Raw genomic sequence first — 44,485 nt, 5'->3', positions numbered from 1 at the left:
AACTTTTTGAAAGGGACAAAACGGGGAGAATATGAAGACACATTACTATATTGCGGGCGCGCATGTACGCGCATGAAGGGGGAGGGAAAAATAAGGTTCAGACGACAATTGCGTAGCTTTTGCCGGACATCGCCGGCATTTGGAGTTCAAAGAACTTTTGGTCTCTATAACCCGTAGCCTCCCTTTCCATCGTCTTGATTTCATTGTTTATCCTTTCCGGGGACGGCGTTGTTATATGGCAGCTCGAACCGGGCCAATATTCGAACCGAATCCGCGGCAAGTACAGGGTGCAATCCCGGTTCCCGGACTTTCCCATCAATGGCTTGTCATACGATGGCTGAACCCACTAAAGCCGGCTGTGTTTTTTCACCTTACAAGCGGAAAACCGGTCTCTCCCTTCCTCCTTTCATTAGTCGTCGAAACGCCCTGTAGATGGGGGTTCCGGTAGTGAAGGGACATCCCCTCACCGCCCCTTCAGCCTCCTTTCATTCGTTAAAAAAGGAATACAATGCCTTCGAACTTTTTCGATAACGATTTCATTTACGCTAGGTGGGGTGTCAAAACGTGGATAATGCTGTCGTTTCGTTCGTAGGGGCGAGGTTCGCTCGCCCGAAAACAGTTTGCTTTGTGTCTTCGGGCAGGCAAACCCTGCCCCTACAGCTGACGATGGGATAGCCCGGTTTAGTTTGGACACACTCCCGATAGCTTAAAGTGAAATGTTCTAGGGCAGACACACGGGTCTGCCCCTACGGAAAACGGTAGGCTCAAAAGATGTGTAACACTATGGGAATTACTGAAGGCAGATTGTGAAGGGACGTGAAAAGCACGGCTGAAAGGAGGATGAGGGGATGTGTTGTCATTCTTAACCATCTGATTGACAGTGCAATTTGATTAAAATGTAAGGATGAAGGGAGAAGAAGGAAGACCGGCTTAATGAGGGGATAATCCCACCCGCCACACTGCATAAAAAACATACCCAGCTTTCTTAAAAGGTGCTGAGTTTTTTTGAAAACATAAAGAGCTCTTTAAAAAACACACCGGGCTCTTTCGAAAACACACCGAACTCTTTAAAAAACACACCGGGCGCTTTAAAAAACATACTGGGCTTTTTCGAAAACACACCGGGCTCTTTCGAAAACACACCGAACTCTTTAAAAAACACATCGAACTCTTTCGAAAACACACCGAGCTCTTTCGAAAACACACCGAACTCTTTAAAAAACACATCGAACTCTTTCGAAAACACACCGAGCTTTTTAAAAAACACACTGGCCGCTTAAAAAAACATACCCAGCTTTTTTGAAAACACACCGAGCTTTTTCGAAAACATCAAGGTCTTTTTGCAGCACTCTGTGTGGAATGCCTGCTCTTTATTAATGTGCATGTACGCATCGTTCAACACATACGGTGGCATAAGCCTGCACGTACGTACGCATGAGCCTACACGTATATACGCATCGACCTACGCGGACGTACGCATAAGACTACACGGACGTACGCATAAGACTACACATTCAACCCTGTTTTACAGAATGAATAAATCAAAAACAGACACTACACGATAACTTATTATAAGATTTATATTACCTTTGCAACCATAAAACGAATCATCCAACTATTTCAAATTATGACCATACATCATCTTGCCATTTGGACTTTCAGACTAGAAGAACTGAAAACATTCTATACCACTTATTTTAAGGGGAAAAGCAATGAAAAGTATATTAACCCTCAAAAAGGATTCGAGTCCTATTTTATTTCTTTTGACGGAGGCGCTACTTTGGAGCTGATGAGCCGCATGGATATCCAGCATACTCCCATAGAGGAAAACAGACTGGGACTGACTCATTTCGCCTTTTCCTTCGATAGCAAAGAAGAAGTACTTCAAACCACGGAATTACTTCGTGCCGAAGGATATACTGTCGCAGGCGAACCCCGGACATCGGGCGACGGATATTTTGAAAGTGTGATACTGGACCCGGACGGAAACCGGATAGAATGTGTTTACAAATAGTAAGAAGATTATTCAAAAAGATTTCAGAAGGGAAAATGCATTAAAATAGAATCAGCTGACCCAATAAACAGCATTCAGGCACAGACGACACAGAAAAAAGCTCAATGCATCCGTGTAAATCTGTGCCTGGAAATCATGACTAATTAAAATAATACAAAAAGATTGCAATACCTTCCAATGCCTTTTTAGGCTGGTCTTTAATCTCGATGGTAAATTTGATTTCAGCTTTTGCCACACCGCGCAGATTCTGCAAAGAATGCAGGCTGGCTCTCATGCGAATACTTTGTCCCGACAAGACAGCCTGACCGAACTTCATCTTATCCATTCCATAGTTAATCATCATCTTCAAGTTATTCACTTCTATAATCTGATTCCACATGTGCGGAAGCAAAGAAAGCGTAAGATAACCGTGCACAATCGTGCTCTGATAAGGACTTTCCACCTTTGCACGTTCTGTGTCCACGTGAATCCACTGATGATCCAATGTTGCATCGGCAAAAAGATTAATACGTTCCTGAGAAACTTCCACATAGTCGGAAACACCAATTTCCTGCCCTACTAATTTCTCAAAATCTTCATACGAGTTGATTATTACTTTATCCATTATTCTTTATTTATAAGATTAGTCCTTTAACTAAGGACAAAAATAGTAAAAATAGTGCTACCTTTGTCTTTATTCTTCATTAAAAATAAGATAAAGTGGATAGAATTCAATTTTACGAGGTAATATACAGTATCGTCAAGGAGATTCCTGTCGGTTATGTCACGACTTACGGGCAAATCGCTTATTTGGCAGGACAGCCTCAATATGCACGCATGGTAGGCCGGGCCCTGTTCCATGCTCCCGAAGAACGGCATCTCCCCTGCCACCGCGTCGTCAACAGTCAAGGGAGACTGGTCCCGGGATGGCAGGAACAAAAAGAGCTGTTAGAGAAAGAGGGAGTAACTGTCAAAGCCAACGGTTGTGTAAATATGAAACTTTATCAATGGCAACCGGAAGAGTATGAATAGCCCTTATTCACAACGGCAATAAGTATTGGCCCCACACCGGCATCTTGGCAAGAGTTGCTCACTCAGTTCATCCCGATAGAACTCATACAGTTGTCTGTGCATTAAATCATATACTTCGGCTACCAGCAGTTCCACCTGGCCCTCGTCATTGCAATAGGTTTGAAAAGAATCATTAAACGAAAAATGCTTCCAGTTTTTCACCACATTATCGAAATCTTTTCTGCTTTCTTCCGCTTCCCGACAAAGCGTTACCACATAATCCCAAGGCTGATGGCAATACAGTTCCACATCCACAGGTTTTTTATGGGACAAATGATACCCATTTTGTTCCATCACACTGAAAACGGCATCAGGAATACCGTTTCCCGGCAACACTCCTGCCGTAAAAACTTTCATACCTCTTCCGAAAGAAGTCAATATTTCCATAGCCATCCTGCTGCGGCAAGCATCATTATTACTGACTATCAATATATTCATCATCATACTCTCTACTTTACTCTTTCTATTACATATATTATAACAATTCCTGTGCCATAAATGTTCGTACCGCATGTGCCAGTACCCGATATCCCGCTCCGGTCAGATGCACATCATCTACCGTCATATCAGGGTTTAGCCGTCCATCCGACAACAGTTGTCCGAATACATCCAGATACACGATATCCGTTCTTTCTATTTTACACTTTATCTTATAGTTCAAAGTGGAGATGAACCGGTTCACAGCCGTACTGTCATCGTAGTCGTTCCGTGGAAAGATGCAGAACAGCAAGGTCTTTCTGGAGGCGATATTCCTCACAGCCTTCACATAACGCTCCACATAGGCATCCATATTCTCATTATTAAGCCGGTAAAGGTCATTTGTGCCGAACTGTATCACTGCATAACAGTCCGACACATCTTTATCAAAAGACTCCACATACTCAAGCCCTTCCCCCGGCCGGCCGTAGTTCAAGCATTCCCATTTAGGGAAATACATCTCGAGTGGCCAATAAGCCATGTGGCTATTCCCGATAAACGCAATCTTCGTCTCCATACCCCACTATCTTTTTACCAGTCTGCGTGGAGCACCACTCCAAGAGCATCCCAGACAAAACACCTCATCCATGTCAAACCCCTCTGTCGATACATCCTCATACTTGGGAATCACCTCCCCTTTATCAGATACATAAACCAGCAATCTCTCGCCTGCGGCATTCTTTACATACATGCCGGATATCTTGCACTGCGGACACAATAATTTTCTCATTCCATTCATCTTCTTTTAATTTTTATGGATTATTCCATTACCCATTCAAGCTGGTAATACAAAAATAAACAAAGAAGGGATGCATATTGATTATTCCATTTTAATTTTTGTTATCTCGGGACAAATACTCATCTTTGCACCCAAAACAGAAAATAACGACATACAGATATGCTGCATCATTTCACCCGCTCCATTGCCCGCATTGCATTGCCGGCAAAGTTTACATATCCTTTCCACTATACCCCTCACCCTCTCTGTGTGATGGCTGCTGATGAAGTGCAGACCTACTTGCAGCATCAGACGCAATGGCAGGACGAATTGCAACAAGGCAAAATGTTCGGCGTGCTGGTCGTACAAACCCAAGAGGGAGAAATCGGTTATCTGGCTGCTTTCTCGGGCATTCTGGCCGGAAAGAATATCCACCCTTATTTTGTCCCTCCCATTTACGATTTACTCCAACCGGACGGATTCTTTAAGAGAGAGGAAGAGCACATCTCCACCATCAACCGCCGCATACGTGAGCTGGAAGAGGATACCTCTTATCGGAAATGCCGGCAAGCATTGGAAGAAGAAACGGCACGATGCAACCGGGCTCTTTCACAGGCCAAAGCCGAACTGAAGGCTGCCAAGGAACTGCGCGACCACCGCCGTCAGACAGAGCGGCTGAGCGAGTCCGAACAGGCCACCATGATTCGCGAAAGCCAGTTTCAAAAGGCCGAACTAAAACGTCTGGAACGTACCCTGAAAGAGCACCTGTCCTCTTTACAAAAGGAGAAGGACACTTATACCTCCCGGATAGAAGCATTAAAAAATGAACGTAAAAGCCGTTCCGCCGCTTTGCAACAGCAGCTGTTTGAGCAATTCCGCCTGTTGAATGCCCGGGGAGAAGTGAAAGACTTGTGTAGCATCTTTGCCCACACCGTCCATAAGATTCCTCCTGCCGGTGCCGGCGAATGTGCCGCCCCCAAACTATTGCAATACGCCTACTCCCACCATTACCATCCTGTGGCAATGGCGGAGTTCTGGTGGGGTGCTTCCCCCAAAGCAGAGATACGGCATCACGGCCACTATTATCCGGCTTGCAAAGGGAAATGCGAACCCATCTTGGGACACATGCTCCAAGGGCTGGAAGTAGAAGCAAATCCATTGTTGGAAAACAATCACCGGACAACAGCGCTTGATATAGTCTATGAAGACAATAGTCTTTTAGTAGTCAACAAGCCGGCGGGTATGTTATCCGTACCCGGAAAAGGAGAGCTTGATTCCGTCTACAGCCGCATACACAGTCTCTACCCGGATGCCACCGGCCCGCTGGTAGTCCATCGTCTGGACATGGCCACCTCCGGCCTTCTGCTTATTGCCAAGACGAAAGAGGTGCATCAAAACCTGCAAGCCCAGTTCAGCAACCGCAGCATCAAGAAACGCTATGCCGCTCTTCTGGAAGGTATAGTGCCCGATGAGGAAGGAACGATTGACCTCCCCTTGTGTTTAAATCCTTTGGACCGTCCCCGCCAGATGGCGGACAAAGAGCATGGGAAACCTGCTGTCACACGTTACCGGGTGATTGCCCGAACGGAATCACAAACGCTTGTCGCCTTTTATCCTCTCACCGGACGCACTCATCAACTGCGGGTTCATTCGGCCCATCCCCTCGGGCTCCGATGCCCCATCAGGGGAGACGAACTCTATGGTAGCAAGGCCGACAGGCTCTACCTGCATGCTGAGTCACTGGAGTTTATCCACCCTGTCAGCAAGGAAAAAGTAACTATCGAGGTAAAAGCCGACTTTACGCAGCAGTGGCCACCCCAGCCGAAGGTGGGACTATCCGTCTGATTCTTCTATATACATAGATAAAGGCCGGAATCAGAAACAAGTCGGCAAAAATCCATGCGGTGGGGTCGCCGAAGCAAACGGCAAGATATCCCCATGCCGGCACAGCAAACAGACTGACCAGCGTGCGGGCAATCATTTCCGATACTCCCGAAAGCATTGCCAGATTGGTGTATCCAGCTCCCTGAATGGTATAGCGCAGAATGCAAAGCAGTCCCAATACCGGAAAGAAGGTCACCGATATATGCAGGAACAGTTCGGTATCTTTCAGAATCTCCAGCTCGGATGCCTCTACAAACAGTAAGGCGAAGGTCTTTGCTCCCAACAGGAGTACCACGAACATAAAAGCGCAGTAAATCAGCATCATCCATCCGCTTGCCTTGATACCCGCCCAGATTCGTTCGGGTTTGCCCGCCCCATAGTTCTGCCCGCTATACGTTGCCATTGCGATGCCCAGACTTTCCAATGGGCACATACAGAACATCTTGATGCGCATGGCCGCCGTGAATGCTGCCACACAAGCCGTACCCAATGCATTGTTGGCGCTTTGAAGCATGATGCTGCCAATAGCGGTAATGGAAAACTGCAACCCCATCGGCACACCAATATATAATAAGGTACGGGCCAATGACGATTGGAACTTACGCTCGGCAGCAGTGGCTTTCAGTATTTCAAACTTACGCATCATATAAAAATAGCACAACCCCGCCGACACCCCTTGCGAGATAACCGTGGCAATGGCAGCTCCCATCACTCCCCAACCCAATACGAGGATGCAGAACAAATCCAGCAACACATTCAGCACCGTAGAAAACAGCAGGAACCAGAATGGCGTTTTACTGTCGCCCAATGCCCTGATAATACTGGACAATAAGTTATAAAAGAATGTGCAGGGCACTCCTATAAAGGTCACAAGCAGATAATAATACGCATTTTGGAAAATCGTTTCGGGGGTACGCATCGCTTTCAGAATATCAGCACAAAAGAGACTGGTTACAATCGCTATCACAACCGACATCACCACAGCCAGTTGCAGACTGACCGACACCAGCCGCCGCATCGTGCTGTAGTCTCGCGCACCAAACTTCTGTGCCACCGGGATGCCGAATCCCCCGCAACATCCGTTACAAAAGCCAAGAATCAGAAAAACAACCGAAGTACTGGCTCCCACGGCAGCCAAATCATTGATACCCAAGAACTGTCCGACAATCGCCGCATCGACCAGCGAATAAGTCTGCTGAAGCAAATTTCCCAATAATAACGGCAGCGCAAAATTAAAAATCAAAGGGAACGGCCGTCCTGATGTCATCTCTTTAGAAGTTGCCATAAAAGTATAAGTATTGTAAATCGTGCGTAAAGATAGATGATATTCCACAATTATATGTATTTTTGCAGCCGCATTTAAACAGATAATCTCAATTACATGACACATATCAAGAGCCGCATCACCCGCGAAAAGAAAATAGTTGAACTGATGATTCGCCTCTATTGTAAAAGTAAGGAAGGACACAAAGAGCTGTGTCCCGAATGTCAGGCTTTACTGGAATATGCCCACACGCGTCTGGACCGTTGTCCTTTCGGAGAGAAAAAAACCACCTGCCGCCTATGCACCGTCCACTGTTACAAGCCCGGGATGCGAAAACGGATGCAGGAAGTCATGCGCTATGCAGGGCCCAGAATGATGCTTCATCATCCCATAGCAGCCATCCGCCACTTGGTGGAAGAATTATATACAGCAAGAAAAAATTAAGTATTCCGCAAAAACAAAATCAGGTTTTCTTTAGTTGAAAAATAGGGGCGTTGTGGATTTTTTCTACACTTGTAGGATGGATTCCACACCTTCCCACTCAATATCATTGTCTATAAATCATTGATTATGAACAAGAAAAGCACCGGGCAGTCACATGGCACGCTGCTTGTAGTTCTGTTTGTGGCATCTTAACATTAACAAATTAAGGTATGAAACATTTTTTTACACACAAAGAAATCACGCTGAAAAAGAAGAGAACAGCGATTGCAGTCATAGGTATTGGACTAGTATTAGGTATTTATTTTATAGTATCGCGTCGGCCGGCGCACCAACAGGAAATTCCGGTAGTAACCATAGAACCGGTCACACGTGAAGATGTTGAAATCTATGGCGAATATGTAGGCCGCATACGTGCCCAGCAGTTTGTCGAGGTGCGTGCCCGCGTGGAAGGTTACCTCGAACAGATGCTTTTTGCCGAAGGAACCTATGTCACCAAAAATCAGGTACTTTTTGTTATCAATCAGGAACAATACCGTGCCAAGGCCGACAAAGCCCGTGCCCAGTTAAAGAAAGATGAAGCACAGGCACTGAAAGCCAAGCGCGACTTGGAACGTATCCGCCCACTGTATGAGCAGAATGCTGCCAGCCAGTTGGATTTGGACAACGCCATCGCTGCTTTCGAAACGGCCGAAGCCTCTGTAGCCATGAGTCAGGCCGACCTCGACCAAGCCGAACAGGAGTTGGGATACACCATTGTCCGTTCTCCGTTGGCAGGCCACATCAGTGAGCGCCATGTCGACCTCGGAACACTGGTCGGTCCGGGTGCCAAATCGCTTTTGGCCACTGTCGTAAAGAGTGACACCGTACTTGTGGATTTCAGCATGACCGCCCTCGACTATCTGAAGAGTAAGGAGCGCAACGTAGAGCTCGGCCGTAAAGACTCCACCCGCTCATGGCAGCCTAATATCACCGTTACGCTGGCCGACAACACCGTCTATCCTTTCAAGGGACTGGTAGACTTTGCCGAGCCGCAGGTAGACCCCCGTACCGGTACATTCTCTGTCCGTGCCGAGATGCCCAACCCCGAACGTGTACTGCTTCCGGGACAGTTCACCAAAGTAAAACTCCTGCTTGACGTAAAAGAGCATGCCGATGTCGTTCCTCTGAAGTCTGTCATCATCGAAAAAGGCGGAGCCTATATCTACGTCATGCGCAAAGACTCCACCGTAGAGAGACGTTTCATCGAGCTAGGTCCCGAGTTCCAGAATAATGTAGTGGTGGAAAGAGGTCTTGCCGCCGGAGAACTGATTGTCACCGAAGGATACCACAAGTTGAATCCGGGCATGAAGGTCAGAGTCAGTGATGCCGTAGAAAGCAAAAAGCCGGAGGAAACCCTGTAAAGGGGAAGTTACACATTCCAAATAAAAAACATCATGAAAGTAAGTTTCTTCATAGACAGGCCTGTATTTTCGGCTGTCATCTCTATATTGATTGTCATCGTGGGTATCATCGGACTCAGTATGCTTCCCATCGACCAATATCCGCAAATCACCCCGCCGGTGGTGAAAATCAGTGCCTCTTATCCGGGTGCCAGTGCGCTGACCGTATCGCAGGCGGTTGCCACTCCCATCGAACAGGAGTTGAACGGTACTCCGGGCATGCTTTATATGGAGTCCAACAGTTCCAACTCAGGAGGGTTCTCCGCCACCGTTACCTTTGATATCTCGGCCGATCCCGACTTGGCGGCAGTAGAAATACAGAACCGACTGAAACTGGCGGAATCCCGCCTGCCTGCCGAGGTGGTGCAAAACGGTATTTCTGTAGAAAAACAGGCAGCCAGTCAGCTGATGACCATCTGTCTCACCTCCACCGACCCGAAGTTCGATGAAATCTACCTGAGCAACTTTGCCACGCTGAACGTGCTTGACCTGATTCGCCGTATCCCCGGCGTAGGCCGTGTATCCAATATCGGCAGCCGTTATTACGCCATGCAGATATGGGTACAACCCGACAAGCTTGCCAACTTCGGACTGACGGTGGCCGACCTTCAAAACGCATTGAAAGACCAGAACCGCGAATCGGCAGCCGGCGTATTGGGACAACAGCCTGTGCAGGGGTTGGATGTCACCATCCCCATCACCACTCAGGGACGTCTGTCCACTGTCAGCCAGTTTGAAGAAATCGTGGTACGCGCCAACGCCGATGGTTCCATCATCCGCTTACGCGATGTGGCACGTATCTCACTGGAGGCACAGTCCTACAACACCGAGAGTGCCATCAACGGCGAGAACGCTGCTGTACTTGCCATCTATATGCTGCCGGGGGCCAATGCCATGGAGGTAGCCCAAAAGGTAAAAGAGGCCATGGAAGAAATCAGCAACAACTTCCCCGAAGGAATGAGCTATGAAATTCCTTTCGATATGACCACCTATATTTCAGAGTCTATCCACGAGGTATACAAGACCTTGTTCGAGGCCCTGATACTGGTTATCGCCGTCGTATTCCTGTCTCTGCAGAACTGGCGTGCAACGGTCATCCCGCTGGTTGCCGTGCCTATCTCATTAATCGGTACCTTCGGTTTCATGCTGATATTCGGCTTCTCGCTCAATATCCTCACCTTGCTGGGACTGGTACTCGCCATCGGTATTGTGGTAGACGACGCCATTGTAGTGGTAGAAAATGTGGAACGCATCATGGAAGAAGAGCATCTCTCTCCCTACGAAGCCACCAAGAAGGCCATGGAAGGATTGACAGGCGCCATCATCGCCACTTCGCTGGTATTGGCTGCGGTATTCGTCCCCGTCAGCTTCCTCGGAGGAATCACCGGGCAGCTCTATCGCCAGTTCACCGTGACCATTGTCGTGTCTGTACTGCTGTCTACGGTAGTCGCCCTCACACTGAGCCCCGTGATGTGTTCGCTCATCATGAAGCCCAAAGACCCGAATAAGAAACTGAACATTGTGTTCCGCCGCATCAACGAATGGCTAAGTGTAGGCAACCGGAAATATGTGAAAGTCATTTCGCGTTTGGTGCAGCATCCACGCCGTGTGCTCAGCGGATTCGGTATGGTGCTGATTGCCATCCTGCTCATCCACCGTTTTATCCCCACCAGCTTCCTCCCCATCGAGGATCAGGGATATTTCAAGATTGAGTTGGAATTGCCCGAAGGCGCAACACTGGAGCGCACCCGCATCGTGACGGAACGTGCCGTGGACTATCTGATGCAACAGCCCGCAGTAGAGTATGTACAGAGCGTAGCCGGCAGCAGTCCCCGGGTGGGAAGCAGCCAGGCACGCAGTGAGCTTACCGTCATCCTCAAGCCGTGGGAAGAACGCGGAGAACAGACCATCGACGAAGTCATGGCACAGGTCAAGAAAGACCTGAACGAATATCCCGAGTGCAAAGTCTATCTCTCCACACCTCCCGTCATCCCCGGTCTGGGTAGTTCGGGCGGTTTCGAGATGCAGCTCGAAGCACGCGGAGAAGCCACTTTCGACAACTTGGTGCAGGCCACGGATACATTGATGTACTACGCTTCGAAACGCAAAGAGCTGTCGGGACTTTCGTCCGCTCTTCAGGCAGACATTCCCCAACTCTACTTCGATGTCGACCGTGACAAAGTGAAGTTTGCCGGCGTACCTCTGGCGGATGTATTCTCCACCATGAAAGCCTACACGGGTTCTGTATATGTCAATGACTTTAATATGTTCAACCGCATCTACCGTGTGTATATTCAGGCGGAGGCCCCCTATCGCGAGCACAAGGAGAACATCAACCTGTTCTTTGTGAGAGGTGCCGACAATGCCATGATTCCGCTGACGTCACTGGGAACCACATCCTACACCACCGGCCCGGGAAGCATCAAGCGCTTCAATATGTTCAACAGCTCCGTGATTCGCGGTGAAGCCGCCGACGGTTACAGTTCCGGTCAGGCGATGGAAATTATGGAACAGATTGCCCGCGAGCACCTGCCCGACAATATCGGTGTGGAATGGAGCGGACTTTCCTATCAGGAAAAACAGGCGGGAGGCCAGACAGGAATCGTCTTGGGACTGGTATTCATGTTTGTATTCCTCTTCCTTGCCGCCCTTTACGAAAGTTGGATGGTCCCGGTTGCTGTCCTGCTCTCTCTGCCGGTGGCAGCGCTGGGTGCCTATCTGGGTGTGTTGGGATGCGGATTGGAAAATGATGTATATTTCCAGATTGGGCTTGTCATGCTGGTGGGTCTGGCAGCCAAGAATGCCATTCTGATTGTGGAGTTCGCCAAAGAGCAGGTAGATCACGGTGCAGATGTGGTTCAAGCCGCCCTTCATGCCTCCCAGCTCCGTTTCCGTCCCATCCTGATGACCTCACTGGCATTCATCCTCGGCATGCTGCCCATGGTCATCGCCAGCGGTCCGGGCTCAGCCAGCCGCCAGGCCATCGGTACAGGCGTCTTCTTCGGAATGATTTGCGCCGTGACAGTGGGCATCCTGCTGGTGCCGTTCTTCTTTGTCCTGATTTATAAGATGAAAGCAAAAATGAAACGCTAATAATTGAAGAGTTATGAAATTGAAATATACATTATTATATATAGCTGCTGCAACGCTCACATTCAGTTCCTGCCAGATAGGGAAACACTATACGCGTCCCGAACTGCATTTGCCGGAGCAACTGGACTCTACCCAACAGGATACGCTCACCATTGCCGAAATGCAGTGGTGGGAAATCTATACCGACACCACGCTTCAAAAGTTGATTGACAAGACACTGGAGCACAACAAAGATATCAAGATAGCCGCAGCCCGCGTCAAGGAACTGGCTGCCATGAAACGAATTGACTTTGCCAATCTCTTTCCGCAACTGAACGGGAGCGTGTACACTCAGAAAGAGGCTTCCAACTACGGAGGCGACAAATACAGCAACGACCCCGAGACAGGAGCCAAAGCCACTGTCAGTTGGGAAGTGGACTTATGGGGCAACCTCCGTTGGGCAAAAGACAAGAGCATGGCCGACTTTTTGGGAAGCATAGAGGCACAACGTGCACTGAAGATGAGCCTGATAGCAGAAGTTGCTCAATCTTATTTCGAACTGGTGGCGCTCGATAATGAGCTGGCTATCGTCAAGCAGACTCTGAATGCGCGTCAGGAAGGTGTCCGCCTCGCCAAACTCCGTTTCGAGGGCGGTCTCACCTCCGAGACTTCCTATCAGCAGGCACAAGTGGAATATGCCCGTACCGCCACATTGGTTCCCGACCTGGAACGCAAAATCTCCATCAAGGAAAACGACATCGCTTTTCTGGCAGGAGAATATCCCGGACGTATTCAGCGTTCCATCATGCCCGACGAAGTGAAATTGCCCGAAAGTCTCCCCATCGGCCTGCCGTCCACTTTATTGGAACGTCGCCCCGATGTGCGTCAGGCCGAACAGAAGTTGATTGCCGCCAATGCCGCTGTAGGCATCGCCTATACCAACATGTTCCCGCGTCTGTCACTCACGGCACAGTACGGACTGGAGAGCGAAGAGATGTCTGACCTGCTGAAGTCGCCCATCCACTATCTGAGTGCCAACCTGCTCGGTCCCATCTTTGCCATGGGTAAGAACCGCGCCATCGTAAAGGCTAAAAAGGCCGCCTACGAACAAGAGTGCTACAGTTACGAGAAATCTGTGCTGACCGCTTTCAAGGATGCCCGCAATGCGATTGTCGATTTCAACAAGATAAAGGAAATCTATGAATCACGGTTGCAGTTGGAACGTTCTTCCAAAACCAACATGGAACTGGCGCAATTGCAGTATATCAACGGAGTGATTGGTTATTTGGATGTGCTTGATGCACAGCGTAGCTATTTTGATGCGCAAATAGGATTGAGCAATGCCGTCAGAGACAAACAAATCACCATGGTGAGACTCTATAAAGCCTTGGGAGGAGGATGGCAATAAAGTCACTGTATCCGGGCGGTTATTTACCGCCCAGACAGTTGACCACGTCTTTTTCCCGCTCTTTGGGAATCACTGTCAGATTCACCAGCTTTCCCCCTTTCCATTCCGCCTCCACGGTTGTCTTGCCCGGAGCATGCAGTTTGAAGTGCACATCCCACTCGCGAGGCCATGCCGGGAAAAGCAGAAGTTTTCCATTCACCTCCTGCAACAGCATCTCCTGCATCCCCATCATACCGCTGTTCCCTTCATTCAAATCGGGCGTCCATGCATCATTAGTCTGCCGGAAAGCAGGGAAACGATAAGGGCCGTCGGAGAGTCTTTCCAAAGTCAACCCGGATGCCTGGTCCGTCAGTCCCAGACAGGCTGCCCACACATTGTCCAGCTTCTCTCTGCCCTGCGCACGGCTCTGCTGCACCTCCCTGCCATGCAGATAAGTATTGCGTGCCGTCTCCAGTCCTTCCCTGCCCACTCCATATATTCTCCACGGAAAGACAGGCAACAACTGAGGTATGCCGGTATCGCCTGTCCGCTCCCACACTTCAGCCGGAAAAATCATCTCTTTTCCATCCTCTGTGCGCATGGGAATGGCAGGAATACGCGCCAGCATATCGGGCTTGCGTCCATAGGCTTCCAGCACCGAACGGAGTGCGGCGATGGTCGAAGACGGATTGTAGGCCATCTTATAGGTAGCCCCTGCCGAAGCCGGATACAAGACCAACTTGCCTTTTCCGTCCAAATCGCTGTAGCCACGGTGGGCTGCCATGCCGCGATAATAGGTGTCGAAGAAATTCAGCGAGCCCTCTATCAGCGGAATGTACCGGCTGATGTCCACACTGTCATAGCGCACGGCATCCAGCATCATGCGGCATGTCTGCAACACGCCGTCCCATTCATACTCTAAAGAAGGATGATACTCCCGCCCCTTATCAAAACCTTCGGGACGGTTCAGTCCATACGCCACCGGATTCACCAGGCCGAAATTTTCCGTCTCTTCGCTAAAACAGGCTCCGGAGTATCCCCAATACACCTGCGAACGGAGTTGCGCCACCGGCAACAGGCGATGGTAGCACTCAAACAAGGTTTTCATCAGGTCGGTATCTCCGTTTTTCAGCATCGGCCAATAGGCCATCGCCATCTCGTGTGCCGTCAGCGTACCCGCCCCTCCCTTTCGGTAGTCGGGGGTGAATTGCGAGTCGCGTCCGGTAGTCGAAGGGTCGAACGTAAACAGTCCTCCGTTGGGCTTTGCCGGCCATTGTCCGAACGCATTGCAGGCTGCCATATAGCGATACAGGTCATAGTTGCGTGCAGCATGGGCCGCTTCTCCTTCCGCCCGCACGAAACTGCGTTGCCAAAACTCATTCCACCAACGGCGGCTCGCCTCTTTGTCCTTTGCCGCATGCAGTTCCTTTTCCGTCTTCTCCAGTCCGGCTTCCCAGTCAGCCACGGCAGCAGTCTGTGCCGCATGCAGGGTGATTCTGAAAGACTGTCTGTTAGCGGGTTTCCTGCTTTTATAAATCCATGCCTCATACTCCGTCCCGCAGTAATGCCCCCGGCGTGTGCCGCTGAATATCAAGTCGCCCGAAATGCGGCCTCCGAATATCAAATCTCTCAGCGGGTTGTATAAATGAGAAGCCTCGCTTTCCAGGCCTTGCTGCTTTATGGCGGCATCGACAACAGTATGCGAGGCATTTCGATGGAAAAAAGTCAGATTCTCTTCCCCCACCAGGATGGAGTCGTGTGCGGTGACCGCTGTTCCGGGCCATTCTCCCGCATAGGAGCACTGCCGCCCCTCCTCCCGGTTCATCACCCGGTCCGTCGTCCTCCAGCTTTCATAATTGACACGCATGGATGTCACTTCTTTGGTTTCCACCTCCACGTGCACCACAGGGTGGAACACATCCACCCAGATATGCATCTGTCCTACCGGAGTGGTAACGGAAACATATCCGTCTTTCAGGTGAAGTATCTGACGGAAATCACTCCGGCCGGTAAACGGATTGGGGGTAAGCCGAATGCGGAAACGCCCCTGTTTCAACAGCGTGTTGTTTTCGTCGAACGAACCGCTGCGGCACAGATAGAAGAGGACATCATCGTCCTCTACCCACACATTCATGCCGATATCTCCACCGCCGCAAGGCATGGAGCCGGATGAATTCCGGCTTTGGCTGTTCCATACCATATCGGCAGGTTGTCCCCACAAGGCCGTACTTCCGAGGAGCCAGACAAACAATAACGTAAAAAAAACCTTCATATCTTATTTTTATTATCTCCTAGTATACCGCAGAAGCGATAATCTGGATAAAGAGTATCAGCACCACCATAGCTATCGGATAGACTGTAGCGTATGCCACACTCGGAATATTGCTGTCCACCATCGAGTCGGCAGCGGCAAGTCCCGGGGTACTGGTCATACCGCCCGTAATGGTACCCAACAAGTCCAGCAGACTAATCTTGAATACCAACCGCCCCACCAGAACGGCTATCAGCATAGGCACAAGGGTAATGGCGGCTCCCACTCCGAACAGCAGCATACCGCTTTCCTCAAATGTGGCCACGAGATTCTTTCCTGCCGATGTTCCCACTTCCGCCAGGAACAGCAGCAAACCCAACTGGCGCAACAGCTGGTTGGCAGGCCCCGACATAGACCACAGGATAGGCCCTGTCTTGCCCACAGCGCTCAGCACCAATGCTACCATCAGCACGCCTCCCGTCAGTCCCGGAGAGAAAGAAAGTCCGCCGGGGAAAGAAAGATTCAGCTTGCCGAACAACACGCCCAGCACAATCCCCATAGCAATGGGGAAAAAGTCCGTATCAGACAACTGTTTGGCATTATTGCCCAACAAACGTGCCACGCCTCTCAATCCTTCCTTCTCGCCCACCACCATCAGTTTGTCACCAAACTTCAGTTCCAGTTCGGGCGACGGAGAAAGGTCGATACCGCTTCGGCGAATACGAGTCACCGTACAACCGAAGTTGCGTTGCAGGTTCAAGTCTCCCAACTGCTTGTTTATCATATCTTTCTTAGTCAGCAACAATGACTCTATCTCTTGTGTATGGTCTAGTGGCAATTCCCCTTCCTGTCGTTCGCCCACCAGCACCGCAAACTGCTGCAACGCCTCCTCGCTGCCCACCGCCTGCACATAGTCTCCTTCCTGCAACAGCGTTCCGGCCTTCGGCATCAGAATCTCTTCTTCGTGCTTCACACGCGACACCACCGCCCCTGTCATGGCACGCGCATTAATCTGTGCCAGTGTCCGTCCGAACACGGCACGGTTTGTCACACGGAAAATGCAAGTACCCAGCTCGGGGAAACTGCCGCGACGCTCCGCCTCCAGCCTGCGTGCCTCCTTATCCAAATCCACACGCATAATCTTCGGCAACAGTTTCACAAACAAAATCACACCGATGACACCAAACGGATAAGCGATACCGTAGGCTATGGAAGCCAAAGGCGAATTGGTGCTGTCAATAGCCACCGCAAGTCCCGGAGTACTGGTCAGCGCCCCCGCTATCAAGCCCACCACACTAGGCGTATCTATGTCAAAAGCATATTTCAGCCCCACCGCTGTCAGACTGGCCGACAGAATGATGAGTACGGTCAGGATAATCAGTGTCTTTCCCTTGCTCCTGAAGGAATCGAAAAATCCCGGTCCTGCCTGTATACCAATCGTAAAGATGAAAAGCACCAGACCGAAGTTTCCTAACTCCTTGGGAATGATAACGCCGAAATGCCCGAACAGCAACGCGATGAAAATAACGGCCGACACATCCAGCGACAGCCCTTTAATCTTGATTCTTCCCAACATGAAGCCCAGCGCCACGATGAGGAAGAGCGAGAAATAAGAGGATTTTAATAGGTCAATTAACATGTTTTTATAAGATTAGTTTGTAATTGCAAAGATAAGTAAAAAAACAGATGCCTTCCAAGCGTTTCTCCATGAATAAATTGCATTTGTGATGAAATAAAGAGCCGCCTTATTTTTTATAATACAAGACTTTTTCTATATTTTCCAAGTAGTAAAGAATATTTTTAAATATTATCGCAAAATTAACGTTTATATAAAAAAAGCAAAGAAGAATTTGTTAATGCGGTTATTAATGTATAACTTTGCCCCCGCATAAAAGAGGTTACGTCAAAAGTGGGAATTACAGCCATCTGAGACAACTTCCGACAAAATAAAGATTATCTAACATATAATTGTAGCTACCCCGAACAGCCTTCAATACATGACAGAAGGAAGGGGCTAAGGAAAAGTAAAAACATGATACAGGTTCAAAGATTTAACAAAGCATTAAAATCGGCAGTGATCATAGGGGATTTAGCCATTTTGAACATCCTTTTTGTTTCACTGTATATCTTATGGACTACTTATTTAGAACAAAAAGTATTTAACGGAACACTACCCCAGATTCTGGTTCTTTTCAGTTTGTGCTATTTTGCCTGCACCATTTCGAGAGGCATCATCCTGCACCGTCGCGGCGTACGTGCCGACCAAGTGGTGCAACACAGTCTGCGCAACATGTTCTATTTTATACTACTGTCCATGGCTACTTTCACCCTGGCAGATTTCGGTGAATACTCCCATTCTTTTTTTATCATTTTTTATCTGTTATTTGCCATCTGCCTCATTTGCTACCGGCTGGCCTTCCGCTCCAGCATTAAAATATACAGAAGGCACGGAGGAAACTCACGCACGGCAGTCTATATGGGAAGCACGGAGAACATGGCAGAGCTTTATCACGAGATGACCAACGACCCCACCAGCGGATACCGCGTAATCGGTTATTTCGATTCCGCCCCCAACGAAAATTTCCCGGCCTCCTGTCCTTATCTGGGCAAGCCTGAAGAAGCCATCGACTATCTGAAACTCCACCGTGTGGAGCAGCTCTATTGCAGCCTCCCCTCTTCCATGGGCAGCTGCATTGTGCCGGTCATCAATTATTGCGAAAACAATCTGGTACATTTCTACAGTGTGCCCAATGTGCGCAACTACCTTCACCACCGCATGAGCTTCGGTCTGATAGGCAGTGTGCCCATCCTGCGGCTGCACGAAGAGCCCCTCAGCAGTTTTGAGAACAGGATGATAAAACGCACCTTCGACTTTCTTTTCTCACTCTTGTTCCTCTGCACCCTTTTCCCTGTCATTTTCCTGATAGTCAGTGCAGTGATTAAGACCACCTCACCGGGTCCCATCTTCTTCAAGCAGAAAAGAAACGGACTGAACGGCAAAGAATTCTGGTGCTATAAATTCCGCTCGATGAAGGTAAACAAGGATGCGGACAAGGTGCAGGCCACCATCAATGACCCGCGCAAGACAAAGTTCGGCAACTTTATGCGCAAGACCAACATCGACGAGCTTCCCCAGTTCATCAATGTGTTGCTGGGCGACATGTCCATCGTCGGCCCTCGTCCCCACATGCTGAAACATACGGAAGAATACTCTCAGCTGATTAATAAATACATGGTGCGCCACTTTATCAAGCCGGGCATCACAGGCTGGGCGCAAGTGACCGGCTTCCGCGGAGAGACCCGCGAACTAAGTCAGATGGAAGGACGCGTGAAAGCGGACATCTGGTATATGGAACATTGGACGTTCATGCTCGACCTCTACATTATTTATAAGACAGTGGCGAATGCACTCCGTAAAGACAAACAAGCTTATTAACTAATCAAAGATAAAACATAAAAAACGAATAGACAAATGAAAAAGATGAATTATGCCTTGCTGGTTCTCCTTGCCTTCGTATTGGCAGGCTGTTCCGCTTACAAACAAGTCCCTTATTTGCAAGCATCCGAGTTTCTGGACACTTCCAGCCAGAACACTCCCCTTTATGATGCCCGCATCATGCCCAAGGACTTGCTGACCATCACGGTCAATACTACGGACCCGGAAACAGCAGCACCATTCAACCTCACCGTAGCTACTGCCGTCAGCAACCAGAACAGAAGCCTGACCAGCCAACCCGTATTGCAGCAATACCTGGTAGACAACAACGGCAACATCGACTTCCCCGTATTAGGTACCCTGCACATCGGCGGACTGACCAAGAGCGAAGCTGAGAACCTGATTAGAGAAAAGCTGAAGACCTATATCACGGAAGCACCCATCGTCAACGTGCGCATGGCCAACTATAAAATCTCCGTCATGGGAGAAGTCACCAAGCCCGGCACATTCGTCATTACCAACGAAAAAGTAAACCTGTTTGAAGCGCTTGCCATGGCCGGAGACATGACCATCTACGGACAGCGTGACAATGTGAAACTCATCCGCGAGAATGCACTGGGACACCGTGAAATCATCCCCCTGAACATGAACGACGCAAGCATCGTGCTGTCTCCCTATTACTACCTGCAGCAGAACGATGTGATTTATGTCACCCCCAACAAGACCAAAGCCAAGAATGCCGGCATCAGTAACAGTACCACCATCTGGTTCTCCATTGTGGGTACCCTCGTGTCACTGGCCAGCCTTATTGTTACTATTTCCCGATAAAACAACCTGATTTCATTATGAAAGAAAATTTATACGACGACCTTTATACCGAACAAGAAGAACAGGTGGACTACAAAGCCCTCTTCTTCAAATACCTCATTCACTGGAAATGGTTTGTTGCCAGCATCGTGGTATGCCTGATAGGAGGATGGATTTATCTGCACTACACCACACCGGTGTATAGCATTACCGGCTCTGTCATTATCAAGGACAACAAGAAGAACAGTAGTGCCAGCAGCGGACTGGGCGATTTGGAAGACCTCGGTTTCTACTCGTCCACCAGCAACTTCGACAATGAAGTGGAAGTGCTGCACTCACGCACTCTGCTGAAGAAAGTGGTGGAGGAACTGGACCTGTATATCAACTACAGAACCCGTGAGAACCTCCGTCCTATAGAACTCTACAAGGACACGCCGGTAAAAGTGTGGCTCACCCCCGAGGAGGCGGAAAAACTGCCCGGCGGCGTAGCAGCCATCGAAATGACAGTGAAACCCGGAAGCAAACTGAGTGTCAGCACAGAAATAGACGAACAAGAATTCACACAGGAGTTTGAAAAGCTCCCTGCCCTGCTCACCACCCCCTACGGTACATTCAGCTTCACTCCCGGCGATTCGACAGCCATTGAAAAGGAACAGACCATCACCGTCACCGTGGCAGCCCCACGCATCGTAGCAGACGGATATGCGAATGCCCTTTCGGTGGAACCGACCTCCAAGACCACGACGATTGCCCAAATCTCTTTGGAGAACACCAGCCCCCAACGCGGAGTGGACTTCATCAACAAGCTGATAGAAATCTATAACCGCGATGCCAACGACGACAAGAATGAAGTGGCCAGCAAGACTGCCGAGTTCATCGACGAGCGTATCAAAATCATCAACGGAGAGCTGGGAACCACTGAAAAGGAACTGGAAACCTTCAAGCGCGATGCCGGACTGACCGACCTGAAGAGTGACGCACAGCTGGCACTCAGCGAGAACTCCGAATACGAAAAGAAACGTGCCGAGAACAGCACACAGCTCCGCTTGGTGCAATTCCTGGCAGAATATGCCAATAACCCCGACCATGCCTACGAAGTATTGCCGGTCAACGTAGGTCTGACGGATACCGGGCTAACCGAGCTCATCAACCGCTACAATGAAATGCTGCTGGAGCGCAAGCGCCTCCTCCGCACCTCTTCGGAAAGCAACCCTGTGGTGGTGAATCTGGATGCCAGCATCCGCGCCATGCGCAGCAATGTGCAGACCACCATCCTGAGCGTGCAGAAAGGACTGATGATTACCAAAGCCGACCTTGAACGCCAGGCAGGAAAATACGCCGGACGAATTACCAGCGCACCGGGCCAGGAACGCCAGTTGGTGAGCATCTCGCGCCAACAGGAAATCAAGGCGGGACTGTACCTCATGCTGTTGCAGAAACGCGAAGAGAACGCCATTACACTGGCTTCTACCGCCAACAACGCCCGCATTGTGGACGAGGCACAAGCCGGCCTGCTGCCCGTCTCCCCCAAAGGCAAGCTCATCTACCTGATTGCCTTCGTTCTGGGAATCGCCATCCCGGTGGGCATCATTTATATCATCGAACTGCTGAAGTACAAGATAGAAGACCGCTCGGATGTAGAGAAACTGACTACCGTACCCATCATCGGTGATATTCCCGCATCAGACAACATGCCGAAAGAAGGCTCGGTCGTGGTACACGAAAACCAGAACGACATGATGGCCGAAACCTTCCGCAATGTCCGCACCAACGTGCAGTATATGCTAGGCAGCAACCAGAAGGTAGTACTGGTCACCTCTACCACCAGTGGTGAAGGAAAGTCGTTTGTATCTGCCAACCTCGCCATCAGCTTTGCCCTGCTGGGCAAGAAAGTGGTCATCGTGGGACTGGATATCCGCAAGCCGGGACTGAACAAAGCCTTCCAGATGTCGCACAAGGAAGACGGTATCACCCGCTACCTTGCCGACCCGGAACACACCGACCTGATGTCGTTGCTGCAACAGTCCAATGTCACCCCCAACCTCTACATCCTGCCCGGTGGCGCCATCCCTCCCAACCCGACAGAGCTGGTGGCACGCGACTCGCTGGTACAGGCTATCGACCGGTTGAAAAAGGAATTCGACTACGTGATACTCGATACCGCCCCTATCGGCATGGTGACCGACACCCAACTGATTTCGCGTGTGGCAGATATGAGCATTTATGTATGCCGTGCCGGATATACGCCCAAAGCAGGCTATCTGTTTATCAATGAACTGAGAGACCTGAAGAAGTTGCCCAACCTGTGCACCATTATCAACGATGTGGACATCAAAACCAAGAAGTACGGATATGGCACGTATGGCAAATACGGCTATGGAAGAACCTACGGATACGGTTATGGATACGACGAAAAAAGTAAATAAATAAGATTTCAAGATTTAGTTACATAATAGATAACTATAAAATCCCCTTCCCGCAATGTTAATTATTTAACATAACGGAAGGGGATTTGTGTTTATCCAAGTATAAACTATATAAATATTTTACTCATATAATTTACTTGTCACCTCAAAACAGGGACATTCCTTCACCCACTCCTCAGGGCTGATGCGTCCGTCTCCGTTGCGGTCGGGACTCAAATCCCGATGTCCGCACACCCGGCAACCGGGATAATCCATCAACAGCGTGCGAATCAGCACCCTCAAGGAGTGTTTCTGCCATTCGGTGCGCGTATCTGCAGGACGATAACGGGCATCCAGTCCGCCTTCATAGCAAATGCCGATGCTGCACGCATTGTAACCCAGCGCATGCGCCCCCGGCTTCTCTAGGGCGCGCGTATTCTTAATATCCCCATTCTTGCGGATATAGAAATGATAGCCCGCCCCATTGAATCCGCGGCGCCGATGGCACACCTCCAAGTCATTTTCAGTAAAGTCCCTGTCCGCACGTGTGGCGGAACAGTGGACTACAATCAGGTTAATCTCTCTCATTCTTTCTTCTCTTGGCTCTGAGGAGCAGCATAATGCACTCCAAAATTTTAATAATCAAGTTTTTCATATTTCCTCCTTTTTAAAATGATTAAAACTCTATTCCGAAACGATTTCCGAGGGATGTGTCAAAACGTTTATAATGCTCTCATTTTATTAGTAGAGGCGAGGTTCGCTCACCCCCCAATAGACCATTTTAGTTTTGACACCCCCTCAGAGGTTAGCCCTCGTTTACACCGGAGACTTCCTCTTTAGGCTTATCATCATCCTTCTTAGGCAGCTTGTTCACCTTGCTGAACGACAACGCCGTCAGCATGCCGCTCAACGCCAGTCCGGGACGGAAATTGATACGCGCCTTATTAATCATGGAAACATCATACTTGTCTTCGGAATCGGCCCCCTTGCCGCTCACACCAATCTGAAACGTGCCCAAATCCGCCAGACGTACAATCTCACCTGCGCTCAGCGCCTCCACAATGACATCTTCCAACGCTGTGAGCACTGCCGCCACATCAGCACGCGTCACGGTACAGGTTCTCTGAATTCGTTCCGACATCTCGCGGACTGTAACATCACCGCTGGCCTGAGCCTGAGCATAGAAACGGACTCCCGCTTCGGGTTCCTGCGGGTTTTTACGAGGTACAACTGAATAAGATACTGACTTTGACATAATCTTCTAATTTTTAATGGTTTATACTGATATCTTCGAAATCTCAAGTACCGGTTACTCTGTGATTACATGACAAAGATACGACGGTGTGAGAAGCCATTGTCGGGCTTCGTCGGAGCTGGTGGAGAAAGGTAACGAATGGTCATGAAAACTTGCTTTCAACGAGAGCATTTGAGAAACATCGACTCCACCTCTAAAAAAACAGACCACACCGAATGCCTTTTCCATATAAATCATTATCTTTGTCCGTTGTAGAAACACAGAAAACATAATGGGCAAGTTTATCAATCCGTTCACCGATTACGGCTTCAAGAAAATATTCGGTCAAGAAGTATCCAAGGAGTTGTTAATCGAGTTCTTAAATGATTTATTGGAGGGAGAACGGGTGATAACCGACCTTACCTTTCTGAACAATGAGCAGTTGCCCGAGTATCCGGGAGAGCGTATTGCCATCTATGACATCTTCTGCACCACGGACACGGGCGAGAAGATAATCGTGGAGATGCAAAACCGCTCCCAGGTCTATTTCAAGGAACGTGCTCTGTATTACCTTTCTCATGCCATTGTCCGTCAGGGCGTGAAGGGAGAGGGTTGGAAGTTCGATATAAAAGCGGTGTACGGAGTCTTCTTCATCAATTTCCTGTTGGACGAGAACCATAAGTTGCGCACCGATGTTATATTGACCGACCGCGAGACCGGAAAATTATTTTCGGACAAACTGAGGCAAATCTTTATCGCGTTACCCCTGTTTAATAAGACAGAAACAGAGTGCGAAACAGATTTTGAACGTTGGATATTTGTATTAAATAACATGGAAACATTGAATCGTATGCCTTTTAAAGCTCAGAAAGCCGTATTTGAGAAGTTGGAAGAGATTGTCGATGTCCATTCTCTCTCCGAAGAAGACCGCGTGCGCTATGAAAATAGTGTGAACGCTTACCGTGATTATTTGGCTACCATCGACTATGCAGCAAAGAAAGGCAGTGAAGAAGGTTTTGAAGAAGGTTTTGAAGAAGGAATTGAGAAGGGCATTGAGAAAGGAATTGAGAAGGGCATTGAGAAGGGCATTGAGAAAGGAATTGAGAAGGGCATTGAGAAGGGACGGCGAGAAGAAAAATTGAAAATGGCCCGCAACCTGAAATCTTTGGGAATGACCTCTGAACAAATCATGCAAGTCACCGACCTTTCCCTTACAGAAATCGAATCCCTATAACCGACTTTCCCCATTTGCCACGAGAAAGACTTACCCCCCAAAAAAAACACCCATACATCATTCGGAGAAGGGTGTGTCGAAACTCTCATAAACTAAAAGTCACCCTCGCCACAGGTAGTTGTAGCGAGGGTGATTTCAATAAAAGGGGAGTTTTGACACATCTCCCAACGTCTTCCCAAAAGGATGGAACATGTCGAAATAAACCTCACTAATCATTTGATAATCAGACATTTTATTACTATCTTTATATCAGAAAACAATAAGTAACCATAGTAAAAAAATAATGAAGAAAGAAGAAGAAACATTCGCCATCCGCACTTATGACAAGGCAGAACTGGCATCCCTCTATTGCCCCGGACGCGAACCTGGAGCCGCCCTGCAAAACCTCTACCGCTGGATACAGCGTATCCCTCGCCTGACGGAGGAACTCAACGCCACAGGCTACAACAAATACCGCCATTGCTACCTGAAGCAAGAAGTGGAAATCATCGTGAAATACTTGGGAGAACCTTAGCGGAAAAGAGAGCCGCAAAAGAAATGCAGCGCAAAAACGCACTAAAGTGTTTTCGGAAAACTCTTCCGGCTTTCAGGAAAAGACTATTGTGTTTGGGAAAAAGACCTTGATGTTTTTCGAGAACATCAAGGTCTTTTTTCCAGGATGAATGCATTCTTCAGGGTGAATGCTATCGGGACGAATCATGCTATCGGGACGAATGATGTTACCGGGCGGACACATGGGTCCGCCCCTACAGGTATCTACACCCGTCGTAGGGGCAGACCCATGTGTCTGCCCTGAATCCCACACACATACACCATAGAAATCCACCCACTCAAACCAACAAAAGAACGGTGCAGCGGAGGCTTTCACAGCTACCCTTCAGGTGGTTGCGGCGTGTTCTAATATGGCCCCATAACCAATACACTGATTATCAGCACAATGACTTCCAATTTTGGGACCACTAGGACCAGGGCTCACCTTTATGAGTTTCCGGGCCAAGATTTACAGAGTTTATGATACATTCGACCCTCTTTTTCAATGATTCGCATCTCTATCAAACGAACAAGGTATCTTTTAAGCGAACTAACGGGTATTCCATGTTCCTTGGCGACCTCACTCAACTGCGTATAAGTGAAGTATTCGGGAAGTTGTGCCAATACCGAACGTATGCGATAAAACTTCTTCATCGGCTTGACTTCCTTGCCCGACTCCACGGCAGACACGGTGGTAGACAACAGTAAGCTATGCTCCAACAGTACTTTCACAATATCCATTGCCACATGAAAATCCTCATCCGTACACCGGCACTGCTGCACATTCCACATCGGCTCACACTTGCGCAACGCTGTCAGCACCATGGCTATGCGGGTCGCTATCAGTCCGTGACGAAGCACAATCGCTCCATGCGAATCATCATCTTCACTCACCACTTCCTGAAGAACGTTGCTGAAACGCTGCGTATGCTCCTCCCACTGTTCGGGAGTGAAACACACCTCGGTGGGCGAATCAGACAGGAAGATAAACATACGAAGCACCTCTTCACTCAATTTCCTGAACAGCTTCACATGGTCGGTGCCACCCTCCATGGGAGCTGCCGAAATCCATTCCCACTGCCCCTCACCAATATAAAAAGCCATGCGACTGTACATACCGTTCTCCAACGACGAAATGAAGCGGTGAAGCTGAGAAGGAGTCCCCGTAAGACACAATGCCAGATGAGGAGCATGCGCCACCACCATGCGCTTATCCGTTTTATAATAAGACGACGTCTCCTCGTGGTGAAAAGCAGCACGAAGCACATCATCATGCTTTCCACAGTCCTGCTTCATGGCATTGGTGAGCATATCCAGCTCCGACGCATTAATCACCACCCCTTGCGTACCGGCCTCCTCGAGAGCTATAATCAACTGACTCTTCGAGATATTGGGCGAAATCTTGAGCATGCGCTTCACCGGAGGCTCGGGACGCTTGTCGATGTCGGGCACACGCTTCTCCTGAATGGCCAAACGTTCTTCCAGCGCCCACGCCAACTGCTTCTTGTCATACTCCGACTGCAGCGTCTTGTTCTTGTCTTCCAGATAACGCTGGACAGCATCGGGCAGAATAGAGCCGAGCGTCACAATCCCCTTGCCGCGTCCCGCACCGGCAAGGCTCATCGCATAAAAATGAGGAGTGTAGCACATGTCGGCATAATTCATCCACACACCGGGAAGACAACCGCTCAGATTGGCAAGCATCCCCAGCAGCAGACGGTCTTTTTCACTAATTTAAGATAGGGAAAAAACGTTGCCCTTCGCCTGCAATCCGAGATTGCAATATGCGAAAGTACGACATATAAAACTGACGAAATATTACACTTTACGCCAAATCAACCACCGTTTACCGACTGTTTATCAGCATTCTAACAAACAGCCGGCAGAACTAAAGTGTATAATTAGCATTCTTCTTTTTATTTATTCTTTTTAACAGTAAGGACAATACTCCCCAGAGAACCCTTCCAAATTGTTCCCAATCTGTATTCTTTTAAACCCATAGTGCTTCGTTTTTTATACCCTAACGGTATAAGAAGCCCCAGAAGGACAGCCATACAGACTCACGGAGACGCTTACATACATCCTCCGTTATCACTCCTCCCCTTCCTTCTTTTAGGTCAATCTGAAAGCCCTGTGAGTGATAAGCATGAATTCTGAGTTACAATGCTGACGTCCAATCTGATATTCGTCTGATGTACTTGATTTATAATACTTTGGAAGGACGTATGTTTTTAGCATTGCAAACTTTAAATGTTTCTCAAATATTATACCCACATACTTTTTGACTTGACCCCTTCTTTTCTTGTCGGTCAATCTCCCCCTTTCTTTTTCTTTTGCCGGTTAATCTTCCCCTGGCTCTTTTTCTTTGCCAGTCAATCTTCCCCTTTCTTCTTCTTTTCTTGTTGATTGGAGAATATTTTATAGCCCCTCCTACACATCCGCTTCAGTTCCGCCAGTTGCCGGTACGACAAACTCTCAATGTCTCGCTCCAGCTTTTCCAACTCTTTTTCTACACTTCTCACCCTATTCCATCTGTCACAATTTGTTTCCAAATCTTCTTTTTATTCATATTCTTAAAATATTTAAAAAATAAAAAGGCGCAAAAATATAAAAATCTGCACTTACAATGTTAAATATTTGAGTTTTTATGAACAAAATATTGTAGTTCGTAAATTTATGTCTAATTTTGCAGAGAGTTATGAGGAGGGTTCGGCAGTGAATATTACACTGACGACCGCGTAGCGTACCTTACCTCCTCCTTTCCCCCTCTCCCCCTTGGTTAATATAGAATGAAAAAATGGTATGTAGCCTACGTGCTTTCACGTCACGAGAAAAAGACTGCTGAGCGCCTCACGAAAATGGGAATCGAGAACTTCCTGCCCGTGCAGGAGGAGATTCGCCAATGGACGCACCGCCGTCAGAAGGTGACACGCGTAGTTATTCCGATGATGATTTTCGTACACGCCACACCGCAGGAACGTGCGGAGGTGCTGACACTCTCGTCGGTGAGCCGCTACATGGTGCTGAGGGGCGAGCACACCCCTGCCGTGATTCCCGACCTGCAGATGGAGCGTTTCAAGTTTATGCTGGACTATAGCGAAGAGGCAGTGGAAATGTGCAGCACACCACTGGCTCCCGGCGAAATGGTGAAGGTGATTAAAGGCCCCCTGGCAGGAATGGAAGGCGAGCTGGTGAACGTGGACGGACGCAGCAAGGTGGTGGTACGACTGGAGATGCTGGGATGCGCCGGGGTGGATATGCCGGTGGGATTTGTGGAAGCAGTGAAATAAAAAAAGAAGCACATCCATTGCTATTCACGGAAATAGTATGTATATTTGAAAAAAAAATCAATGAGCATATAATGAAAACGACTCAAGAATATCTGCAAATACTGAAAGATTATAAATCGAGGAAAGCCGCTCAATATGGCATTTCCCGAATTGGCATTTTCGGTTCTGTAGCCCGTGGCGAGCAAGCCGAGCACAGCGACGTAGATATCTGTGTCGAATTGGATACCCCCAATATGTTCCATCTCATTCACATCAAAGAGGAATTGCAGGCTATATTCGGATGCCCTGTAGATATTGTCCGGTTAAGAAAGAATATGGATGAACTGTTGAAACGTTGCATCATGGAGGAGAGTATTTATGCATAAACAGGAAACAGTTTCATTTTGACGCATTTCATGGAATCATCGCTGAAGAAAAGGCTTGTTATGGGCTACAGCCATTTTGAACATTAACAAAAAGCTGTCACTACCCAATGGCAGCAATAATAGAAAGTACATACCAAAAACTTACTCACGAATTCAATATTTAGAAATTATGACTGCCGAAGAACTTAAACGTTATGCCGAACAATATCGTCAAAATTTTGGAGAACCAATCAATCTAAAATGTAATTCATTGGAATCTATTCCCAATGCCCTCAATACAAGCAACCGCCATGCTTGGGGAGGAATATCATGGATAAATTACTGGCGCGCTTTGACAGGACATCATGAAAATGCCTTGTTTTGTGCTCGTTGCGGAAAAAGAATATTTGCAGACATAGAGTCAAATGAGTGCAAAGACTATGTAAAACGACACAATTTAAGCAATTATCCTAAGCTACAAATCACAGTAGAAGCTTTACAAGCAATAGGAGGACACATTCTCAACAAAACAGATGAGGAATATTTTAAAGGTTACTATATCATTCCACTTTGCATAGACCATAATAATGAACATTGTGACATACAAACTATACAAAAAGGTACGTTAATGTGTGCAGAGATAGGAGCAACAATAGACTAATACATCCCTTAAAAGGATGCAAAATACATATAAAAAGATGATTATAATGACACTCCTTAATCTATAGGAACATTATTGTTCCATAAATTCCCTACCCCAACAATGCACAGATAAACACGCTTCGAATAATAAGACATTGACACTAATGAAGAATTTCAAAGAGATAAAAATAGCTGTAGCCGGTACCGGTTATGTAGGTTTGAGCATTGCCACCCTTTTGGCACAACACCATGAGGTGAAGGCGGTGGACGTAGTGCCCGAAAAAGTGGAAAAGCTTAATAGCAGAATTTCACCGATACAAGATGAGTATATTGAGAAATATTTGGCGGAAAAGCCATTGAAGCTGACAGCTACCCTTGATGGCCGCGAAGCCTACCGGGATGCCGACTTCGTAGTGATAGCTGCCCCCACCAACTATAATCCGGTAAGAAATTACTTTGATACCTCTCATGTGGAAGAAGTAATAGACCTGGTGCTGGAAGTAAATCCTGATGCCGTAATGGTTATCAAGAGCACTATTCCTGTGGGCTATACCCGTAATCTTTACGTAAAGTATGCCAAGAGAGGAGTTAAGAAATTCAACCTCCTTTTCTCGCCTGAGTTCCTTCGTGAAAGCAAGGCGTTGTATGACAATCTTTATCCAAGCCGGATTATTGTCGGTTATCCGAAGATTATTGACGCACCGGAATTTGCAGAAGAAAATGAAGCAATCAAGACAGTGACGGATGTTGACAATATGCAAGAAGCGGCGAAAATCTTTGCCGCCCTATTGCAAGAAGGAGCAGTCAAAAAAGATATTGATACTCTCTTTATGGGTATGAAAGAAGCGGAAGCCGTGAAGCTGTTTGCCAATACTTACTTGGCTCTGCGTGTAAGCTATTTTAATGAATTGGACACATACGCTGAGATGAAAGGCCTTGATTCAAAAGCTATTATTGACGGTGTTGGTCTTGACCCGCGTATCGGTACGCATTACAATAATCCATCCTTCGGATACGGCGGTTACTGTCTGCCCAAAGATACCAAGCAGCTTCTTGCCAATTACGCGGATGTTCCGGAGAATTTGATTGAAGCCATTGTGGAAAGCAACCGCACTCGCAAAGATTACATTGCAGCTGCGGTGTTGCGCAAGGCGGGGTATTATAATGAAAACAGTAGCTACGATGCTGGTTGCGAGCATGCCTGTGTAATAGGCGTGTATCGCCTCACCATGAAGTCTAACTCTGATAACTTCCGTCAAAGTGCCATTCAGGGTATCATGAAGCGCATCAAGGCAAAGGGTGCCGAGGTGATTATTTATGAACCGACCTTGGAGGACGGAACCACTTTCTTTGGCAGCAAGGTGGTGAATGATCTTGATGTTTTCAAAGCCCAAAGCCATGCTATCATTGCCAACCGCTATGATGGTTGTTTGGAGGATGTGGTAGATAAAGTTTATACCAGAGATATTTTTGGAAGGGACTAAAAGCTATATCAAAATCCCTAATAGCCTATTTAAAAAATGATAGAAGAAGTACATTTAATTTATGTTGTTCTCCAATTATTCGTTTGATTCTATTTGAAGAACAAAACGAAAATACATTATGATAAAAAAAATAGGTATACTTACATTAGTTAGTGCAGACAACTGTGGTTCGCTTCTTCAAGCATACGCTCTTCTGTATGCGTTTAGAAGTATTTGTCAAGTAGATGCAGAATTAATCAATTTTTGGCCACCACAAGCTCGAAAATTATATCGCACTTTTCATCCATCGGTAATTAAACGTCCTAAATCATTGTGGCGCACCATATATTTTTGGAAAGCTTTAAAAAATCAATCCAAAATGTATGAGGAGTTTCGTTATAAAGAACTTAAGTTAGTAGACAAAAAAATCCTCAATAAAGGATCCTTGAACAAATATTTGTCAAATTTCAAAGCTGTAGTAGTAGGAAGTGATCAGGTATGGAATGTGCGGATGTTTGATTTTGACCCCGCTTATTTTTTATCAGATTGTACATGTCGTAAATTTGCTTATGCCGCAAGTTTAGGTGGTAACGAAAAAGAAGAAGCCCCAGCTGCGTTGCTTAGTTTTCGCACGGCTATTGAAGCTTTTGATCGAGTTAGTGTACGAGAGCCACAAGGCAAACGGATATTGGACTCATTTTGTATGCGAGATATTGAAGTGTGTATTGATCCCACACTGATTATACCAGAGAAAGAATGGAATAGATTGGGAGGAAATAGATTAGTAAATGAAGATTATGTATTTTACTATTCTTATAACTATTCAGATAAGGTATTATGCAAATTAGTACAGGATTGTGCACATCAATACAAGCTTCCAGTTTATGTTATCAACGCTTCCCGTTGGATTCACCATTTACCTGGTGATTATGGTTTCCACTTCGCGCCTTTAGATGGTCCTAAGGCTTTCCTTTCATTAATGAAACATGCTAAATACGTATTTGTACAATCATTGCATGGAGCTATTTTCGCATCAGTGTTTCACACTAATTATTGGTTTTTAAACAATAGAGAAACTGATGTGATAGACTTGCGCAGTGAAAATGTCCTCAGACTGTTAGGTACACGTCACCGGGTGTTGCGTCCTAATAATTATAAGGATATGGACATAAAAGCCCCCTGTGATTATTTGGGCAATGAGAAACTAGAAGAAGAACGCGCCAAATCCATCGCTTACCTTCATCAAATAGTTTTCAGCTTATGAATCGTACTCAGCATACACTAAGGAACAGTTTATGGGGACTTGTTTCACGATTGGTCTGTGTCTTTGCTCCTTTCGTGATTCGTACACTCATTATCAACGAGTTAGGTGCGAATTATTTAGGACTTAGCGGATTGTACGTATCCATCCTTCAAGTACTTAATATGGCCGAATTAGGTATTAGTTCTGCCATAGTATTCAGCCTTTACCGACCATTGGCTGAAAAAGATAAAATTACAGTTTGCGCACTGATGGCATTGTATAAAAAACTATACCGATACATTGGCTTGAGCATACTTGGGATTGGACTTTGTGTAACTCCCTTCCTCTCTTCTATTATAAAGAGTGATGTTCCCGATGGCATCGATATATATCTTTTGTTTCTTTTATATCTGGCAAACACTTCTGTGAGTTATTTGCTCTATGCCTATAAATCTTCGTTGTTGACAGCCGACCAGCGTAGCGACATAGTAAATAAAATATTAATGGCTGTAATGCTGTTACAATACGTTATGCAAATTATCGTATTGATTGTTTTCAAAAATTACTACGTTTATTATATATTGACGCCAATCTGTACTTGCTTGTATAATATTTATTTGTCGCGGATAGTCGACCGCAAATACCCCGAATACAAGCCTTCGGGTAGTTTGCCCGAAAACATAGTAAAGGACTTAAAGCAACGAGTGAAAGGAGTCTTGATAGGAAAAATATGCATGGTTTCTCGCAGTGCTATTTCCGGAATATTGCTGTCTGCCATGATGGGATTAGTTACTGTAGCTATCTATTCCAATTATTTCCTGATTATCACCAGTTTATCCAGTTTTACCACCGTATTCATCACCGCCATGTCTGCCAGTGTAGGCAATAGTATGGCAACAGAGTCGGAAACAAAAAATTATCACGACTTTCAGAAATTCACATTCCTGTATGCGTGGATAACCGGTGTCCTTTCGGTTTGTTTGCTCTGCCTTTATCAGCCCTTCATGCTTCTATGGGTAGGTAGCGAACTTATGCTTCCTTTCCAACTGGTGATCGCTTTTTCCGTCTATTATTTCATCCAAACATCAGGCGACATCAAGTCTGTATATATGAATGCAAAAGGGCTGTGGTGGGAGAATCGCTATCGAACCATTTTGGAATCCATTTTTAACTTAGTGTTCAGTTGGGTATTCATCCATTGGATGGGTGTGTTAGGGGCTGTAATAGGACCGATGTTGTCGCTGTTCATTTTCAATTTCGGCATGAGTACAACCATCATGTACAAATATTGTTTTCCACATTTCCCATTATCTGATTTTTTCAAACAGTACCTGATTTACATTATCATTACTGCCACTGCCGGTTTATTCTCTGTTATTATAATTAATAGCTATGCGCAATATATAGTATCTGATTGGTTGTCACTGTTTACAGCGGGAATTGTGAGCGTAATTGTACCCAATGTACTTTTCATATTGTTCTATGGTCATCACCGACTTTATCCTGATGCAAAACAATTTATCATACAACTAATAAAAAAGTCATGAGCACAAAAATCAGTGTGATAATTCCTGTTTACAATGTGGAAGCATATGTAGAACGTTGCATCCGTTCTTTGTTTGATCAAACCTTCATTAATTTCGAAGCCATTGCTGTGGATGATGGTTCAACCGATCAAAGCGGTGTCATTCTTGACCGTCTGCAAAAAGAAGATTCCCGACTAAAGGTATTTCATCAGTCTAATGGGGGAGTAAGCAGAGCTCGTAACTTTGCTATGCAACAAGCAATAGGAGATTTTTTTTGTTTTTTGGATTCCGATGATACTTATCAACCTGAAATGTTAGAAACTCTTGTCACTAAACAAGAGCAAACCCAAGCAGACTTAATAGTTACGTCCTATAGCTTCTACCATGAAGATACTGAACAGCGAGAGACTGTTGATTGTCTTTTCGAAGGCACATGTGACAAAAACAAATCCATGCAACTGATGTTTCAGCCACATGGATACAGATGCTATCTTTTCACTAAACTTTTTAAAAAAAGCTTAGTGAAAAGCAGCGATGCCATCTTGTCATTCCACAGCAATCTGAGAATGATGGAAGACATGGTATTTGTAGCAGAATATGTGGCACGTTGCCAAACCGTAGCTTTCATAAATGAAAGCTATTACAACTACCTGATGCGTGCGGACAGTGCTATTCATACCACAAATACAAAAGAAAAAATAAAAGCATTCGAAGCAATTGTTCCATTTGTAACAACACATTTTAACTCCTTGTGTTCCGATACATTACGATGGTCTTATTATGTAAGCTTGTTGGGCGATGCACATGAGTTGGTCAGCCAGAACCAATGTCCTCCTTCTTCCCTGATGGAAGCAATCCGTAAAGAACGCAACCATTTCTTATTAGGCAACAAGTACTCAATCATGGGATACCTCAAACATTTGTCAGAAGAGATGCTGTTGAGATTTTATATGTTTTACAAATCTTTAAAACCCTTAGAATATTGAATATTAGTTTTATCATACCAGCCTACAATGCTGAATCGTTTATTGTAAAGTGTGTGGAATCCATCCTGAATTTGAACATAAACGATTTTGAAATTATAGTGGTAGATGATGGTTCCACTGATCATACAGCTGCAGAAGTAAAAAAACATATGCTAAAATGGAACCGTTCACAACAGAAAGTAACATTTTTGCAGCAGCATAATGCCGGAGTATCTGTAGCACGTAACCATGCCTTGACACATGCCAGCAAAGAATGGATTACTTTTGTCGATGCCGATGATTTGATTCTTCCACAATTCTGCGAAGTATGTAAGTTGATAGATTCACAAGCTTGCGATACTGATGTTTTTGTGTTTGATTTATATCCATCTTCCATACGCGATGTTTCTTCCATTTATTGTCCACATTCCATTTTTCATACAGAAGTTTATGATAGCAATGATCGGCTTCTACTAATGGAAAACACATTAGGATTTGTGAACAGCAGCAGAAAGCTGAATTTTCGCTTTCCTAATTCACTAGGAAAAATTTACAACAAAAGACGAATCATCGACCCATTTAGTTTAAGATTTCCTATTGGTGTGAAAAATGGTGAAGATTTATTGTTCAATTTACAAGTATGGGAACATGCAGGAAAAGTAGTGGCCTGTCATTTTCCTGTATATTTATATTATACGAACATGAATTCACTTACACACAGATATAAACCCGACATGGACGAAATAACCCGATTGTTTTTCAACAATCTTTTGCCTATTGTCAAAAGACATCCTTCACTATGGCCTCAATACCATAGTAGTAAAATAAATAATTTTTTTATAGAATGTAATCAATTTCTTTTTCATCCTAAAAACACATCAAATATAAAACAAAAATATATCAGTTTTACGACTGTCCTGAACGGCTATTACCACGAATCCTTCCATTATAATAATAACATACAGATACCCCAAAAGAGGCTTGAATACCTTATTTTTCTACTCATTCGGAAGAGAATTTATCATATAGCATTTACTATATTTTACATGAAATTCGTTATAAAACGCATCATAAGCAAATGAATCTACAACTATCTAAAAAAATAACTTCTGCCAATGTCATTTTAACTTGTCTCATCCTACTACTCCATAGTACATGGAACGATCCATCTTTTTCCCCTCTATGGACAATAACGGACTTGGCAGTACCTACTTTTTTCTTTATTTCCAGTTTCCTATATTTTATCAAATGGGAATTATCTTTTCATTGCTATTTGCAGAAAACATGGGCACGAATACAGTCATTACTATTGCCTTTATTCATTTACAATATGTTGGCTTGGTGTTATTATATGGTTACTACTGGATATCTTTCCCTATGGCCATCAAAATCACCCCCCCATGTAATTTTTTTTCAATAATAGCATATATTTGGAATAGCGAAGGGGATACCCCATTATGGTTTCTCAGTGCCTTATTCAAATTTGCACTGTTCGCCCCATTGATAGGTATAATAATGAAGTCTTCGCGGTGGTCTATTCTTTTATCAATCATAGTGTCATTGTATACACAAAATCTTCCATATAACCATACATTTTTTTGGTTACCTTGTTTAATGGGGGGAGCATGGTGTGCCCTGTGGTTGCCCTATCTGACTAAGATTTGGAATGGTTTCCGATCAATTATTCCTTCGGGTGTATGCGTTTTCATCGGAATTATAACATTTGCTATGTATTGTCTGATATTTATGAATATAACAGACCGAAGTCATGATTCGTTTTATTATATTTATAGAATGGTATCCCCTCTCTTATTAATGCTCATCATGGCAGATACAGACATTCTCCCAGCAGAAACAGCTAAAAAATTATCAACATATACCCTGTATGCTTACGGTATGCACTTTCCTATCATTGAATTGATGAAGGTCACCTCCCGTTTACTTAATTTTGAAATATTAATTATACAATATTCTTTCATTGTCATCTCTACTTGTACATTGATTTTTTTTACTGCTTCTTTTCTTAAGAAACAATTCCCATATGTGTGGTATTTGATGAATGGATGTCGTTTAAAATAAAGGACATGAATGATAAACAAAATAAAGCACTACTTTCTGATGCTTATGACTGGGGATACTTGTTCATCCTCATAAACTGTTGTATTGGTGAAAACACATGGTCCGGAACATTATACACTTTTTTAAAGTGGCCACTTTTGCTGACTACATTAGTGATGTTTTATAAATATGCCATTAATTATTTTAAACGTAGACCCCAAGATATAAAATTTTATTTGCCCATACTTGCTATTGGAGTTTATAATTATTTTTTAATAGGAAGCGCTTGGATTCTTTATGCTATTCTCATTATATTGTTTAGTCGCGGAAGAAGTATAATTAAATTCATGAAGATGACATATAAGATCATGCTTTTAATTTTCATTGTTAATATAATAGTTTTTGCTTTCCGGTATATTTTTTTTCCTGATGATTTAGTTACTGTCTATACAGAAATAGGGAAGAAATATTCCATGAGTTTCTTATCTGCCAATGAAGCTGCTCGTAACTGGATTTATTTAGTTTTCTTATGGCATTTCTTACACCAAAAAACTACTATATTTCATTGGATTATCATTGCCATCATATCTATGATAATGTATCATTTTACCCAATCTGATGCTATCTTTTTTATTTTAATATTATTCCTCTTACACTCATTCCGAACGGTTCTGATTATCCGAAAGTATATATGCTTTTATTCACGTTATGCATTTACAATTTTTGCCTTAGGTTCTTTCATCTTAGCTTATCTTAGGCATCCGTTAATACTTATTTTAGATAAAATGTTCTTTACAGGAAGACTAAGTCAAATAGTTGTAGCTCTAAACATTTACGGATTAAGCTGGTTTGGTAATCCCATAGATACATTCAGCTTGCATACTTATGAAGAGGAAACACGGCCTTTATTTTTGGACAGCGGCTATGGCTTTATGATGATAAAAACCGGTATGATTTTCCTTTTTTTAATAGCTTCCGTATTTATCTTTTCAAGAACTTACCGCAGTTACAAATTAAGTATATGCACATTACTTTATGCTATGATGACACTGGCGGAAAACAATATGTTACATCCTACGGCTATTTTCCCTATCGTATTAGCTTTTTCCAGTGGATTCAGCCTAACCAATTTTTATAAAAGTTATTCTGCAATTATTCGAAAACAATGAACATACTTTTTTTTATATACTCTACCGTAGATCCATTACATGGTGGAATTCACAGAGTCACTGACGTACTTATGCAATCAATGAAACATACACACTGCATAAGTTGCCTAATGCTGAGAAAGACTTCTTACACCCCAATCGCTAATGATAATTTTTATTATATACCAAACGAAATAGATGTATTTAATCCCATAAATATATCTTATGTAAAGAAGTTATGCCTTACAAATAGCATTGACATAATCATTAATCAAGAAGGCATCTCACCATACACTTCACGTTTCATACTTGATGCCGCACCCGAACATGTAAAAATCATATCAGTATTTCATAACACACTGGCTTCTTGTTTCGGTTGCCATTCCAAATTACCTGTTATTTATTCAAAATGGATTCCAGAAAAAGGAATACATTTTTTAAACAATCTTTGTTACATGTATTTCCGACATAAATATGGACAGCATATCATTCGAACAGTAGAACGCAGTAGCCGAATCATCGTTTTGGATGAACATTTACTAGATGATTTATCTTGTTTTCTCGGTAAGCCCATACCATCAGGAAAGTTATGTGCTATACACAACCCTGTTACGTTACCTCAAGGAAAATATATTCCCATCCAACAAAAAAGTAAAATATTACTTTATGTAGGAAGACTGTCTGCAGAAAAAAACATCATAGACTTACTATCAATATGGAAAAAAGTATCTCTTTCACATCCATCATGGCACTTCTATTTAGTAGGCGATGGCCCTGAACGAGAGAAAATATTAAAATATATCAAAAATAACGGTTTGCGTAATATTTCTATAGAAGGAAGGAAAAACCCGATCCAATATTATCAAAAAGCTTCTATTTTTATCTTGGCTTCACTTTATGAAGGACTCCCATTAGTTTTATTGGAAGCAATGAATTATAGTGTCATTCCTGTGGCTTTTGATAGTTTTCCTTCTCTTCATTCAATAATAACCCATGAAGTGAATGGAATGATAGTGAAGCCATTTGATAAAAAAAAATACGCACAAGTTTTAACAAAACTCATGGACGAAGAATCTTTCAGAGAAGATTTGTCAGTTAAAGCATGGGAACATTCCCAATTATTTTCCATAAACACTATTCTTAACGAATGGAATAAAGTTTTTAATGATATAATAAAAGAATGAAATGACAATTAATAAAAAGTTTTTTTACCTCGATTTGCTAGTTTAGCAACCGATAATAAAAAGCAATAAATATTTCTCTTATTTAATATATTTACAACATGCTTTTATGCCAACTATCAGACCAACTAGGCAATCAAATGTTCGCCTATGCAGCAATCAAATCTATAGCCTTAGATCGAGGTTATACATTCGGAGTAACATCACAATTAGATAACCAATTTCTGAAAAACGATACAGATAAAAAGTATGGTAATACTATTATTTCCATATTTGATACTATAAAAAATGAAGTAGTAGACCATATTCCACAAGGCTATACGTCATATCAGGAAGAGAGAAATGTAATATCATCTGTTTTAAGTGAAGTAAAAAACATCAGCGATAATATTGTGATGAAAGGACACTACATAGCTCCTCTTTACTTTATGCATCGGCTGGAAGAAGTAAGGCAATGGTTCACTTTACCACAAGACATCCAATTAAAATCCGCCAAGGCATACGAAACCATAAAGGAAAAATATCCTGCAGGAACGGTATTTTGTAGCGTTCATTTCAGAAATGCAATGGACTATAGAGTGAAAGGATTTATGTTACAAAAAGACTATTGGCAGAAAGCCGCTGACAAAATGTTATTAGATAAGGGCTCGCGGGTTATATTTATGGTTTTCTATGACAAAATGACAAATATAATTCAATCATTTATCAAGAAATACAAATGCGAAGTACAACATAATTCTCTATTCGTGGACTTCGACATGATATCCCGATGTGACTGCCACATTATTTGTAATTCCAGCTACTCTCTAATGTCGGCACTGATGGACAAAAAAGGTTTAAACAATACTTACTGTCCTTCCATTTGGCCAATCCCCAATGGATATTATGCCACAGACACTTATCCAGAACAATTTATAAAGGTAGATTGTAAAAGAGACCGTTTCTCTTATTTCCTAGGGAAAGTAGCTCCATACCTGTCTCCCTTAAAACACTTGGTGGTACACAATAAAAAACGAGTTTGATGAAAAACAATGCACCTATCATCTTATTCGCATTCAATAGAATAGATACAGTTCAAAATACTATTTCTTCTTTGTTACAGAATGAAGAGGCAAGCTATTCTGACCTATTCGTTTTTGTGGACGGAGCACGTCCACATAAAAAGGGAGAAAACGGTAAAGTGGCAACCGTACAGAATTACGTGAGACACATTACAGGTTTTAAAAAAGTGACATATACTTTCGCTGACAATAATCAAGGTTTGGGCGCCTCTGTCATAAAAGGAGTAACAGAAATCATCAACCAATATGGAAAAGCTATCATATTGGAAGATGACTTAGTACTATCTTCCAATTTCCTGTCCTTTATGAACTCAGGATTGGAGTTATATGAAAAAAGCACAAAAGTATTTTCTATTTGCGGATATTCTAACAAAGTAAAAGCACCTAAAGGGTATGAAAACGATGCTTACTTCTGTACACGCAGCAGTTCGTGGGGGTGGGCTACATGGGCAGACCGCTGGAACAGTGTGGACTGGGAGTTGAAGGATTGGGACAATTACACTGCTTTAGAAAAGAAATTCAATAAATGGGGTGGTTCTGATTGCTGGAAGATGTTACGCGCATGGAAATTAGGAAAAAACCAATCGTGGGCTATCCGTTTTTGCTTTGCCCAATTCCTTCAAGACAAACTGTCTTTATTCCCAATCATTAGCAAGGTGAAAAACGATGGCTTTGATGGAAAAGGTACAAACTGCAAAAAATGGAGCCGCTTTAAATATGAGTTTGACATGACAAGTGAAAAGCATTTCAAACTACCTCAAACGGTTTCAATTAATCGACAGTTATTCCGTTCGGCTATGAGCTACCACGGAATGATTATAAGAATATATAGCAAACTGATGTACCTCTTAAACCAATAATAAAAATAGTATGAAAATAGCATATTTGATATCAGTATACAAGGACCCTACACAGTTCAAGAGAATGGTGAGGATACTAGACAACGGACACACGCATTTCTTTATACACGTAGATGCTAAAGTCGGTCAAGAGGCATTTACCCCCCTCGCAAAATATTTTTACATTTTGCAAATCAAGATATTATATACAATGGGGAGGATTCAACCAAGTAAAGTATCAGCTTGAAATGTTGAAGACCTGCATAGAATCCGGCAAAAGATTTGACCGAATATTCATATTGACAGGACAGGATTATCCGATTCGGAGCAACGCAGAAATAGAATCAGAACTAAATAACAATCCACGCAAGGAATACATTACCGGATTGAACATATCAAATTTACGAAAGCCTTCCAAACTACGTCATAAAATAACCCTTTATCATTTCTTCCGCGATTTGGAAGGTATCCCTTATAAGGTTAAAAAGATTTTCTCCGGTGGTAGCCGTCTATTGATGCGTTTGTTACCCATACGCAAAAAACCTTATATAATGGTGGACGGAAAAAGGTGGGATATATGGCAAGCATCAGGATATATGTGCCTCACTTGGGATTGTGCCTGTTATGTGCTACATGAAATGGAACATAATAAAAAAATGATGCAATACTTCCGCTATAGTTTTGTTCCTGAGGAAATGGTCATTCCTACCATTATTTTCAATTCACCGTACAAGAAGAATGCATCTGTATATCCTTATAACCAATATGATGGTTTGAAATCGCTTTCGGCCATCACTTATTTTAATTACGGTAAAAGCATCCAAGTCTTCAAATTGGAAGATTATGATGAATTAAAGAATAGCGGGAAGATGTTCGCCCGCAAGTTTGAATCTGGAACATCAGACAGTTTAATGGATAAGCTGGATTATCATCCAGATACCAAAAAATCAAAGTAACATTCCAATGAACCCCACCATTCTTTTCATCCTCCATCTCCCCCCTCCCGTTCACGGTGCGGCCATGATGGGAAAATACATCCACAACAGCAAGTTCATCAACACAAGCTTTGACTGCCATTATATAAACCTCACCACCGCCAAAGACCTTGCGGACATTGGCAAGGTGGGAATCCGCAAACTGGTTCAGTTTGCGCAGTTGCTGAACACCATCCGAAAGAGAGTAAACTGTCTGAAGCCTCAACTGGTGTATGTTACTCCCAATGCACGAGGAGGAGCGTTTTATAAGGACTTCATAGTGGTGCAGATGCTAAAAGCAATGGGATGCAAAGTAGTGGCACACTATCATAATAAAGGAGTAGCCATCCGGCAAGACCATTGGCTGGACGATAAACTTTACCGTTCATTTTTCAAACATCTTAAAGTGATATTGCTGGCAGAAGCTCTTTATAAGGATATAAAGAAATATGTAAGATGGGAGGATGTGATGATTTGTCCCAATGGCATCCCTGAAACATTGAACAAAGAACCCATATTTGAACGAAACAACAAAGTTCCTCATTTATTATTTCTTTCCAACTTATTAGAAAGCAAAGGAGTTTTGGTCTTGCTTGATGCCCTAAAAATTCTTTCAGACAAGGGCTACTCATTTGTCTGCGACTTTGTGGGAGGTGAAACTGCGGAAATAGATGCCGCAAAGTTTAAAAGAGAAGTTGAACAAAGAGGATTAAATAAATTTGTTGTTTATGATGGAAAAAAATACGGAGAAGAAAAGGAAGCATATTTTAGCCAAGCAGACATTTTTGTATTTCCTACTTATTATCACAATGAATGTTTTCCTCTAGTTCTTTTGGAGGCTATGCAACAAGGAATAGCTTGTATAGCCAGCAGTGAAGGAGGAATCCCAAGTATCATAGAAGAAGGAAAAACCGGATATATAATAGAAAAAAAGAATGCATCAGCACTTGCTGACAAAATAGAATTCCTGCGAAACAATCCTTCGCTTTGCCAGAAAATGGGAGAAAACGGTCAAAAGAAATTTTTAGCCGAATTCACGATAGAAAGATTCGAAAACAGAATGAAAACTCTTCTAGAAAAACTTGTCACAAACTAGAAGTAATTATAACAACAATGCCTTTAACGTTAAAAGAAATCTCTTTGGTGGAATATCGCCAAAGACTGAACGACTTGTCCGATGGTAAGCTGCTGATCAACACCATCAATGCTCATTCTTATAATACTGCTTTGAAAGATCCGCTTTTTGCAGAGGCTTTATTGAAGGGAAACGCGTTAATTCCTGACGGGGCCAGTATCGTAATGGCCTGTAAGTGGCTAAGCACTCCTCAAAGGCCTCTTGAACGTATTGCCGGATGGGATTTGTTTCAATTTGAAATGGATAAGTTGAATAAAAAAGGAGGAAAATGTTTTTTCATGGGAAGCAGTGAGAAAGTGCTTTCATTAATCAAAGAAAAAGCGGCAGTAGTTTATCCCAATATTACTGTAGAGACCTATTCCCCACCCTATAAGCCGGAATTTACGGCAGAGGAGAATAAGCACATTATTGAGGCTATCAACCGTGCTAATCCGGACTTACTGTGGATAGGTATGACTGCCCCTAAACAAGAAAAGTGGACTTATATACATTGGGATGAACTGAACATACACTGTCACGTGGGAACGATAGGAGCTGTATTTGACTTCTTTGCAGGAACTGTGAAACGCGCTCCCCTTTGGTGGCAGAAACATAGTTTGGAATGGCTATACAGACTAATAAAAGAACCTGGAAGAATGTGGCGGAGATATATCATCGGTAATACATTGTTTTTATGGAATATAGCAAAAGAAAAGTTTTCAATAGATTAAATTATATACAAAACTAATGCAATTTAAATCGTTTATCTTACCCATTTTTACTTTCTGCACCACCCTCTGCCTGTCGGCACAGGAACAGGGAGCGTCCACTCCGTTTTCTTACCGTGTAGAGACTTCCGTCTCGGTTGCCGATGGAACGTATGCTCCGCTGTGGCTCACCGCCAATCGTTATGGGCTGTCTTCGCAAGAGCCGAAAAGTGCTTATCTGCGTGCCGGTGTGCAATGGCAGAAGGAATGGCAACATGGATGG

The 44,485-nt window shown here is 44.7% G+C and carries 39 protein-coding genes and 1 pseudogene; 29 read left to right on the top strand and 11 right to left on the bottom strand.

The features are described from left to right. Positions 1–1,627 precede the first annotated feature (1,627 nt). A complete protein-coding gene (locus IR173_RS16690) occupies positions 1,628–2,014 on the top strand; it encodes a VOC family protein (protein WP_237040647.1) in 387 nt (128 codons plus the stop codon). Positions 2,015–2,153: 139 nt separating this feature from the next. Here IR173_RS16690 and IR173_RS16685 read toward each other — a convergent pair whose 3' ends face one another. Further along, positions 2,154–2,618 (bottom strand): MaoC family dehydratase, encoded by a 465-nt coding sequence (locus IR173_RS16685; protein ID WP_237040646.1) that lies wholly within the window; start codon positions 2,616–2,618, stop codon positions 2,154–2,156. A gap of 95 nt (positions 2,619–2,713) precedes the next feature. Here IR173_RS16685 and IR173_RS16680 point away from each other — a divergent pair, with 95 nt between their 5' ends. Continuing rightward, on the top strand, positions 2,714–3,025 hold the full coding sequence (locus IR173_RS16680) for an MGMT family protein (protein WP_237040645.1): 312 nt from the start codon (positions 2,714–2,716) through the stop codon (positions 3,023–3,025). Positions 3,026–3,028: 3 nt separating this feature from the next. Here IR173_RS16680 and IR173_RS16675 read toward each other — a convergent pair whose 3' ends face one another. The 3 genes from IR173_RS16675 to IR173_RS16665 are packed head-to-tail and all read right to left on the bottom strand — an operon-like array spanning position 3,029 to position 4,271. Continuing rightward, positions 3,029–3,505 (bottom strand): arsenate-mycothiol transferase ArsC, encoded by a 477-nt coding sequence (locus IR173_RS16675; RefSeq protein ID WP_237040650.1) that lies wholly within the window; start codon positions 3,503–3,505, stop codon positions 3,029–3,031. Positions 3,506–3,539: 34 nt separating this feature from the next. Continuing rightward, positions 3,540–4,058 (bottom strand): SGNH/GDSL hydrolase family protein, encoded by a 519-nt coding sequence (locus tag IR173_RS16670; protein ID WP_237040644.1) that lies wholly within the window; start codon positions 4,056–4,058, stop codon positions 3,540–3,542. A gap of 6 nt (positions 4,059–4,064) precedes the next feature. Beyond that, positions 4,065–4,271, bottom strand: a complete 207-nt coding sequence (locus tag IR173_RS16665) for a hypothetical protein (protein ID WP_237040643.1) — start codon at positions 4,269–4,271, stop codon at positions 4,065–4,067. A 168-nt stretch (positions 4,272–4,439) separates the two neighbouring features. Here IR173_RS16665 and IR173_RS16660 point away from each other — a divergent pair, with 168 nt between their 5' ends. Beyond that, on the top strand, positions 4,440–6,104 hold the full coding sequence (locus IR173_RS16660; protein WP_237040642.1) for an RluA family pseudouridine synthase: 1,665 nt from the start codon (positions 4,440–4,442) through the stop codon (positions 6,102–6,104). Here the strand turns inward: IR173_RS16660 and IR173_RS16655 are convergent. Further along, complete coding sequence (locus IR173_RS16655) at positions 6,058–7,428, bottom strand: MATE family efflux transporter (RefSeq protein ID WP_237040649.1); 1,371 nt, start codon at positions 7,426–7,428, stop codon at positions 6,058–6,060. The two genes, IR173_RS16660 and IR173_RS16655, sit on opposite strands and share 47 nt — an antisense overlap. A gap of 96 nt (positions 7,429–7,524) precedes the next feature. Between IR173_RS16655 and IR173_RS16650 the strand changes: the two genes are divergently transcribed. From IR173_RS16650 to IR173_RS16635, 4 genes are all read left to right on the top strand, one after another. Further along, positions 7,525–7,851, top strand: coding sequence for a nitrous oxide-stimulated promoter family protein (locus IR173_RS16650; RefSeq protein WP_237040641.1), 327 nt, complete (start codon positions 7,525–7,527; stop codon positions 7,849–7,851). A gap of 209 nt (positions 7,852–8,060) precedes the next feature. After that, the gene (locus IR173_RS16645; protein ID WP_237040640.1) at positions 8,061–9,251 is read left to right on the top strand and encodes an efflux RND transporter periplasmic adaptor subunit; all 1,191 of its coding nucleotides are present in this window, start codon (positions 8,061–8,063) and stop codon (positions 9,249–9,251) included. Positions 9,252–9,284: 33 nt separating this feature from the next. Further along, positions 9,285–12,383, top strand: coding sequence for an efflux RND transporter permease subunit (locus IR173_RS16640; RefSeq protein WP_237040639.1), 3,099 nt, complete (start codon positions 9,285–9,287; stop codon positions 12,381–12,383). Positions 12,384–12,396: 13 nt separating this feature from the next. Continuing rightward, positions 12,397–13,770, top strand: coding sequence for an efflux transporter outer membrane subunit (locus IR173_RS16635; protein ID WP_237040638.1), 1,374 nt, complete (start codon positions 12,397–12,399; stop codon positions 13,768–13,770). A 19-nt stretch (positions 13,771–13,789) separates the two neighbouring features. Here the strand turns inward: IR173_RS16635 and IR173_RS16630 are convergent, their stop codons facing one another. Together IR173_RS16630 and IR173_RS16625 are read right to left on the bottom strand one after the other, a co-directional pair. Further along, on the bottom strand, positions 13,790–16,021 hold the full coding sequence (locus IR173_RS16630) for a DUF5703 domain-containing protein (RefSeq protein ID WP_237040637.1): 2,232 nt from the start codon (positions 16,019–16,021) through the stop codon (positions 13,790–13,792). 19 nt (positions 16,022–16,040) lie between these two features. Next, on the bottom strand, positions 16,041–17,639 hold the full coding sequence (locus tag IR173_RS16625; protein ID WP_237040636.1) for an aspartate:alanine exchanger family transporter: 1,599 nt from the start codon (positions 17,637–17,639) through the stop codon (positions 16,041–16,043). Between the two features lie 393 nt (positions 17,640–18,032). Here IR173_RS16625 and IR173_RS16620 point away from each other — a divergent pair, with 393 nt between their 5' ends. From IR173_RS16620 to IR173_RS16610, 3 genes are read left to right on the top strand one after another with little or no spacing between them, the layout of a single operon-like run. Next, the gene (locus IR173_RS16620) at positions 18,033–19,436 is read left to right on the top strand and encodes an undecaprenyl-phosphate glucose phosphotransferase (RefSeq protein ID WP_237040635.1); all 1,404 of its coding nucleotides are present in this window, start codon (positions 18,033–18,035) and stop codon (positions 19,434–19,436) included. A 36-nt stretch (positions 19,437–19,472) separates the two neighbouring features. Further along, entirely contained in the window at positions 19,473–20,264 is a 792-nt protein-coding gene (locus IR173_RS16615) for a polysaccharide biosynthesis/export family protein (protein ID WP_237040634.1), read from the top strand. Between the two features lie 17 nt (positions 20,265–20,281). Further along, positions 20,282–22,669, top strand: a complete 2,388-nt coding sequence (locus IR173_RS16610) for a GumC family protein (RefSeq protein WP_237040633.1) — start codon at positions 20,282–20,284, stop codon at positions 22,667–22,669. A 120-nt stretch (positions 22,670–22,789) separates the two neighbouring features. Here the strand turns inward: IR173_RS16610 and IR173_RS16605 are convergent, their stop codons facing one another. Both IR173_RS16605 and IR173_RS16600 read right to left on the bottom strand, forming a co-directional pair. Then, positions 22,790–23,236 (bottom strand): N-acetylmuramoyl-L-alanine amidase, encoded by a 447-nt coding sequence (locus tag IR173_RS16605; RefSeq protein ID WP_237040632.1) that lies wholly within the window; start codon positions 23,234–23,236, stop codon positions 22,790–22,792. Between the two features lie 217 nt (positions 23,237–23,453). Then, on the bottom strand, positions 23,454–23,903 hold the full coding sequence (locus IR173_RS16600; protein WP_237040631.1) for an HU family DNA-binding protein: 450 nt from the start codon (positions 23,901–23,903) through the stop codon (positions 23,454–23,456). 271 nt (positions 23,904–24,174) lie between these two features. On the opposite strand from IR173_RS16600, the gene IR173_RS16595 reads away from it, so the two are divergent. After that, the gene (locus IR173_RS16595; protein WP_237040630.1) at positions 24,175–25,116 is read left to right on the top strand and encodes an Rpn family recombination-promoting nuclease/putative transposase; all 942 of its coding nucleotides are present in this window, start codon (positions 24,175–24,177) and stop codon (positions 25,114–25,116) included. A 283-nt stretch (positions 25,117–25,399) separates the two neighbouring features. Then, positions 25,400–25,630 carry a DUF4248 domain-containing protein gene (locus IR173_RS16590; RefSeq protein ID WP_237040629.1) on the top strand — a complete coding sequence of 77 codons (231 nt, stop codon included), beginning with the start codon at positions 25,400–25,402 and terminating at the stop codon, positions 25,628–25,630. A 464-nt stretch (positions 25,631–26,094) separates the two neighbouring features. Here the strand turns inward: IR173_RS16590 and IR173_RS16585 are convergent, their stop codons facing one another. Both IR173_RS16585 and IR173_RS16580 read right to left on the bottom strand, forming a co-directional pair. Further along, positions 26,095–27,360 (bottom strand): YfjI family protein, encoded by a 1,266-nt coding sequence (locus IR173_RS16585; RefSeq protein ID WP_262914317.1) that lies wholly within the window; start codon positions 27,358–27,360, stop codon positions 26,095–26,097. Positions 27,361–28,019: 659 nt separating this feature from the next. Continuing rightward, complete coding sequence (locus IR173_RS16580) at positions 28,020–28,199, bottom strand: hypothetical protein (RefSeq protein ID WP_237040627.1); 180 nt, start codon at positions 28,197–28,199, stop codon at positions 28,020–28,022. A 237-nt stretch (positions 28,200–28,436) separates the two neighbouring features. On the opposite strand from IR173_RS16580, the gene IR173_RS16575 reads away from it, so the two are divergent. The 17 genes and pseudogenes from IR173_RS16575 to IR173_RS16500 form a co-directional block, all read left to right on the top strand. Then, positions 28,437–28,937 (top strand): UpxY family transcription antiterminator, encoded by a 501-nt coding sequence (locus IR173_RS16575; RefSeq protein WP_237040626.1) that lies wholly within the window; start codon positions 28,437–28,439, stop codon positions 28,935–28,937. A gap of 71 nt (positions 28,938–29,008) precedes the next feature. After that, positions 29,009–29,302, top strand: coding sequence for a nucleotidyltransferase family protein (locus IR173_RS16570; RefSeq protein ID WP_237040625.1), 294 nt, complete (start codon positions 29,009–29,011; stop codon positions 29,300–29,302). Between the two features lie 169 nt (positions 29,303–29,471). Further along, a complete protein-coding gene (locus tag IR173_RS16565; RefSeq protein WP_237040624.1) occupies positions 29,472–29,942 on the top strand; it encodes a hypothetical protein in 471 nt (156 codons plus the stop codon). Positions 29,943–30,087: 145 nt separating this feature from the next. Then, on the top strand, positions 30,088–31,407 hold the full coding sequence (locus tag IR173_RS16560; RefSeq protein WP_237040623.1) for a UDP binding domain-containing protein: 1,320 nt from the start codon (positions 30,088–30,090) through the stop codon (positions 31,405–31,407). Positions 31,408–31,525: 118 nt separating this feature from the next. Further along, positions 31,526–32,650, top strand: coding sequence for a polysaccharide pyruvyl transferase family protein (locus IR173_RS16555; RefSeq protein WP_237040622.1), 1,125 nt, complete (start codon positions 31,526–31,528; stop codon positions 32,648–32,650). Beyond that, positions 32,647–34,176 carry a lipopolysaccharide biosynthesis protein gene (locus IR173_RS16550; RefSeq protein WP_237040621.1) on the top strand — a complete coding sequence of 510 codons (1,530 nt, stop codon included), beginning with the start codon at positions 32,647–32,649 and terminating at the stop codon, positions 34,174–34,176. Before IR173_RS16555 ends, IR173_RS16550 begins: the two co-directional genes overlap by 4 nt. Next, on the top strand, positions 34,173–35,141 hold the full coding sequence (locus tag IR173_RS16545) for a glycosyltransferase family 2 protein (RefSeq protein ID WP_237040620.1): 969 nt from the start codon (positions 34,173–34,175) through the stop codon (positions 35,139–35,141). Before IR173_RS16550 ends, IR173_RS16545 begins: the two co-directional genes overlap by 4 nt. Beyond that, positions 35,138–36,202, top strand: coding sequence for a glycosyltransferase family 2 protein (locus tag IR173_RS16540; RefSeq protein WP_262914316.1), 1,065 nt, complete (start codon positions 35,138–35,140; stop codon positions 36,200–36,202). The genes IR173_RS16545 and IR173_RS16540 overlap by 4 nt, the downstream gene beginning before the upstream one ends. A gap of 73 nt (positions 36,203–36,275) precedes the next feature. Beyond that, positions 36,276–37,199: an acyltransferase family protein gene (locus IR173_RS18260; protein ID WP_394800684.1), complete on the top strand. Its 924-nt coding sequence runs from the start codon at positions 36,276–36,278 to the stop codon at positions 37,197–37,199. Between the two features lie 5 nt (positions 37,200–37,204). Next, on the top strand, positions 37,205–38,347 hold the full coding sequence (locus IR173_RS16535) for a hypothetical protein (protein ID WP_237040619.1): 1,143 nt from the start codon (positions 37,205–37,207) through the stop codon (positions 38,345–38,347). A 110-nt stretch (positions 38,348–38,457) separates the two neighbouring features. Then, on the top strand, positions 38,458–39,510 hold the full coding sequence (locus IR173_RS16530) for a glycosyltransferase (protein WP_237040618.1): 1,053 nt from the start codon (positions 38,458–38,460) through the stop codon (positions 39,508–39,510). Positions 39,511–39,647: 137 nt separating this feature from the next. After that, positions 39,648–40,529, top strand: coding sequence for an O-fucosyltransferase family protein (locus IR173_RS16525; RefSeq protein ID WP_237040617.1), 882 nt, complete (start codon positions 39,648–39,650; stop codon positions 40,527–40,529). Beyond that, complete coding sequence (locus IR173_RS16520) at positions 40,529–41,428, top strand: glycosyltransferase family protein (protein WP_237040616.1); 900 nt, start codon at positions 40,529–40,531, stop codon at positions 41,426–41,428. The genes IR173_RS16525 and IR173_RS16520 overlap by 1 nt, the downstream gene beginning before the upstream one ends. A gap of 113 nt (positions 41,429–41,541) precedes the next feature. Next, the gene (locus tag IR173_RS16515; protein WP_262914315.1) at positions 41,542–42,363 is read left to right on the top strand and encodes a beta-1,6-N-acetylglucosaminyltransferase; all 822 of its coding nucleotides are present in this window, start codon (positions 41,542–41,544) and stop codon (positions 42,361–42,363) included. 7 nt (positions 42,364–42,370) lie between these two features. Continuing rightward, positions 42,371–43,477, top strand: coding sequence for a glycosyltransferase family 4 protein (locus tag IR173_RS16510; RefSeq protein ID WP_237040614.1), 1,107 nt, complete (start codon positions 42,371–42,373; stop codon positions 43,475–43,477). Positions 43,478–43,494: 17 nt separating this feature from the next. Further along, positions 43,495–44,226, top strand: a complete 732-nt coding sequence (locus IR173_RS16505) for a WecB/TagA/CpsF family glycosyltransferase (protein ID WP_237040613.1) — start codon at positions 43,495–43,497, stop codon at positions 44,224–44,226. A 16-nt stretch (positions 44,227–44,242) separates the two neighbouring features. Continuing rightward, a pseudogene (locus IR173_RS16500) lies at positions 44,243–44,485 on the top strand (capsule assembly Wzi family protein); the annotation flags it as partial.

Source organism: Phocaeicola faecalis (assembly GCF_021730445.1).
Classification (GTDB): domain Bacteria; phylum Bacteroidota; class Bacteroidia; order Bacteroidales; family Bacteroidaceae; genus Phocaeicola; species Phocaeicola faecalis.
The sequence above is the reverse complement of the archived record's forward strand: the minus strand, read 5'-3'. Positions and strand labels throughout refer to the sequence as shown.

Excerpts from the sequence above, each read along its gene's own strand:
- IR173_RS16690 (WP_237040647.1), top strand. The coding sequence starts at position 1,628 with ATGACCATACATCATCTTGCCATTTGGACTTTCAGACTAGAAGAACTG.
- IR173_RS16685 (WP_237040646.1), bottom strand. The coding sequence starts at position 2,618 with ATGGATAAAGTAATAATCAACTCGTATGAAGATTTTGAGAAATTAGTA.
- IR173_RS16675 (WP_237040650.1), bottom strand. The coding sequence starts at position 3,505 with ATGATGAATATATTGATAGTCAGTAATAATGATGCTTGCCGCAGCAGG.
- IR173_RS16670 (WP_237040644.1), bottom strand. The coding sequence starts at position 4,058 with ATGGAGACGAAGATTGCGTTTATCGGGAATAGCCACATGGCTTATTGG.
- IR173_RS16665 (WP_237040643.1), bottom strand. The coding sequence starts at position 4,271 with ATGAGAAAATTATTGTGTCCGCAGTGCAAGATATCCGGCATGTATGTA.
- IR173_RS16660 (WP_237040642.1), top strand. The coding sequence starts at position 4,440 with ATGCTGCATCATTTCACCCGCTCCATTGCCCGCATTGCATTGCCGGCA.
- IR173_RS16655 (WP_237040649.1), bottom strand. The coding sequence starts at position 7,428 with ATGGCAACTTCTAAAGAGATGACATCAGGACGGCCGTTCCCTTTGATT.
- IR173_RS16650 (WP_237040641.1), top strand. The coding sequence starts at position 7,525 with ATGACACATATCAAGAGCCGCATCACCCGCGAAAAGAAAATAGTTGAA.
- IR173_RS16645 (WP_237040640.1), top strand. The coding sequence starts at position 8,061 with ATGAAACATTTTTTTACACACAAAGAAATCACGCTGAAAAAGAAGAGA.
- IR173_RS16640 (WP_237040639.1), top strand. The coding sequence starts at position 9,285 with ATGAAAGTAAGTTTCTTCATAGACAGGCCTGTATTTTCGGCTGTCATC.
- IR173_RS16635 (WP_237040638.1), top strand. The coding sequence starts at position 12,397 with ATGAAATTGAAATATACATTATTATATATAGCTGCTGCAACGCTCACA.
- IR173_RS16630 (WP_237040637.1), bottom strand. The coding sequence starts at position 16,021 with ATGAAGGTTTTTTTTACGTTATTGTTTGTCTGGCTCCTCGGAAGTACG.
- IR173_RS16625 (WP_237040636.1), bottom strand. The coding sequence starts at position 17,639 with ATGTTAATTGACCTATTAAAATCCTCTTATTTCTCGCTCTTCCTCATC.
- IR173_RS16620 (WP_237040635.1), top strand. The coding sequence starts at position 18,033 with ATGATACAGGTTCAAAGATTTAACAAAGCATTAAAATCGGCAGTGATC.
- IR173_RS16615 (WP_237040634.1), top strand. The coding sequence starts at position 19,473 with ATGAAAAAGATGAATTATGCCTTGCTGGTTCTCCTTGCCTTCGTATTG.
- IR173_RS16610 (WP_237040633.1), top strand. The coding sequence starts at position 20,282 with ATGAAAGAAAATTTATACGACGACCTTTATACCGAACAAGAAGAACAG.
- IR173_RS16605 (WP_237040632.1), bottom strand. The coding sequence starts at position 23,236 with ATGAGAGAGATTAACCTGATTGTAGTCCACTGTTCCGCCACACGTGCG.
- IR173_RS16600 (WP_237040631.1), bottom strand. The coding sequence starts at position 23,903 with ATGTCAAAGTCAGTATCTTATTCAGTTGTACCTCGTAAAAACCCGCAG.
- IR173_RS16595 (WP_237040630.1), top strand. The coding sequence starts at position 24,175 with ATGGGCAAGTTTATCAATCCGTTCACCGATTACGGCTTCAAGAAAATA.
- IR173_RS16590 (WP_237040629.1), top strand. The coding sequence starts at position 25,400 with ATGAAGAAAGAAGAAGAAACATTCGCCATCCGCACTTATGACAAGGCA.
- IR173_RS16575 (WP_237040626.1), top strand. The coding sequence starts at position 28,437 with ATGAAAAAATGGTATGTAGCCTACGTGCTTTCACGTCACGAGAAAAAG.
- IR173_RS16570 (WP_237040625.1), top strand. The coding sequence starts at position 29,009 with ATGAAAACGACTCAAGAATATCTGCAAATACTGAAAGATTATAAATCG.
- IR173_RS16565 (WP_237040624.1), top strand. The coding sequence starts at position 29,472 with ATGACTGCCGAAGAACTTAAACGTTATGCCGAACAATATCGTCAAAAT.
- IR173_RS16560 (WP_237040623.1), top strand. The coding sequence starts at position 30,088 with ATGAAGAATTTCAAAGAGATAAAAATAGCTGTAGCCGGTACCGGTTAT.
- IR173_RS16555 (WP_237040622.1), top strand. The coding sequence starts at position 31,526 with ATGATAAAAAAAATAGGTATACTTACATTAGTTAGTGCAGACAACTGT.
- IR173_RS16550 (WP_237040621.1), top strand. The coding sequence starts at position 32,647 with ATGAATCGTACTCAGCATACACTAAGGAACAGTTTATGGGGACTTGTT.
- IR173_RS16545 (WP_237040620.1), top strand. The coding sequence starts at position 34,173 with ATGAGCACAAAAATCAGTGTGATAATTCCTGTTTACAATGTGGAAGCA.
- IR173_RS18260 (WP_394800684.1), top strand. The coding sequence starts at position 36,276 with ATGGAACGATCCATCTTTTTCCCCTCTATGGACAATAACGGACTTGGC.
- IR173_RS16535 (WP_237040619.1), top strand. The coding sequence starts at position 37,205 with ATGAATGATAAACAAAATAAAGCACTACTTTCTGATGCTTATGACTGG.
- IR173_RS16530 (WP_237040618.1), top strand. The coding sequence starts at position 38,458 with ATGCTGAGAAAGACTTCTTACACCCCAATCGCTAATGATAATTTTTAT.
- IR173_RS16525 (WP_237040617.1), top strand. The coding sequence starts at position 39,648 with ATGTTCGCCTATGCAGCAATCAAATCTATAGCCTTAGATCGAGGTTAT.
- IR173_RS16520 (WP_237040616.1), top strand. The coding sequence starts at position 40,529 with ATGAAAAACAATGCACCTATCATCTTATTCGCATTCAATAGAATAGAT.
- IR173_RS16515 (WP_262914315.1), top strand. The coding sequence starts at position 41,542 with ATGCTAAAGTCGGTCAAGAGGCATTTACCCCCCTCGCAAAATATTTTT.
- IR173_RS16510 (WP_237040614.1), top strand. The coding sequence starts at position 42,371 with ATGAACCCCACCATTCTTTTCATCCTCCATCTCCCCCCTCCCGTTCAC.
- IR173_RS16505 (WP_237040613.1), top strand. The coding sequence starts at position 43,495 with ATGCCTTTAACGTTAAAAGAAATCTCTTTGGTGGAATATCGCCAAAGA.